General features: G+C 27.6%; 59 protein-coding genes (1 of these 59 running past the window's edge). 30 read left to right on the forward strand and 29 right to left on the reverse strand.

The features are described from left to right. Nucleotides 1–594 precede the first annotated feature (594 nt). Nucleotides 595–1,134: a hypothetical protein gene (locus tag KJQ97_RS01005; RefSeq protein WP_214119666.1), complete on the forward strand. Its 540-nt coding sequence runs from the start codon at nucleotides 595–597 to the stop codon at nucleotides 1,132–1,134. Nucleotides 1,135–1,546: 412 nt separating this feature from the next. Here KJQ97_RS01005 and KJQ97_RS01010 read toward each other — a convergent pair whose 3' ends face one another. After that, complete coding sequence (locus KJQ97_RS01010; RefSeq protein ID WP_214119667.1) at nucleotides 1,547–1,777, reverse strand: hypothetical protein; 231 nt, start codon at nucleotides 1,775–1,777, stop codon at nucleotides 1,547–1,549. A gap of 624 nt (nucleotides 1,778–2,401) precedes the next feature. Between KJQ97_RS01010 and KJQ97_RS01015 the strand changes: the two genes are divergently transcribed. Next, complete coding sequence (locus tag KJQ97_RS01015) at nucleotides 2,402–3,760, forward strand: alanine/glycine:cation symporter family protein (RefSeq protein ID WP_214119668.1); 1,359 nt, start codon at nucleotides 2,402–2,404, stop codon at nucleotides 3,758–3,760. 45 nt (nucleotides 3,761–3,805) lie between these two features. Here the strand turns inward: KJQ97_RS01015 and KJQ97_RS01020 are convergent, their stop codons facing one another. Then, the gene (locus KJQ97_RS01020) at nucleotides 3,806–4,819 is read right to left on the reverse strand and encodes a JlpA-like lipoprotein (protein ID WP_214119669.1); all 1,014 of its coding nucleotides are present in this window, start codon (nucleotides 4,817–4,819) and stop codon (nucleotides 3,806–3,808) included. A gap of 166 nt (nucleotides 4,820–4,985) precedes the next feature. Between KJQ97_RS01020 and KJQ97_RS01025 the strand changes: the two genes are divergently transcribed. Beyond that, nucleotides 4,986–5,438, forward strand: a complete 453-nt coding sequence (locus KJQ97_RS01025) for a Dps family protein (protein WP_214119670.1) — start codon at nucleotides 4,986–4,988, stop codon at nucleotides 5,436–5,438. Between the two features lie 25 nt (nucleotides 5,439–5,463). Here KJQ97_RS01025 and KJQ97_RS01030 read toward each other — a convergent pair whose 3' ends face one another. Together KJQ97_RS01030 and KJQ97_RS01035 are read right to left on the reverse strand one after the other, a co-directional pair. Then, nucleotides 5,464–5,835 carry a DUF4878 domain-containing protein gene (locus KJQ97_RS01030; protein ID WP_214118775.1) on the reverse strand — a complete coding sequence of 124 codons (372 nt, stop codon included), beginning with the start codon at nucleotides 5,833–5,835 and terminating at the stop codon, nucleotides 5,464–5,466. 9 nt (nucleotides 5,836–5,844) lie between these two features. Further along, nucleotides 5,845–6,444 (reverse strand): YigZ family protein, encoded by a 600-nt coding sequence (locus tag KJQ97_RS01035; protein ID WP_214119671.1) that lies wholly within the window; start codon nucleotides 6,442–6,444, stop codon nucleotides 5,845–5,847. A gap of 35 nt (nucleotides 6,445–6,479) precedes the next feature. Here KJQ97_RS01035 and KJQ97_RS01040 point away from each other — a divergent pair, with 35 nt between their 5' ends. After that, a complete protein-coding gene (locus KJQ97_RS01040) occupies nucleotides 6,480–6,959 on the forward strand; it encodes a hypothetical protein (protein WP_214118771.1) in 480 nt (159 codons plus the stop codon). 30 nt (nucleotides 6,960–6,989) lie between these two features. Here the strand turns inward: KJQ97_RS01040 and KJQ97_RS01045 are convergent, their stop codons facing one another. Further along, nucleotides 6,990–8,057 (reverse strand): DMT family transporter, encoded by a 1,068-nt coding sequence (locus KJQ97_RS01045; RefSeq protein WP_214119672.1) that lies wholly within the window; start codon nucleotides 8,055–8,057, stop codon nucleotides 6,990–6,992. A 324-nt stretch (nucleotides 8,058–8,381) separates the two neighbouring features. On the opposite strand from KJQ97_RS01045, the gene ureG reads away from it, so the two are divergent. From ureG to KJQ97_RS01080, 7 genes are read left to right on the forward strand one after another with little or no spacing between them, the layout of a single operon-like run. Next, nucleotides 8,382–8,993 (forward strand): urease accessory protein UreG, encoded by a 612-nt coding sequence (gene ureG / locus KJQ97_RS01050; protein WP_214118767.1) that lies wholly within the window; start codon nucleotides 8,382–8,384, stop codon nucleotides 8,991–8,993. Further along, nucleotides 8,990–9,724, forward strand: a complete 735-nt coding sequence (locus KJQ97_RS01055; protein ID WP_214119673.1) for an urease accessory protein UreD — start codon at nucleotides 8,990–8,992, stop codon at nucleotides 9,722–9,724. The genes ureG and KJQ97_RS01055 overlap by 4 nt, the downstream gene beginning before the upstream one ends. 43 nt (nucleotides 9,725–9,767) lie before the next feature. Beyond that, on the forward strand, nucleotides 9,768–10,070 hold the full coding sequence (locus KJQ97_RS01060) for an urease subunit gamma (RefSeq protein WP_214118762.1): 303 nt from the start codon (nucleotides 9,768–9,770) through the stop codon (nucleotides 10,068–10,070). 9 nt (nucleotides 10,071–10,079) lie between these two features. After that, on the forward strand, nucleotides 10,080–10,391 hold the full coding sequence (ureB, locus tag KJQ97_RS01065; protein ID WP_214118760.1) for an urease subunit beta: 312 nt from the start codon (nucleotides 10,080–10,082) through the stop codon (nucleotides 10,389–10,391). Nucleotides 10,392–10,400: 9 nt separating this feature from the next. Next, entirely contained in the window at nucleotides 10,401–12,107 is a 1,707-nt protein-coding gene (gene ureC / locus KJQ97_RS01070) for an urease subunit alpha (protein WP_214118758.1), read from the forward strand. Between the two features lie 8 nt (nucleotides 12,108–12,115). Next, nucleotides 12,116–12,556: an urease accessory protein UreE gene (locus tag KJQ97_RS01075; RefSeq protein WP_214118756.1), complete on the forward strand. Its 441-nt coding sequence runs from the start codon at nucleotides 12,116–12,118 to the stop codon at nucleotides 12,554–12,556. Beyond that, nucleotides 12,556–13,254, forward strand: coding sequence for an urease accessory protein UreF (locus KJQ97_RS01080; protein WP_214118754.1), 699 nt, complete (start codon nucleotides 12,556–12,558; stop codon nucleotides 13,252–13,254). Before KJQ97_RS01075 ends, KJQ97_RS01080 begins: the two co-directional genes overlap by 1 nt. A gap of 63 nt (nucleotides 13,255–13,317) precedes the next feature. Here the strand turns inward: KJQ97_RS01080 and KJQ97_RS01085 are convergent, their stop codons facing one another. Next, nucleotides 13,318–14,586, reverse strand: coding sequence for an MFS transporter (locus tag KJQ97_RS01085; protein ID WP_214119674.1), 1,269 nt, complete (start codon nucleotides 14,584–14,586; stop codon nucleotides 13,318–13,320). 168 nt (nucleotides 14,587–14,754) lie between these two features. Here KJQ97_RS01085 and KJQ97_RS01090 point away from each other — a divergent pair, with 168 nt between their 5' ends. After that, the gene (locus KJQ97_RS01090; protein ID WP_214119675.1) at nucleotides 14,755–15,027 is read left to right on the forward strand and encodes a hypothetical protein; all 273 of its coding nucleotides are present in this window, start codon (nucleotides 14,755–14,757) and stop codon (nucleotides 15,025–15,027) included. A gap of 161 nt (nucleotides 15,028–15,188) precedes the next feature. Further along, nucleotides 15,189–17,792, forward strand: coding sequence for a hypothetical protein (locus KJQ97_RS01095; RefSeq protein ID WP_214119676.1), 2,604 nt, complete (start codon nucleotides 15,189–15,191; stop codon nucleotides 17,790–17,792). A 24-nt stretch (nucleotides 17,793–17,816) separates the two neighbouring features. Here KJQ97_RS01095 and KJQ97_RS01100 read toward each other — a convergent pair whose 3' ends face one another. Next, nucleotides 17,817–18,575, reverse strand: coding sequence for a class I SAM-dependent methyltransferase (locus KJQ97_RS01100; RefSeq protein ID WP_214118746.1), 759 nt, complete (start codon nucleotides 18,573–18,575; stop codon nucleotides 17,817–17,819). Between the two features lie 9 nt (nucleotides 18,576–18,584). Next, entirely contained in the window at nucleotides 18,585–19,355 is a 771-nt protein-coding gene (locus tag KJQ97_RS01105) for a MetQ/NlpA family ABC transporter substrate-binding protein (protein ID WP_214119677.1), read from the reverse strand. A 298-nt stretch (nucleotides 19,356–19,653) separates the two neighbouring features. Between KJQ97_RS01105 and KJQ97_RS01110 the strand changes: the two genes are divergently transcribed. From KJQ97_RS01110 to KJQ97_RS01165, 12 genes are all read left to right on the forward strand, one after another. Beyond that, nucleotides 19,654–20,769: a Cj0814 family flagellar-dependent secreted protein gene (locus tag KJQ97_RS01110; RefSeq protein ID WP_214119678.1), complete on the forward strand. Its 1,116-nt coding sequence runs from the start codon at nucleotides 19,654–19,656 to the stop codon at nucleotides 20,767–20,769. A gap of 61 nt (nucleotides 20,770–20,830) precedes the next feature. Next, nucleotides 20,831–21,619, forward strand: coding sequence for a hypothetical protein (locus tag KJQ97_RS01115; protein WP_214119679.1), 789 nt, complete (start codon nucleotides 20,831–20,833; stop codon nucleotides 21,617–21,619). Between the two features lie 15 nt (nucleotides 21,620–21,634). Next, nucleotides 21,635–22,636 (forward strand): Cj0814 family flagellar-dependent secreted protein, encoded by a 1,002-nt coding sequence (locus KJQ97_RS01120; RefSeq protein WP_214119680.1) that lies wholly within the window; start codon nucleotides 21,635–21,637, stop codon nucleotides 22,634–22,636. A 161-nt stretch (nucleotides 22,637–22,797) separates the two neighbouring features. Further along, nucleotides 22,798–23,373 carry a hypothetical protein gene (locus tag KJQ97_RS01125; protein WP_214119681.1) on the forward strand — a complete coding sequence of 192 codons (576 nt, stop codon included), beginning with the start codon at nucleotides 22,798–22,800 and terminating at the stop codon, nucleotides 23,371–23,373. Between the two features lie 25 nt (nucleotides 23,374–23,398). After that, nucleotides 23,399–24,589, forward strand: a complete 1,191-nt coding sequence (locus KJQ97_RS01130; protein WP_214119001.1) for a Cj0814 family flagellar-dependent secreted protein — start codon at nucleotides 23,399–23,401, stop codon at nucleotides 24,587–24,589. A 161-nt stretch (nucleotides 24,590–24,750) separates the two neighbouring features. Beyond that, nucleotides 24,751–25,404 (forward strand): hypothetical protein, encoded by a 654-nt coding sequence (locus tag KJQ97_RS01135; protein WP_214119682.1) that lies wholly within the window; start codon nucleotides 24,751–24,753, stop codon nucleotides 25,402–25,404. Nucleotides 25,405–25,413: 9 nt separating this feature from the next. Further along, entirely contained in the window at nucleotides 25,414–26,031 is a 618-nt protein-coding gene (locus tag KJQ97_RS01140) for a hypothetical protein (protein WP_214119683.1), read from the forward strand. A 30-nt stretch (nucleotides 26,032–26,061) separates the two neighbouring features. Beyond that, a complete protein-coding gene (locus KJQ97_RS01145) occupies nucleotides 26,062–26,913 on the forward strand; it encodes a hypothetical protein (RefSeq protein WP_214119684.1) in 852 nt (283 codons plus the stop codon). Further along, complete coding sequence (locus KJQ97_RS01150) at nucleotides 26,898–27,452, forward strand: cysteine peptidase family C39 domain-containing protein (protein ID WP_214119685.1); 555 nt, start codon at nucleotides 26,898–26,900, stop codon at nucleotides 27,450–27,452. The genes KJQ97_RS01145 and KJQ97_RS01150 overlap by 16 nt, the downstream gene beginning before the upstream one ends. Before the next feature lie 63 nt (nucleotides 27,453–27,515). After that, complete coding sequence (locus KJQ97_RS01155) at nucleotides 27,516–28,181, forward strand: hypothetical protein (protein ID WP_214119686.1); 666 nt, start codon at nucleotides 27,516–27,518, stop codon at nucleotides 28,179–28,181. A gap of 5 nt (nucleotides 28,182–28,186) precedes the next feature. After that, on the forward strand, nucleotides 28,187–28,762 hold the full coding sequence (locus KJQ97_RS01160; protein ID WP_214118886.1) for a Cj0814-related protein: 576 nt from the start codon (nucleotides 28,187–28,189) through the stop codon (nucleotides 28,760–28,762). Beyond that, entirely contained in the window at nucleotides 28,763–29,317 is a 555-nt protein-coding gene (locus KJQ97_RS01165) for a hypothetical protein (RefSeq protein WP_214119687.1), read from the forward strand. Between the two features lie 5 nt (nucleotides 29,318–29,322). Here KJQ97_RS01165 and KJQ97_RS01170 read toward each other — a convergent pair whose 3' ends face one another. The 6 genes from KJQ97_RS01170 to KJQ97_RS01195 form a co-directional block, all read right to left on the reverse strand. After that, on the reverse strand, nucleotides 29,323–30,009 hold the full coding sequence (locus tag KJQ97_RS01170) for an energy transducer TonB (protein ID WP_214119688.1): 687 nt from the start codon (nucleotides 30,007–30,009) through the stop codon (nucleotides 29,323–29,325). Further along, nucleotides 30,009–30,368, reverse strand: coding sequence for an ExbD/TolR family protein (locus tag KJQ97_RS01175; RefSeq protein WP_214119689.1), 360 nt, complete (start codon nucleotides 30,366–30,368; stop codon nucleotides 30,009–30,011). Before KJQ97_RS01175 ends, KJQ97_RS01170 begins: the two co-directional genes overlap by 1 nt. Beyond that, nucleotides 30,365–30,790 (reverse strand): MotA/TolQ/ExbB proton channel family protein, encoded by a 426-nt coding sequence (locus KJQ97_RS01180; RefSeq protein WP_214119690.1) that lies wholly within the window; start codon nucleotides 30,788–30,790, stop codon nucleotides 30,365–30,367. The genes KJQ97_RS01175 and KJQ97_RS01180 overlap by 4 nt, the downstream gene beginning before the upstream one ends. Then, complete coding sequence (locus KJQ97_RS01185; RefSeq protein WP_214119691.1) at nucleotides 30,790–33,249, reverse strand: TonB-dependent receptor; 2,460 nt, start codon at nucleotides 33,247–33,249, stop codon at nucleotides 30,790–30,792. The genes KJQ97_RS01180 and KJQ97_RS01185 overlap by 1 nt, the downstream gene beginning before the upstream one ends. Before the next feature lie 63 nt (nucleotides 33,250–33,312). Next, nucleotides 33,313–33,915 carry a hypothetical protein gene (locus KJQ97_RS01190; protein ID WP_214119692.1) on the reverse strand — a complete coding sequence of 201 codons (603 nt, stop codon included), beginning with the start codon at nucleotides 33,913–33,915 and terminating at the stop codon, nucleotides 33,313–33,315. Beyond that, nucleotides 33,912–34,646, reverse strand: a complete 735-nt coding sequence (locus tag KJQ97_RS01195; RefSeq protein WP_214119693.1) for a tetratricopeptide repeat protein — start codon at nucleotides 34,644–34,646, stop codon at nucleotides 33,912–33,914. The genes KJQ97_RS01190 and KJQ97_RS01195 overlap by 4 nt, the downstream gene beginning before the upstream one ends. 92 nt (nucleotides 34,647–34,738) lie before the next feature. Here KJQ97_RS01195 and KJQ97_RS01200 point away from each other — a divergent pair, with 92 nt between their 5' ends. After that, nucleotides 34,739–35,818 (forward strand): cytochrome-c peroxidase, encoded by a 1,080-nt coding sequence (locus KJQ97_RS01200; RefSeq protein WP_214119694.1) that lies wholly within the window; start codon nucleotides 34,739–34,741, stop codon nucleotides 35,816–35,818. Between the two features lie 179 nt (nucleotides 35,819–35,997). Further along, nucleotides 35,998–38,481, forward strand: a complete 2,484-nt coding sequence (locus tag KJQ97_RS01205) for a TonB-dependent receptor (RefSeq protein ID WP_214119695.1) — start codon at nucleotides 35,998–36,000, stop codon at nucleotides 38,479–38,481. Between the two features lie 83 nt (nucleotides 38,482–38,564). Here the strand turns inward: KJQ97_RS01205 and KJQ97_RS01210 are convergent, their stop codons facing one another. From KJQ97_RS01210 to KJQ97_RS01235, 6 genes are all read right to left on the reverse strand, one after another. Continuing rightward, nucleotides 38,565–39,764 carry a CsgG/HfaB family protein gene (locus tag KJQ97_RS01210; RefSeq protein WP_214119696.1) on the reverse strand — a complete coding sequence of 400 codons (1,200 nt, stop codon included), beginning with the start codon at nucleotides 39,762–39,764 and terminating at the stop codon, nucleotides 38,565–38,567. Between the two features lie 9 nt (nucleotides 39,765–39,773). Next, nucleotides 39,774–41,102 (reverse strand): DUF6844 domain-containing protein, encoded by a 1,329-nt coding sequence (locus tag KJQ97_RS01215; RefSeq protein ID WP_214119697.1) that lies wholly within the window; start codon nucleotides 41,100–41,102, stop codon nucleotides 39,774–39,776. After that, nucleotides 41,096–41,716, reverse strand: a complete 621-nt coding sequence (gene lpoB, locus KJQ97_RS01220) for a penicillin-binding protein activator LpoB (RefSeq protein ID WP_214118878.1) — start codon at nucleotides 41,714–41,716, stop codon at nucleotides 41,096–41,098. The genes KJQ97_RS01215 and lpoB overlap by 7 nt, the downstream gene beginning before the upstream one ends. A 9-nt stretch (nucleotides 41,717–41,725) precedes the next feature. Next, nucleotides 41,726–42,100: a DUF1425 domain-containing protein gene (locus tag KJQ97_RS01225; RefSeq protein ID WP_214118876.1), complete on the reverse strand. Its 375-nt coding sequence runs from the start codon at nucleotides 42,098–42,100 to the stop codon at nucleotides 41,726–41,728. A 4-nt stretch (nucleotides 42,101–42,104) separates the two neighbouring features. Continuing rightward, nucleotides 42,105–43,556 carry a COG3014 family protein gene (locus KJQ97_RS01230; protein ID WP_214119698.1) on the reverse strand — a complete coding sequence of 484 codons (1,452 nt, stop codon included), beginning with the start codon at nucleotides 43,554–43,556 and terminating at the stop codon, nucleotides 42,105–42,107. Between the two features lie 112 nt (nucleotides 43,557–43,668). Further along, nucleotides 43,669–44,853 (reverse strand): saccharopine dehydrogenase family protein, encoded by a 1,185-nt coding sequence (locus KJQ97_RS01235; RefSeq protein ID WP_214119699.1) that lies wholly within the window; start codon nucleotides 44,851–44,853, stop codon nucleotides 43,669–43,671. A 93-nt stretch (nucleotides 44,854–44,946) separates the two neighbouring features. Between KJQ97_RS01235 and KJQ97_RS01240 the strand changes: the two genes are divergently transcribed. Continuing rightward, entirely contained in the window at nucleotides 44,947–45,501 is a 555-nt protein-coding gene (locus KJQ97_RS01240; protein ID WP_214119700.1) for a YceI family protein, read from the forward strand. Between the two features lie 27 nt (nucleotides 45,502–45,528). On the opposite strand, the gene KJQ97_RS01245 is transcribed toward KJQ97_RS01240, so the two are convergent. The 6 genes from KJQ97_RS01245 to dsrO form a co-directional block, all read right to left on the reverse strand. Further along, nucleotides 45,529–46,467: a hypothetical protein gene (locus tag KJQ97_RS01245; protein ID WP_214119701.1), complete on the reverse strand. Its 939-nt coding sequence runs from the start codon at nucleotides 46,465–46,467 to the stop codon at nucleotides 45,529–45,531. A 122-nt stretch (nucleotides 46,468–46,589) separates the two neighbouring features. Continuing rightward, the gene (locus KJQ97_RS01250; RefSeq protein ID WP_214119702.1) at nucleotides 46,590–47,534 is read right to left on the reverse strand and encodes a hypothetical protein; all 945 of its coding nucleotides are present in this window, start codon (nucleotides 47,532–47,534) and stop codon (nucleotides 46,590–46,592) included. A 269-nt stretch (nucleotides 47,535–47,803) separates the two neighbouring features. Beyond that, nucleotides 47,804–48,763 carry a hypothetical protein gene (locus KJQ97_RS01255; protein WP_214119703.1) on the reverse strand — a complete coding sequence of 320 codons (960 nt, stop codon included), beginning with the start codon at nucleotides 48,761–48,763 and terminating at the stop codon, nucleotides 47,804–47,806. Nucleotides 48,764–48,835: 72 nt separating this feature from the next. Next, entirely contained in the window at nucleotides 48,836–51,748 is a 2,913-nt protein-coding gene (locus KJQ97_RS01260; protein ID WP_214119704.1) for a molybdopterin-dependent oxidoreductase, read from the reverse strand. Next, complete coding sequence (gene nrfD / locus KJQ97_RS01265) at nucleotides 51,741–52,775, reverse strand: NrfD/PsrC family molybdoenzyme membrane anchor subunit (protein WP_214119705.1); 1,035 nt, start codon at nucleotides 52,773–52,775, stop codon at nucleotides 51,741–51,743. Before nrfD ends, KJQ97_RS01260 begins: the two co-directional genes overlap by 8 nt. After that, nucleotides 52,760–53,506, reverse strand: a complete 747-nt coding sequence (gene dsrO / locus KJQ97_RS01270) for a sulfate reduction electron transfer complex DsrMKJOP subunit DsrO (protein ID WP_214119706.1) — start codon at nucleotides 53,504–53,506, stop codon at nucleotides 52,760–52,762. The genes nrfD and dsrO overlap by 16 nt, the downstream gene beginning before the upstream one ends. Nucleotides 53,507–53,725: 219 nt before the next feature. On the opposite strand from dsrO, the gene KJQ97_RS01275 reads away from it, so the two are divergent. Further along, nucleotides 53,726–54,523 carry a hypothetical protein gene (locus KJQ97_RS01275; protein ID WP_214119707.1) on the forward strand — a complete coding sequence of 266 codons (798 nt, stop codon included), beginning with the start codon at nucleotides 53,726–53,728 and terminating at the stop codon, nucleotides 54,521–54,523. A gap of 15 nt (nucleotides 54,524–54,538) precedes the next feature. Further along, nucleotides 54,539–55,699 carry a Cj0814 family flagellar-dependent secreted protein gene (locus KJQ97_RS01280; protein ID WP_214119708.1) on the forward strand — a complete coding sequence of 387 codons (1,161 nt, stop codon included), beginning with the start codon at nucleotides 54,539–54,541 and terminating at the stop codon, nucleotides 55,697–55,699. A 139-nt stretch (nucleotides 55,700–55,838) separates the two neighbouring features. On the opposite strand, the gene KJQ97_RS01285 is transcribed toward KJQ97_RS01280, so the two are convergent. The 3 genes from KJQ97_RS01285 to KJQ97_RS01295 all read right to left on the reverse strand — a co-directional run. After that, nucleotides 55,839–56,651, reverse strand: a complete 813-nt coding sequence (locus KJQ97_RS01285; RefSeq protein WP_214119709.1) for a cysteine ABC transporter substrate-binding protein — start codon at nucleotides 56,649–56,651, stop codon at nucleotides 55,839–55,841. 62 nt (nucleotides 56,652–56,713) lie between these two features. Then, a complete protein-coding gene (locus KJQ97_RS01290) occupies nucleotides 56,714–57,454 on the reverse strand; it encodes an amino acid ABC transporter ATP-binding protein (protein ID WP_239803371.1) in 741 nt (246 codons plus the stop codon). Further along, nucleotides 57,454–57,671, reverse strand: partial view of an ABC transporter permease subunit gene (locus tag KJQ97_RS01295; protein ID WP_214115982.1) — the final stretch only. The gene runs 439 nt beyond the window's last position; only the last 218 of its 657 coding nucleotides appear in the window; its start codon lies off the right edge, out of view; the stop codon is at nucleotides 57,454–57,456. The genes KJQ97_RS01290 and KJQ97_RS01295 overlap by 1 nt, the downstream gene beginning before the upstream one ends.

Consider the following 57,671-nt stretch of genomic DNA (forward strand, 5'->3'; position numbering starts at 1 on the left):
ACTTTGATGATAAATTACCTAAAGATTATGATTTAGATAAACTTCGCTTTAGTGCATATAATCGCACATTTTTAATAAGTGGGATAAATGAAATTGAAACACTTAAAAGAATGCATAGCATACTTAATAAAGCTTATTTAATGGTACAAGCTTTAAAGATTGCGTAAATGAGCTTAAAAACGCTAGTGGCTTACATAAAAATCATTTAAAAGTTGTTTTTAATCAAAACCTAAGATAAGTATATGGTTTGGCAAGATTTAAAAAAATAACTTATAAGCGATAAGCCTTACTTAAGATATGTAGCAATTATGGATAATAGGGTTAGAGTTGCCCTTAAAGTCTTTTACGGGTTAATTTTACCTAAGGAGCATTCTTTTTGGCTTAACAATTATCCACCGAATAGCTGGGGTTGTAGGTGTAAAACACAGGTTTTAAGCCTTGATGAAGCTAAAGATAATGAAGCTATAAATTTTTATAAAATATATTATTTTATAAATATTTTTATTTTAAAAACAATACAAGCTAGTTTAAAGGTGAAATTTTATTTTTAGTGTATTATTAATTTATAATTTACAAAAACAAGTATGAAAGTTTATGAAAAAATTATTTTTTATATTTTTATGTTTTACGATATTAAATGCTGATATAAAAAGCTTAAAAGATAGCTGTTATGATGGAGATTTTGAAGCTTGCGGGGCTTTAGCTTTAATGTATGCTAAAGGTGATGGTGTGAGTATGGATAAAAAAACATCAGCATTTTTTTATGCACAAGCTTATAATATTTTATCCGAAGAGCCTAAAAGTGAACCTAATTTTCATAAACAAAATGCAGCTAATTTATCAATAATAATTTCTGATATTTCTGCTTTTTATGTAGCACAAGGTAGATTTGCTAAGATTAGCGATATGACTTATGCACCCATAAATCCTAATGGAGAGTTTTTAATAAATGGCATTGCTTGTATAAAAGTAAGTGTTAAAAATAGCATTTTGCGTATTAAAAATATAAATGCAAATGATAAAAATTGTAAAGAATTTTTCGCAAGTGATGAAGCAAAAAAGCTGCTAGATAAAGATTTAAATGAAGTTAGTGAGATTGAATATGACTTTAGTGATAATAAAATCTTATTTTAAGAATTATTATAAAAATTATGATTTAGATTTCTACTCTTTAAAAATCAAATTCCTGATTGAAATTCTAGAGCATTAAAAGTATTTAAAAGCTAAGTTTAGCTTAATTTTATTGTTAAAATAAATTAGACACTAAAATGTTTGAAATCCCATAATATGTTTTTAAGGTAAAATTTTAATTTTTAAGAGTTTAAATCATTGCATTTGATTAATAAAGTTTTGAATTTATCCTTAAAATAAATTCCAATAAATCTTAAATTGTAATAACTAAAATTTGTACATATACCAAGTATTGTTTATCTTTATAAGGTTCATTTCTTTAGAAAAACTTTCACCATTATTAAATGTTACTTTATATATAACTTCAGCTAAGCCTCCTAACTCATAGTCTAAGCTTGTTTCTATTTATTTAACACTACCCATTTTTTTTAATGCCCTTTGCTTTATAGGACATTTTTTCTAATAAAATATTTTTTTCATCTTCTGATTTAAAATTAAAACACTTAACAGCTTGTTTATCTCCTTTAATCATTAACTTCAAACATTTTTTAACTATAATATCTGGAGTATCATCAGCTTTAGGAGTATCACTCCCACAAGCAACTAACATAGATGTAAATATTGTAAAACTTAATAATTTTTTCATTTAATCTCCTTTTGATTTGGTTTAAAGCCTAATGTTTTGCTTAATGCTTTTTGTAAAATCAGTATAATACCCCCCCCCACCATTCTTAATCTTTACTTAATTTGTATTTGAATTTATTTTTTATAATTTGAAAGGTTGTAGTAGAATTAGGTTTGCAATTTAAAATCTAATTTGCATATATTATAAGTATTTTAGAGTTTTTAATAATGTTCTAGCTTAGCTACTCATTTTTATTGCTTATTAATTAAAAAATTATTTAATTTAAAATATTTTATTTATACTACATATAAATTATATTGATAAAATTGATTTTATAGCTTATATAAAAGCTATATTTTAATATTTATATTTTTAAGGAATTTGAATTAATGTTTATTTTGCCAAGATATTGGCGTATTTAAAGAATTTTTTAAATAATGTTTTTACAATTTAATTTTTAAATTAATGAAAACACAATTTAATTATTTTATTTATTTTAATAACGCTATTTTATTAATATTTTATAATTAGTAGTATTTATTGCTTAAATTTATTAAATTAGATTGCAAAAGAATATTAATTTAAGCAAAATTTTTACTTTTTTTGTTAGACTTAAAACTTTTTAATTTATAACAAGGTTTTCATATGGATTTTCATCAATTTATTGAGCAAATTAATGGAGTTTTAGTTGCTTATGTTCTTGTATTTGCCTTAGTTGGAATAGGTCTTATTTTCACTATTTATCTAGGTTTTCCGCAATTTCGTTATTTTAAAGAAGGCTTGAGTGCAAGTTTTGGAGATTTATTTAAAAAAGGTAAGAAAAAAAATTCCGGAATAACAGCCCTACAAGCTATGATGATTTCAATTTCAGCACAAGTTGGAACAGGTAATATCATAGGCGTTGCAACTGCTATTAATTTAGGTGGAGCGGGAGCTATATTTTGGATGTGGGCTAGTGCATTTTTGGGTATGGCTACAATTTTAGCTGAAGGTGTTTTAGCACAACGCTACAAAGTATGGCAGCACGGACATTATATCGGAGGTCCTGCGTTTTATATAAAACTTGGTCTTAAGAAAAAATTAGGTGCTAATACTTGCAATTTGCTCGCTGGATTTTTTGCTATTGCAATTATTGTTGCACTTGGTTGTGCGGGTCAAATGACACAAAGCAATTCTATTTCAGGTGCAATTCATCAAGCTTTTGGAGTGGATTTGAAAATCACAGGAGCAATTACTGCAATTATCGCAGGATTTGTGGTGATTGGTGGGGTTAAAAGGATTGCTAGATTTGCTGAACTTGTAGTGCCTTTTATGGCTATATTTTATGTTTTGGTTGCAGTTTATATTTTAATAGCATTTCACGAAAATATAGGCAATGTATTTTCTATGATTTTTAAACAAGCTTTTGGACTTGAAGCAGTAGCTGGTGGAGCTGTTGGAATTGGTATTAAAGAAGCTATTAGATATGGGGTTGCAAGGGGACTTTTTGCAAACGAAGCAGGTATGGGAAGTACACCACACGCACACGCAAGTGCAACTACTAAAAACTCTGTTTCTCAAGGTTTTGTGGCAATGCTTGCAGTATTTATTGATACAGCATTTATTTGCACAGCAACTGCTCTTATAATCTTACTTAGCGGAGCTGATTTAAGTCTTAGCGGTATTGAACTAACTACTTCGGCATTTAGCATTGCTTTTGGTAGTATTGGTGTGAAATTACTTGCAATTTGTCTTGTGTTTTTTGCATTTACAACCATTATTGGCTGGTATTATTTCGCTCAAATTAATGTGCAATATTTATTCTCAAATAAAGCTTTACCTATATTTAAAATAGTGTTTGTTTTATGTATTTTTATAGGTGCTATGCTAAAGCTTGATTTGGTTTGGAGTATTTCTGATTTATGTAATACTTTAATGGTATTACCTAATGTTTTAGCGTTATTTTTATTAGCTCCAGTAGTTAAAAAAGAATTATTAAAATTTAACGAAAGTAAGAAAAAATAAGTTTTATTCCTATTTCAAATTCTAGAATTTGAAATAGGATTTTTTTTATTTTATTTGAGTAAAATTCATACCATTTATTTTTATTTCTACATTATCGTTAAAGTCTTTAGGTAATTGATTTTCACTTTCTTCTATAGCTTTTAACATATTATATTTGTTTTTGACTTTTAAACTTTGCTCAAATTTGTGTGGTGTATTAGCAAAAAAACTATCAACAATTGGTCTAAATTGTTCAGGGACTTTATCAATATTTTGCATTACATATTCTTTAATAGCTTTTAAGTTATTGTTAATATTTATTTTGCTTTCAATTGAATTAATTAATAAAGATTCTGCAAATTCTTTATTATCCATATCGTATTTATCAAGTGTATCTACATTATCAATCTTATAATTATCAATATTATAAGTAATATTTAATTTATCACATATTTCAAAGAATTTATCTAATACATCTAAATCTATTGCAAAAGCTAATTCATTTTTATTATGTTTGCCGATTAATTTAAATTCAACCTTAACATTTCCATTATTTGCCACATCTTTTGTTTTAGTAATTGTGTTGATAGAATATTCATCTTTTGCTAGTTCTGGAAGTATTCCTAATTTATTATCAGAAATAGCCAACATACTAGCAAATCCTACAGCTATTTCACCTAGTTTAATTGATTTTATTTCGCTTTTATAAAAACTTTCTTTAGGAGTATTAGTTGCTAATTCTTTTATGCTAACACTTCCTTTTTTATCTCCAGTATAAAATCCATTTGTTTCAATTTTTATTTCTTCAACACTTAAAACTTTTTGATTATTTATAATAACATCAATACCTTTGCTCTTACATTCTGCATAATCACCTTTATTTTCACATTTGTAATCACTAATATTTACATTAGATGGAATTTCAAACATAGCAGTTAGAACTTTTAATTTTTCAATTTCGTTTTTAATAGAATTATTTAATGAAGTTTCAAAATTTTTAACTTGCTCATCACTGATTTTGTTTCCACAACCAATAAACATAACAGCTACTGCACTAAGTGCTAATAATGATTTTTTCATATTTCTCCTTTTTTTATAAATTTGTTAAGAATATCAATTTATAGTTAAATAATACTAGTGAAAATGAAAAATATTTTTAATTTAAATAATAAAAATTATTAAGTAATAAAAATTAATTAATCTATTTTTGTTATAATGCAATACAAATTCAATTAAAGGAGACAGAATGTCATTAGAAAAACAATTATTACAATTACAAGCTGATGCACACGCATTATTTTTAAAGTTTCATAACTACCATTGGAATGTAAAAGGATTACAATTCTTTGCACTTCATTCATATACTGAAGAAGCATATGAAAAAATGGCTGAAATGTTTGATGATTGTGCTGAAAGATTATTACAATTAGGACATAAAGCTATAGTTTGCCCAAAAGAGTTAATGGAAACTGCAAAAGCTCCAAGAACTGATAAAACTTGCTTTGAAGCTACTGAATTAGTTGGACTTATATTAACTGATTATGAATACTTATTAGCTGAGTTTAAAAAGTTAAATAAATTTGCTGAAGAAGCAGGAGATACGACTACTGCAGCTTATGCTCAAGAGCAAATTGCTAGTTATGAAAAATCAATTTGGATGCTAAAAAATACAGGTGCAACAAGTTGTTGCGTAAAATAATTTAAAGGCTTGATTATCAAGCCTTTTATTTTATAATATCTGCTGACATTTTCCATAAATTATCAATTTTTACCATTTTTCTCTTTTCATTTTTAACAAAACCATTATTAAATTTAGTAATAATTTGCACTTCAGCACTATTATTAGAACTATTTAATATATCTACTTTAATTTCTGCAATTCCACCATAATTATTAAATAATTTAGGTAATACATTTTCAAAATTAATACTTAATTGTCTTTGAAATTCATTTTCATAATAAAAACATTTATCAAAAACAGCTTCACTTGGTTGATTTGAAAGTTCGTTTAAGCAATTTTTGACACTTTTTTGTATATCTTCGTTTTTACAAGCACTTAAAAATAATAGGCTAACAATCATCATATATTTTTTCATTTTATATCCTTATAATTTATTTAAAATTAATCTTAAATCTATCAATTCTTTTTCTAATTCTTCTAATTCATCTGTGCTAAGTTTTAAATAAAATACAACATTTGCTCCAAAATCTTTAGAATAAACGATATTTAGTTTATCTAAAATATAACTTAATTTATTTATTTGGCTATATTCAAGTTCTATATAATATGATTCTTTTTTTATATAGTTAGAAAGTAGATTTAGCTCATTAGCTTTTGAAATTCCTAAATTAACTGCGTTTGAATATGCTCTTACAAGCCCGCCAACTCCTAATAATGTTCCACCAAAATATCTTACTATATAACAAGCTGCATTTACAATATTAGCTCCTCTTAATACATTAAGAGCAGGTGCTCCACTACTTCCTTTAGGTTCTCCATCATCACTTTGATTTTCTACAATTTGCCCAAATTCATTTAATACTCTACTAGCATAGACTACATGAACGCATTTAAAATGCTCGGCTCTTAATTCTTCTTGTCTAGTGCGAACATTTTCGTTAATATTAAGTGGTTCAAAATAGCATAAGAATTTAGAACCCTTTACTTCAAAACTATCAAAACAAGGTGATTTTAAAACTTTCATTTGCTAATATTAGCGTTTTTTATTAAAGGATTAATATGAAAATAATTTTTAGTTTTATATTATTTATATTTTTAGGATGTAGTTCTTTAATAAGTGGTGTGGCTTCTGTCGCAACTTCTGTTGTTGTTTTTGCAATTACAATTCCTATTAAAGTTATTTATAGTGTTGGTAAATCAGCCTTAAATGCAGCTAGTTCTAATTCAAATTCAAATGATACTAAAATTGCTAAAAAAGCATTAGAGCAAAAGAATTTCAAAAAAGCTTATGAATATTATGCAAGAGCTTGTAATGATGATGAGCCTATGGTTTGTGCTTTAGGGAATTATGCTTATACAAAATGTGAATTATTAAATGATGGTTGCAAGATTAATACAATAATAAATAATAACGCTATAAAATATTTTAGTGCAAAATTATTTTTAGATGAGGCAAAAGAGCTTAGCGGGGAAAATAAAAAAGCTTATATAAATATAGCTTGTAGTTACGATAATAGTATAAGTAAAGATTGTAAGTAATCTTCCTAATAATTTAGGAAGATTAAATATTTACTTGCCTCTAATTTTATTCATTAAAGCAGTAATTAAGCCGTTTTGGTAAGCAACAGCAAGAAGTGCAATCACAACACCAACTTTTTGTAATAATGATGAGCTTTCGCCAAACATAAGAGGTCCTATTAAAGCAACAGTAGCTATTGGACTTAAGATTAATAATCCAGCACCTAAAGTAGGGTTTAGTTTAACTGAACCATGTTGAGCAAATGTCCAAGCAGCAGCTTGACCTGCAGTTCCTAAAACTATCATCCATAACCAGTTCATTCCAGTGATAGGATCACCTAAAGCCACATTACCAAATGGACTTGTAACGCTTTCTATAGCAGCTTGTGGTAAGTGCATTGATTTAATACCAGCAGCAGTATCAACCATAACACCTTGGTCAAATATGAAACCATTTCCTGTGATTAAGAACGCCCATACAACAGGAGCTACAAGCTGAGCAGCACTTGAGATTAAGATAGGTTGAACAACTTGTCCGTTTCCAATTCTTCCTGCTCTTCTGCTAGCGAATAAGTAAATTCCATAGCAAAATCCTGAAGTAAGACCGCAAATTGTTCCAACTGCCATAATACCAGTACCAAATACTTCTTGAGGGCCATTTGGATCAACTATACCATTTTCTAAAGCACCACCAGCTAAAATAACACCAGCAAGCATTATAGGTGCTATGAAATAATAGCTAAATGGAATTCTTTCTCTATCTGTAATGAATGCTAAAGCTGGCAACATAATTACTTGAATATTTAAAAGAATTGAAGCAATTCCTGAACCTACAAAGAATATTGAATAATTCCACGCAGTAAAGTCAATCCCTAATACAAGTCCAGCTAAAATAGATAGCCATACGCCTTTTTTGGTAAGCTTACCGATTTTTTTAGCTTCCATAATTGCAAAAGGAATAAGGCAGATAGTTCCTATCAAGCAACGCATAAAAGCACCTGTAGCTGGGTCAAAGTTAGATAATTTTTGCCAAGGTGCAGTAAAAGAAAGAAATAAAATACCGATTAAGAATATGACATAGGTCATACCTGTGGCATTTCCTCTTAAATCATTATTCATGATTTACTCCTTAAAATTATTTTTAAATGATTTTTATCTTTTTGTAAAACAAAAATACATTTTCCTATTGTAGATTGATTAAAATTAAAATAATCTTAATCTTTATAAATAATTTATTGTTTTTTTTTTTTTTTTATTTAAATTTATGCAAAATTTATACAAAATATGAAAATTATTTATAAAAATTAAATAATATATAATTATTATAAATAAATAATTAATAATAAAATTATATAGACTTTTTAAATTTTAAATAATTCAGCAATTTTTAAGCTTGATAAAACTAAACTAAAAGCCACAATTAATTTTTTTTAAAGGATTGTTATGAAAAAACCTGTCATTATAGGTGTAGGTGGTCCTGTTGGAGCTGGTAAAACTCTTTTAATAGAAAGATTAGTAAGAGTTATGAGTAAAGATTATGAAATAGGTGTTGTAACAAATGATATTTATACAAAAGAAGATGCCTTATTTTTAGCGAAAAACAGCGTTTTACCACCAGAAAGAATTATAGGTGTAGAAACTGGTGGGTGTCCGCACACTGCGATTAGAGAAGATGCTTCAATGAATGAAGCTGCATTAAATGAATTACAAAAGAAATTTAATTTAGATTTACTTTTTTTAGAAAGTGGTGGGGATAATTTAGCTGCTACTTTTAGTCCTGATTTAGTTAATTTTAGTATTTATGTAATTGATGTGGCACAAGGTGAAAAAATCCCACGCAAAGCAGGTGCTGGAATGATTAAATCTGATTTATTTATAATTAATAAAACCGATTTAGCTCCTTATGTTGGTGCAAATCTTGATATTATGAAAAGCGATACTTTACATTTTAGAAAAAATAAAGACTTTTTCTTTACAAATCTTAAAAAAGATGAAGGTTTGTCTGATGTTATTAATTGGATTGAGAAAAATTGTCTTCTTAAAGGCTTAGAGTGAGCTTATTAAAAATAACACTTGAAAATAACCATTTAAAAGAGCATTACCAACAAGGTATGCAAAGGTTAATTCAAGTTCCAACTAGATTTGGAGAAGATAGCGAAAATGAAGATTTTTTTGCTTATCTTAGCACTTTAGGTGGTGGTTTTGTAAATCAAGATAATTACGCTCAAAGCTTTAAATTAGTTAATTCTAAGGCTACTTTAAGTTCTCAATCAAATCAAAAAATATATAAAGGCACTTCTAGTTTAAAAACAAATATAGAACTTGATAATAATTCTATTTTAGTTTTTCATAATGATGCTAATATTTTTTATCAGAATTCAAATTTTTCAAGCAAAACTACTATTTTTATGAATGATAATTCAAGATTATTTTATTTAGATGGTGGATTTTTAGGTTATGCAAATTCGCAATTTAAAGCAAAATTATCTTTAAGAATATTTATCAATAATAAATTAAGCATTAATGATATATTTTATTATAACTCTAATAGTAGTTTAAATTCTCTTTATAATCATAACTATTTTTATACATTGATTATAAAAGGCGATGTGGAATTTAAAACAATTCATAATGAGAATTTAAAAGCTCATTCAAGTATTATTAATAATACTAATATTATTAGAATTTCATCAGATGATAATGATTTAGCTATGAAATATATTAATGATATTAAAAGCAATTTTTTGCATAAAGGAGGTATGAAGTTAATCTTAGCAAGACAATAAAAATATAATAATTTTATAAAACTAATTTTGTAAAGGAGAAATTATGACATTAACAAAAAAAGAGCAAGAAAAACTCTTATTAAGCTATGCAGCAGTAGTTGCTAGAAAGCGTTTAGACAATGGTCTTAAGTTAAATTGCCCTGAAGCAATTGCTATTATAAGTGATTATGTAATGGAAGGTGCAAGAGCAGGTAAGAGCGTAAGCGACCTTATGAACGAAGGTAAAAATGTTTTACGCAAAGACCAAGTTATGGAAGGTGTTGCTGATATAGTAAATGAAGTTCAAATTGAAGCTACTTTCAAAGATGGAACTAAATTAGTAACTATCCATAATCCAATTAACTAAGGAGGAATTATGAAATTAGGTGAAATAATTTATGCACAAGGTGATATAGTTTGCAACGAAGGTCGTGAAAGTATAGAAATTGAAGTTGTAAATACAGGAGATAGACCAGTTCAAGTAGGTTCTCATTATCATTTTTATGAAACAAATAAACTTTTAGAATTTGATAGAGAAAAAGCTCGTGGAAAGCGTTTAGATATTATTAGTGGAACTGCAGTTCGTTTTGAACCAGGTATGAAAAAAAGTGTTAAGTTAATTGATTTAGCAGGTAGTCGTGAAGTTTGGGGACAAAATTGCAAAATCAATGGTAAATTAGATAAATAAGGAGCAATAATGTTTAAAATAACTAGAGCAGAATACGCATCTCATTTTGGACCAACTACTGGTGATAGTATAAGATTAGCTGATACAAATCTTTTTGCTAGAGTTGAAAAAGACTATACAAAATATGGCGAAGAGTGCAAATTCGGTGGTGGAAAAACTCTTCGTGATGGTATGGGTCAAAACTCAAGATTTTTAGATAAAGATGTAGTTGATTTAGTAATTACAAATGCACTTATAATTGATTATACAGGTATTTATAAAGCAGATATAGGTATTAAAAATGGGAAAATCCACGCAATTGGTAAAGGTGGAAACCCTGATATTACTGATGATATTGACTTTGTAACTGGAGTTGGCACTGAAGCACTTGCAGGAGAAGGTCTTATAGTTACAGCAGGTGGGATTGATACTCATATACATTTTATAAATCCTGAACAAGTTGATGAAGCTTTAAGCAATGGTATTACTACTTTATTTGGTGGTGGAACAGGTCCAAACGATGGTTCTAAGGCTACAACTTGCACCCCTGGTATATTTAATATAAAAAGAATGCTTCAAGGCACTGATGATTTACCTATTAATATAGGTCTTTATGCTAAAGGTCATGGTTCTAATGTAGAAGTGAATTTAGAACAACTTCGTGCAGGTGCAGCAGGACTTAAAATTCACGAAGACTGGGGAACTACAAAAAGTGCTATTGATAACGCATTAAAAGCTGCAGAGATTGCTGATGTATCAGTAGGTATTCACACAGATACATTAAATGAATATGGTTGCGTAGAAGATACAAAAGCAGCAATTAATGGTAGAACCATTCATACATTCCATACAGAAGGTGCTGGTGGTGGCCATGCTCCTGATATTATTAAATTAGCAGGCGAGCCAAATATTTTACCAGCTTCAACAAACCCAACAATGCCATTTACGGTTAATACTATTGAAGAGCATTTAGATATGTTAATGGTTTGCCATCACTTAAGCAAAAATGTTAAAGAAGATGTTGCTTTTGCTGATAGTAGAATTAGAAAAGAAACAATTGGTGCTGAAGATGTATTACACGATATGGGTGTAATCTCAATTATGAGTAGTGATTCTCAAGCTATGGGAAGAATTGGTGAAGTTGTAAGTAGAACTTGGCAAACAGCTCATAAGATGAAAATCCAGCGTGGAGCATTAGGTAATGATAGTGAATATTCTGATAATGAGCGTATTAAAAGATATATTGCAAAATATACAATAAATCCAGCAATAGCAGCAGGAATTTCTACTTATGTAGGTAGTGTTGAAGTTGGTAAAATTGCTGATTTAGTATTATGGGATCCAAAATCATTTGGAACTAAACCTAAATTAATAATTAAAGGTGGATTTTGCTTACATTCAGTAATGGGAGATAGTAACGCATCAATTCCAACTCCACAACCAGTAATGCATAGAAAAATGTTTGGTGCTTTAGGTGTTGCATTACACGAAACTTGCTATAGTTTTATGTGCAAAATGGCAGTAGATGCAAATGTTGCTAAAGAATACGGAATTAAAAAACAAGTATTACCAATACAAGGTGCAGCTAGTGCTAAAAAATCTGATATGAAACTAAACAATGCAACTCCAAAAATTGAAGTTGACCCACAAACTTATGTAGTAACGGTTGATGGAGAAGTTGCATATAGCGAACCAGCTACAGAATTACCACTAACTCAAAGATATTATTTATTTTAGGAGAAAAAATGATAGTAAAAACCATACTAGGCAATATAAAAGATTATGATACTAAAGGCAAAATGATAGATAATGTAAAAGTTTCGCCTGATGATAGATTAAAACACATACTTCGCTTAACAAGTGATAGTGGAGTAGAAATTGGCATAAGCCTAGATAATGGTCATTTTCATAATGGCGATGTTTTAGGCGAAGATGATAAGAGAGTTTTTGTAATAGAATGTTTGCCACAGAGTGTAATTTTGATTAAGCCAAAAGATATGATGCAAATGGGTTTTGTAGCTCATTCAATAGGCAATAGACATATGCCTGCTGTTTTTGAAGATGGTTTTATGATAGTTGAAGATGATTATTTAATAATTGAGTGGCTAGAAGAAAATCAAGTAAGCTATGAAAAAACGCAAAAAGTTTTGCGTCATGCTTTAAAACACGCGAGTCATCATCACTAATGTTAGGGCAGTTTTTATTTGATAGTGCCTTTGCAAATGGTGCTTATTCACATAGTTTTGGTTTAGAAAGCTATATTTCTTGGGGCGTTGTAAAAGACGCTTCAAGCTTTCAAAAATGGTTAGAAAGTTATATGCTAGATGTATTTGCTACTAGCGATGGTGCTATTTATGCTATTGCTTGTGGTTTAAAGGGTAAAAAATTAAGTTTATTAAAATTAGCAAAAGTAGCTAATTCATCAATGGCTAGTGCTGAATGCAAGGCTGCAGGTATTAGTATGGCAAGAGCTACTTTAAAAAATACAGAATTTATGCACGATGAATATGCAAGTTGGTATTATAAGGCTTGTGAGAACGATGAATTTTGCAATCCTGCTATTGCTTTTAGTGTTTTGGGGCAAAATATGGCTGTTGAATACGCATATTCAAGTATAAAAACACTAACTCAAAATGCAACTCGTGCTATACCATTATCTTATAAAAAATCAAGCGAGTTATTACATATTAATTTAGATTTAGCTAAACGCTCTGCTGATAAATCAATGCAAATTGCTAAAAGTTTTATAGAAAAAGGATTTTTTAGTTTGCAATTATTAGATGAAAATGATTTAAATAAATATCATTTGTTTTCTACTCATCACGAATTAGATTTAGGAATGTTAGCTCACGAAAAACTTGATTTTAGATTGTTTATGAGTTAAATCATTAGAATTTGAAAATATAAAAAAGGTAATAAATTAATAATTTATACCTTTTTTAATCTATTAAAATAATTTTTGTAATTCTTCTTCGCTTAATTTTTTAGAATTATATTTGATTAAATAAATATCATCTTTTTTATTAATATCTATAACAAATTCGCTTTCTTTTAAAGGAGCTTTATTAGATTTATAAGTCTTAAAATCATTAGGATTATCCATAGTTTTTAGGATAAAAAACCAAATAGCACAAACAAAAGCAATCAGCATTAAAAACTCATTTTCCAAATCAGCGTGCATAAAAATCCCACATAAAAATGCTCCTAAAAATGAGCCAAAATATCCGCAAGAATTTGAAAATCCTAATACTAAACCTTTTTGTCTAGCTTTGCAAATCTTAGAAATTGAGCTTTGCATAATAGGCTCGTGCAGACAAAATGCAATAAAATATAAAACAACAGCTAAGAAAAATAAATAATAACTAGAGCTTAAAAATATTAAATATGATAGGAAAAATAATGCAACTCCGCTTAATAATATAGTCTTACTTTTGCCTTTTGACTCGCCAACAACTCCACCAACTCCCATAGCCAAAAAGCCAAAAAACATAGCCACGCTATAAATAATCCATAAATTATCACTATTTTTATGAAAAATATTTACATAAGCTAAAGGAATTAGCATAAAGGTGCTTGAGCTTAGCATTTTTTGTAAAAAGCAAGTTAGATAAAGTTTGTTTAGATTTGCACTTATGAATGCTTCTTTAAAAGGGATTTTTTCTTGTTTTATAATTTCTTTTTCTTTAGGTAAAAAGGCTAATAATACAATACACAAAACGCTTAAAATCGCACTTATATAAAATAAAGCCCCAAGCCCTAAAAAACTAGCAATAACAGAACCTAAAACAATAGCTACAACAAAGCTAAGTCCAATAGCTCCACCCATTAACGCCATTGCTTTTGCTCTATCTTTTTCGCTAGTTAAATCAGCAATCATAGCAGTAGCAACCCCGCCAATTGCTCCCATACCTTGTAAAACCCTACCAACAAGCATTGTATAAATATCACTTGCACTTGCACAAATTAAACAACCTATTATAAAGATTATTAATCCCATAAGCATAGTTTTTTTACGACCGATTTTATCACTTAATGCTCCAAAAGGCACACTAAAAATCATTTGAAAAATTGCGTAAATTCCAACAATAAGTCCAGCCAATACATCATTAGCTCCGTTTAACTTATGCGAATACAAGCTAATCACAGGTAAAACAATAAAAAGCCCAAAAAATCTTGAAGCAATAATAAAACTTAAAATCAAGGTATTTTTATTCATAATCTATCCTTTTTGATAAAAGATTATTTTACTCCTAAATTTATTTACCGCCAATTTAACTAGAAGAATTTTCATATTTTAAATTCTAAAAATCTTCAAATTTTTCTTATAATTTACAAAAAATTTATGCTAAACTAAGAAAAATTTTATATATCTTGGGAGCTTTATTTGAAAATTATTGTATTACTTTTATTTAATTTGCTAATTTTTGCAGATGAATTAAAGTTCGGTATTGTATATGCTTATCAAGATAAAAATTATTCTAAACAAATAAATGATTGTTTATTAAATCCATCTTTAGGTAATGTTAATGGTTATAATGGATTTTTAGGAGATTATTTAAAATTATGTTCTAGCTTAGGAATAAAAACAGAAAATAAAAATGATAAAATTGTATATTGTCTAAATAACGATAAAAAGCTCAACGGGGGGGGTATTTAGATATAATCAATGCTAAAGCAAATCCAAATACATTAGAATTTTATTCATCAAGTGCTGATGATAATTCTTATAAGAGCTTAATTAATTCTAATCAAGATAGTTTTTCATTTATAGTAGAAAATAAAAATAATATTAAAACATATATAGAAGAGCTTTATAAATTGTATTCAGTGGATACTACCGGTAGAATTAAAATAGAATATAAAAAGACTTTAAATGATGCTGTTTATTATCTAATTGACCAAAGTCCTATAAAAACTACAAATAATGAAGATAATAAATTAATTAACGACTTTTATAACTACATAATAGCAAATCCAAGTGTTAATATGACTAGTGATTGGGAAGACAGATTTAAGCAAATAAGAAATATGCAAGCTAAAAATTCTCATATTTTTTATAGTGATATTTTTAAGGAAAAGGCATTTTTAAAGAATTTAAGAGCTGCATATAATGAATACTCATCATATCCTTTACCTAGACAAAATGAAGGTAAGTGCTATATTTTTGATATTTTTGCTTATGATACAAGTAATTTAGGTAAGAATGTAATTAGGTCTAGTAATTTTAAATATTCTCATCAAAATAGTAAGTATTATTCAAGTGATTTGATTACAAATTATAGTATTCATAAAAGCTCTCTTGTTAGAAAGGGTATATATGAATCAACATTCGCAGGAGAAGAAGTTAAATTTAGTATTAATTTAAGAGCTTTAAATGCGATAGCTAAAGGCGAAATTAAATTAAGTTTTTATCCAGACGCTAGTAATTTAGAAATTAAAAATGAAAAAATCTATTTAAAGGATAGAAATAAAGCTTTATTAAAAAGAGAAGCTGACGCTAAATATTATATGAGTGGTAGCAAACAATCAAAATGCCAATTAAATCTAGTAGAAAATACTAAAGAATTGGTTTTTAATTTAGGCAATTGTTTAATTAATCAAAAAAATATTGAAATTACAGAAAGAATTAGGGGTTTTGAAAGACCTATATTTCAAGAAAGTGGTAAAAGTATAATCAAAGGTTCTGTTGGTATTCCTTTAGTAAATGATTATCAAAATATATATACTTTATATACCAATAATAATGAAAAAGTAATTATAAATAATGCTAAAAACTCTAATGCAAAAAAGGCAAAATTAGTAAATACTATGCTAGAAAATGAAGAATATTTCATAGGGCTTAGCAATAAATATTCAAATATTAGTAGAGTTTATATTGACTTTTTGCCTAATTCTAATTTTGAAATTCTTAATGTCTATAATGCAAATTCTAAAATAGATAAAATCACTGAAGGTGCGTGTGCTGGTAAGTATTTATTAAATGATGAATTAATCCTTAGGATAAAGACAAATCAAGCAATCAAACAAACAAGTATTAAATATAATCAGTATTTTGAAAAGACTAATCAAAACAATGAATTAGTATGCGAACAAATGATAAATGATAATTATAACTATACTTTTGCTAGCAATGATTTTGCTATTAGACCTAAAGAATTTAGTTTAGGCATTTCATCGTTAAATCAAGAAGCATTTCAAAATACTTTAAATAGTTTTGTATCAAGAGAATTGAAAAATTATTCAAATCTAGCAATTGGAATAGCTAATTTAGTGATTAGTTATGATAATACTACTAAAAAATTTGCCTTATTAAATAATGAAAATAATAAAATTACAATTTTTGCTAACGACAATCGTGTAAGAAATAAAGAAAAATATGGAGTAGCTTTTATAAATAATGGTAAGTTTGATTTAAATATTAATTTTCCTTTAGCTACTGATGGTTTAATAGAATTAGCAGAAACTAATTTTACAAAACATGACCAAGAATTAGATATTTGTATTCAAGATGAATTTGATTTAGATAGTGCAAATACTTTAAAAAATGGAAAAATTTCTTGTTTTATACCTATTAAAAAAGCCTTAAATATTGAGTTTTTATCACAAACAAAAGCTATTAAAAACGAATATATAACTTGCAAAAAAGATATGCAAAAATGCAAACTTAATCAAGACAATTCAATAGGTATTAAAAATATAGCTTATGATAAACTTATGCTAGGAGATAATGCGGGCTTGGTTTATAATCTTTATTTGTTAAGTTCAAATTCTAATAACAAATTTGTTCCAACAAAATTTAAAAATGATATAAATTTAATGATAGATGTAGGCAATTTAAATGGTTTAGTAGTAAATGAAGGCAATTTAAAAACCTTACACATTAGCAAAAACGATTTAAATCAAGCATTTAAATTGGCTTTTAATAATTTAGGAGAAAATACAAGATTATCTAATCTAAACGAATACTTGCAAGATGAGGCAAGTTATAAAAATACTACGCAATTTACTTTCAAAAAGGACAAGCCAAGACCTTTACAAAAGGTTACAATCAGTGTCTATGTAGATGGTAAAGATGAGTTTAATATAACTTATAATAATGTTTATGATATAGCTTATACAGGCTTAATGTTTAAAGATATTAATACTACTAATCAAGCTTTAGAATTTAAAAAAGATTATGATTTTGGGTATTATGATGAGGTAGATGGGAAATTAAGTTTTATTAAAGATAATATTATTTTAGATGATTTATTGTCTAAAATTGACTTTATACCAACCTATAACAGCACTCAATTTATTAATAATAGTTTTCATAATATTTCAAATTCTTCATACACAAAAGATACTATAAAATTTGTTCCTAAAGCAGGATTTGAATATCTTTCAAATACTAAAAATACCTTTACAATAGAGTTTAAATAATATTAAGCCCCTTTAATATGGGGCTTATTTTTCTACGCAAAATAAAGCCCAACTTAATTCTTGTTTGATTAAATCTTTATCATTTTCATATAGATTTTTTAGTTTTTCAATTTGAATATCATTTAGTTTTTTGTAAGAAAACTCAACGCTTTTTTGTAAATCTTCATAAGTTTTATAATAATTTTGATTTTTTATAGTGATTTTATTTAAAGTGAAAAAATACCCAAGCTCATTTAAAATATTTGCAGCGTAAATATAATTAGGCGTTGCAATTATGTCTAAATCAAGGGCATTTATGATTTTTTCGTGTATGTAAGAATTGTCAATTTTATATGTAAAATATAGCCTTTTTTTAGTGCAGTTTAAAAGAATTTGCAATGCTTTTGCTAGGTCATTAACATCTAAACACCTACTAGCAAACACCAAATCCCAACTACCATCTAAATCATCATAAGAGCCTTGAATTATCCTTGCATTAGGGCAATTTATCTTAGCAAACTCAAGCATTTTAGGAGAAAAATCACATAAAGTAATATTGTTTATTAAAGAGTGCTTGGCTAAAAAAGCACTCCCACAAGCAAAATCAAGCAAACTATCACACCCACTAAAATCAACTTGCTTTAAAAATTCTCTCACATAAGCTTCGTGTTTTGCGTAATCATTAAAACTTTGAGCTTTTTTATCCCACTCACTTGCGTCCTTACTCTTAAAATCACTCAAATTCTTTTGCTCAATATAAAGATTTTTAAATGATATTTTAGAAAGATTGTTTGCTTTTAGCATAAATTCTCCTTAAAAACTTGGAATTAATATATCTTTAAACTTAGTATTTAAAAACTCTCTCATTTTTTCACTTCTCATAGCCTTAAGCAAAGCTTTAGTTTTAGGGCTATTTAAATCATTGGCTCTAACAGCTAAAACGCTAGCATAATCACTATCGCTACTTTCGTGCAATATAGAATCCTTAATAGGATTTAGTCCTGCTAGTAGGGCGTAATTTGTATTAATTATCGCCAAATCACATTCATTAAGTGTTCTTGTTAGTTGTGGAGCTTCTATTTCTTTTATTGTAAGTTTTAATGGATTATCTTTAATATCTAATACTGATTTTGTGCTAGATTTTGCATCTTCATTAAAGCTTATTATATTATTTAAGGCTAGTAAATCTAAAGCTCTAGCACCATTAATAGGGTCGCTTGGTATATAAACTAAGGCATTTTTAGGCAAATCTTTAATATCTTTAATAGTATTTGAATACGCTGCCATTGGACCTAGAAATATTTTTCCTGCACTAACTAGATTTGTCCCTCTTTCTTCGTTAAAGCTTTCTAAAAATTGTCTAATTTGAGTAAAATTCGCATCTAATTCTTTATCATTTAGAGCATAATTTGGGACTATGTAATTATCAAATTCTATGATTTCTAGTTTGTATCCTTGATTTTCAACCAAGTCTTTTACATTTTCTAAAATCATAGCAGTTGGATATGGAGTTACTCCGATTTTGATTAATTTTTCATCAGCATTTAAGCTTAATAAACATAAAAATATTAATAATTTTTTCATTTGTTTTCCTTTAATTTTTAAGGTGCTTACCGCACAACAATTAAAGAAAATGTTTTTACATTTTCTTTCTAGCCCACGCTTGCTTTTTATTCATTTTTGCGTCTAGCTAGAAAGTTTAGCTAGACGCTAACGCATCTGCATCATTTATAATCCTTTTTAATTTTTTAAAGCTAATCTTAATTATAAATATTAAATAAAATAATAAAAATACTTATATTTTTTATAAGTTGTGTAAAAAAGTAACAAAATATTAAGGAATGATTTTTGCTTTTTTAAATAAATATTTAAAGGAGAGCAAATGAGAATAGAAAGTATTTCAATTTTTGATGAAGCCAAACTTCAAAAAGCTCAAAAGGCTGCAGGTGTATCATTTTCATCTATTTTTGCAAGTGAATTTGCAAGGGTAAATCCTAAGCTAGAAACTCAAGCTAAGTATTCGCTAGATAAAGACATAATAGACGCTTCAAATATCTTTATAGATAGGTTTAATAATTCAAGATTTAAGGTATTTGATAATACTCACGATTTAACTAAGCTAAATTCTAATATATCTTGGCAAGGAGATTTAACAAAAGCTAAGATTTACAATGCTACCGAGTTTGGTTATAGCGTTGATAGTAGTGGCTTTTTAGGAGCTGATTTTAACAAAGCTGCAGGCTTGCCAAATGATTTTAAAATCCATTCAAGCACACTAAAAGAAATCTCAAGACAAAATAACCTAATGACTATGCCACAAGTTGGGATTTTTAATAATATTTATGAAAATATTGATTACGCAGACACTATCAAACACCAGTTTAGATTATACGAGCAAATTGTAGGAAATGTAGCCGAGTTTAGCAAAGATGATATTGCTAATATGCCAAATTATGTTGATTTGGTTGGACTTAAAATCAATAATGGCTATACATTTGATTATTCACACGCAAATGTTGGCAATAAGTATTATGAGAATAAGGAAAATGCTTTACAAATAGGCTTTAAGTTTGATTATGATTTAAGCGTAAATAATAGCAGAAAGCTTAATTTTGATTTAAGTCCTTATATAAAAGATGGTGAGATTTCTAATGCAGGATTATTTGTAAGTTTTCTAGGTGGCACACAAGGGCTTAAGGTAAGCGATAGTGGGGCAACTAAGATTAAAGATGAATATAAAGAAAGAATGATTATAGAAGATGCACTAAGTAAGCTTAATCCAAATGAAGGCATAGATATTTCAAAGCTAGAATTCTTAACAGGACTTAGCAAGGAAAAAATCCAAGATTATTTAGATAAGTTTGAAGATGAGAAAAAATTAAAAGAAAAGGTAAGAGAGTTAAGCCAGAGCCTAGCAGTAGATGCTTTATTGAACAATAATTATTCAAATGATTTTAGGGCTAATGCTAAGGATTTTTATAAAAGAGTTCAGATATAAATTAAATATCTATTAATATTTTTTTAAACCTACCGATATAGAAAAATAACGGGGGTTTAAAATGCAAATAACAAATAACAATTATATAAATTATCAAACAAATATTAAAAATCAAATTCCAACCACTCAAACTCCTAAAGATAATTTAAAAGAACAAATCGCAAATATTTTAAAAGACGCCCCACAAGATGAATGGGGTACATATGATCCAAATGCTGTGCTTAGTAAAATAGGAGCTTATGAAAAAGGCAGTAAGATTTATGAAGCCTTAGAAAACGAAATGTTAAAAGGAATAATTACTTACGAAAAAGACCCAAATGAAGAAATATTAAGCACAAAAGATTCTCTTAAAGTAAATAAGTGTGATCCTGCTTGGGTTGTATCACTTAAGCTAGAAGTTCAACCTTTGTTTAAATTTGAAAACAATTCAATATATCAAAGAGCTTTTTATCAAAATAACGATGATTCAAAAGAGCTTTTAGAATTTTTAAAAGAAAATCCCATAGACAAACTATCTTTAAGTGATAAAAAGTTTAAAAAATCATTTGAAGATAATGATAATAGATTAGAAATGTTGTTTGCAAATGAAGAAATCAGCATAGAAGACTTTAAAAAAGAATATTTAAAATTAAAAGATTTTTATGATGAGAATAAGTTAAAAGAAGAAAAAGAAGAACAAACTAAAGAAAAACCTTACGAAGCCATAGAAGTAAAAGGCACAAGCACTCGTGAAAATATGGAAGAGATTTTAAGTAAGATTGACCCACGCAAAGTAAAAGATGAAAGAGATTTATTAGCTATTTTAATGGCATATAAAAATGGCGAGAATTTATATGATAAAAGAGTTTAAAATAAAGGAATAATTATGAAAATAAATTCTTATTCAACATATCAAATAACTAATATAAGCAAAAAAGAAACAAATAACGAGATTAAAAAAGTAGATAATAAAGCAGATGATAAAAAGGTAGGAGTTGTTTTAGGATACGGAGTTGATAAAGATGGCTTTTTTACAAGTGATTTTAACAAAGCTGCAGGAATTCCTGAAGATTTTAAAATACATAGTGATACAATGCTTTCCCTTGTAGAAAAAAATAACCAAGCAAACCCACCGATATACAAAATGCGTCATAACATAGATATAGTAAAAAGTGCAAGTAGTGCTTATAAAGTTTTAAAAGGAGTTTTAGGCGATGAGTTTTTAAACTCAAAGGATTTTTTTAGCTCTGATGAGCTTTGGAAAACTTCACATTTTTTTGAAATGGATAAAAGAAGCTTAACTATTACAAAGACTTTTGATAAATTAGAAGATTATCAAGACTATGTAAAAATGACAGATTATTGTAGGCTTGATTCAAAATATAGAGCTACTAATTATTTATCTGGCTTGTTTGAAAAAGATGATATTTTTTTTAAAAAAGAACCACCTATAAATAATTATGATGCGTGGTTAGATAGTATATGTAGTTTTATCTACGACCCACATAAAGAAAACTACCAAAATGAGCAAGGCGAGTATAGCAAAGGCGGACTTTTAGCTGCTGTTTTATATAACAATTACATTTTAGTAGAAGGTGAAAAAACTAATTATGCTAAGCAAATGGGACATGACTACAGCGACCCATTTGACCCGTATCGCACAGATGATGATTGGGGTATGATAAAGCCAAACAATACAAAACGCTATGAGATAGGTAAAGAAGATGAGTGGCAAAAGCTAATGCAAAAATTATTATATGAAATGCTAAGTGGTAAAAACCTAAAAGCTCCTAAAGATATAGATAATTACGAAACATTTGAAGAGTTTTTACAAGCAGCTTTACAATACAGCCAAAAAAATATAAGTTTATTTGATATAAAAGTTTAAATTTCTATTTCAAATTCTATTAATTTTAAAGGAATTTAAAATTATGAATTATTTAAAAATATTACGAAAAGTAACAAATATTAATAATATTTTTAATATTAAGTTTTATTTAAAATTAGTTAAAGTATTATGAGATTTTATTTTAAAACAAAGGAGAGATAATGTTTAAGAAAACATTAAAAGTTTTATCTTTAGTTGCCGTTTTAGGCTTAAGTGCTAATGCTAATGATTTATTAGCAGATATTAGCAAAGGTGCTATAAGTGATAATTCATTAGGTGTTAAAGTTTTAAATACTGAAGAGATGAATAAAGTTCATGGCGGGTATGTTTTTAGATATGTAGGAACTGCTATTAATAATTCATTTATGTTACAAACAATTTTTAAGGTAGAGTATGATTATAATGAAAAGATGCTTGAAGCTATTTCAGGATATAATACTGATTTTAGTTCAGGTAGTAGCCCTACAATTTTTCAAAAAAATGCTTATAGTGATTCGTTAAAGGGTGTATTGCCAAACGAAGTGGTTGGAATAGCATTTACTCAGACAAAAACACCACAATTATTTGGAAGAGCCTATAGTTATAGTTTAAATGCAAGAGCTGTTGATTTTACAACTGGTAAAGCTAGAGGCATAATTAATTCTTGGGTAGAAAGTGCTGTAAAAAATTTACAAGCAAAAAATTATATTTATACAGAAACAGCTAGAAGGCATGGTAATTTTGCATTAGGGTTCTAATAGAACCCTACCTAAAGGAATAATTATGAAAATAAATTCTTATTCAACATATCAAATAACTAATATAAGCAAAAAAGAAACAAATAACGAGATTAAAAAAGTAGACAATAAAGCAGATGATAAAAAGGTAGGTGAAGTATTAGGATACGGAGTTGATAAAGATGGCTTTTTTACAAGTGATTTTAATAAAGCCGCAGGTATTCCGGATAATTATAAAATCCACAGCGATACTTTAAAAAATCTAGTAGATAGAAATAACAATTCTTTAAGAGCATATAGAAAGTATTATGAAATTGATATAGCAAAAACTGTTAATAACGCTTATACACTTTTTAGCCAAGTTGTAAGTGAAGATTTTTTAAACTCTAAAGAATTTTTTAATACCGAAGATATAAAGCAATTTCCACAAGGTTATGTTATCAAAAAAGGAACTTTTGAAGTGACAAAAATATTGCAAAGTCCATATGAGTTTTCAAATGTTAATTTTGATAAAAAAACTGAAGATGTTGGTGGTATGTTTTTTCATTATAGAAATGAAGATAGAACTAAGCCAAATACCACTGTTTTTCGTAGTAAGGAAATATTAGAAGAAGATAAATTATATATAAGCAATTTTGACCCTGCTGAGAATAGATATAAAAACGAAAAGGGAGAATTTACAAGAGGCGGGCTTCTTATGGGATTTTTATCAAGCGATATAAGAGCAGTTATAGAAGCAGAGACTACTTATGATGGTAAATTTAGCGGTTATGATAGAAATATCAGTAGGCAAGATTTTCATGCATTTGATATGGCACTTGGAGCACAGCTTATTAGTAGGGGTGAAAATGGCTTTACAAGTGCTGAAGTTGAGCGTATGCCAAGATGGCTAAAAGATTATGTTAAATTTAATAGATTTGATAAGAGTTTAAAAGAAAGAAGTGCTTTTTCTTCTTACGATACATATTCAAAATTAATGTTTAGTCCTATAAAAGATGGTGATTTTGAGGGGAAAAATATCACAAGTGCCTTAGCTGGAAATAATAATCTTGTCTTAACTCCAGAGCAAATCAAAGCAGAAAGGGAAACTTTAGAAAAATTTATGAAAAAGATAAGAGAATTAATGGGTATAGAAAAACCTAGTAAAGAATCTAATATAATGAGTTTTGAAGATTTATTAAAATTAGCTTTTAGTTTTAGCCAAAAAAATATAAGTTTATTTGATATAAAAGTTTAAATTCCTATTTCAAATTCCATTAATTTTAAAGGAATTTAAAATTATGAATTATTTAAAAATATTACGAAAAGTAACAAATATTAATAATATTTTTAATATTAAGTTTTATTTAAAATTAGTTAAAGTATTATGAGATTTTATTTTAAAACAAAGGAGAGATAATGTTTAAGAAAACATTAAAAGTTTTATCTTTAGTTGCCGTTTTAGGCTTAAGTGCTAATGCTAATGATTTATTAGCAGATATTAGCAAAGGTGCTATAAGTGATAATTCATTAGGTGTTAAAGTTTTAAATACTGAAGAAATGAATAAGGTTCGTGGCGGGTATGTTTTAACCGATATATACACATATGGTGGTATGGCATTTGTGTTGGCTATCCCACATACATCAAATGAGTTAGGCGCTAGATTTAATAGTGATGGTTTATTGATAAAAAATAGTATAGGGCTTTGTCCTTTAGGGCAAACTCAATGTTACGCGAATCCTAGTACTAGAGAGCATATTGATAGAAATTACGGCAGACTTGTAGATTATATTAGCGCATTAGGCGGCAGAACTATAACAGGTCATGTTTTATTATACGGTATAAAAAATACAAATGTGGGTAATGGAGTGATGGCACCAGTTACTCATGTATATGCTGTAGAAAAAGAGTATTTAAATCTTTCAAATGCTAGTACAGTTCGAGAATTAATATATATGCTTAATCGTTGGTTTGACCATGAAGCTACGAATAGTTTTCAATTAGAATATAATCAAGTATTAAGAGAAATAAAACAAGCAGTAGGAGCAGATTTGCTAAGAATGGCAAGATAAGGATTTATTATGATGGTTAATGGAGTAAATAATTTTTCAAATACTTATGCAAATACGCTTAATAATAAAAACTCACAAAATAAAGCAAATGATGGGGCTAGTTTAGAATATCTTAAACTAGCTCAAGAAAAGTTAGAAAACGATCCGACCTATAAACCATTATATGACAATAATTTAGGTCTTCGTGATAAGCTAACTTATGGTATGTATGGAGCGTTAGACCCTGATGTTGTAAAGCATATAAGGTTGGAATTGGAGAAATCTCCAGACATTGATCCAGAAGAATTAGTAAAAACTCTAAATAAACTTTTTAAAAATTTAGATAAATTAACTTCAGATAGCATAAATGATGAAGAAAAAAATAAATTAATGAAAAGTATTTTTTCTAATACAGACGAAGATTTGCAAATATCACAATCTAAAGAAGAAATTAAACAAGAAGAAAAAGAAGAACAAACTAAAGAAAAACCTTACGAAGCCATAGAAGTAAAAGGCACTAGCACTCGTGAAAGTATGGAAGAAATACTTAGCAAACTTGATATTCAAAATATCAAAGATGAAAGAGATTTATTGGCTATATTTTTAGCCTATAAAAATGGCGAGAATTTATATGATAAAAGGGTTTGAAATTTTATATTTTAAATTGAAAGGAAGAGTTTGAAAAAGTTATTTTTTATAGCATTTACTTTAAGCTTTTTATTTGGCTCTGATGCTATTACTATTGATAGTCTTTTTAAAAGACAAATCGGACTTAGAAGCATTACAAGTCTTAGTTTAATCACTAGCGGGAATGCTAATATCTACACAAGTTATCCAAGTCTAATAATAGGAGGCGATCCTGTGATTTGGACTGATAATAAAAGGCTTAGTTTGAATGAAACTTTGATATATTCATTTAATAACAAGCTTGATTTTATAACTTCAATTGGCGCTAATGCTACTAGAAATGAATATAGTAATTTTTTTACGGGTAAGCCTATGAGTGAAACTCATTATTCATTTGAAAGCTTGTGGCTTGGGTTTAATTATAGATTTGATAGTTTTAGTGATAAAATACTTAGTTTTTCTTATCAAGCAGGATTATTACAAAGAGAAAAAGCACTTGATACAAATAAAAGTTTTTATTTTAAATCACATTCAGCTAAGCTAAACTTAAAAGGATATAGCGACCCTGCTATTTGGGGTATTTATATGGGATTTACATATAATGATACTAGGACTTTTGATAAACTAGCGATAAATTATGGAAATTCTTATAATTTTGGTGCAAATCTTAGTATAGTATTAAGCCCTAAAATTACGCTTGATTTAGAAGCTTCACAGAGTTTTCAAGCAGCTCAAAAAATCAATGGTGTAAAATATACAAATCTAAGAAGTATCCCAACATATAGTGTAGGCTCAACTTATAGTATAAATGATGATACAAGTATCAGTTTTAATGCTAGTTTTGGTGGTGGTTCAGCTGCTCCTGATAGTGTGTTTGGTATTAGCTTATGGCAAAAATTCTAATAATCTTTATAACTATAACTTGTCTTAATGCCGAGTTTGCAGTGAAGTCTTATAGACAAATCAAAAATAACTCCGTAGTAAGACAAAGTTATGAAGAATCTTGTGGGGCAAGTAGTATAGCGACATTACTAAATCTAACAAATATCAAGCGTTTTAGTGAAAAAGATATTTTAGAAGTTTTAGATAAAAATACTAATATGCTAAGTTTTAATGAATTAAATAATGCGTTAAATAAATTGGGTTTTAATGCAAAAGCTTATAAATTAAATCGTAATATATTTGAAAAAATATTCGTGCCTTTTATAGTAAAGATTGAAAATGACCCGAGATTTCCACATTTTGTAGTGGTAAATAATATTAATGGGGATTTTGTGAAAGTATATGACCCAAGCTTTGGCGAATATCTAAGCTCTAAAAAAGAATTTTATAGCGTATGGGATAAAGATGGTTTAGGTGGATACGCTCTAATAATTAAGCCAAATATTACAAAAGAACTAAAGCCAAATTTACCACGCCCAAGTCAAATAAAAGAAATTTAAATAAGTTTTATATTTTTAAAGTTTTTGTTAATTTTGCTGATATAGATGATAAAGGAGATGATTATGAAAATAACGGCTAATTCTTATATAACATATCCAACAACTAAAATTAGTAAAAAAAATGATAACCTAGATATTCAAGCCAATAAACCTTATTATGAAGATGGAAAGGCTAGTTTAGAATATCTTAAACTAGCCCAGCAAAAGCTAGAAAACGATCCGACTTACAATCCAATAAATGATAGAAATTTAAATCTTGGAGAAAAGGCAAGTTATTGTGTGTTTGGAGCATTAGACCCTGATTTAGTAGAAGAAATAAGCAAAGAATTTATGAAAAATTGGGTAGAAATTGATAAAAAAGAGCTTGATAGAACGCTAAACTCACTAAATATGCCATCTTTAGGTTTGCCTAAAGAATTACTTTTAGGTTATATAGATAGTAATAAAATGCCAAGCGTTGAAGAATTACAAGCTAGAGTTAAAGAAAAAGAAAATTTAAGAAATAATGCAATAAATACTAAAGAAGAAATTAAACAAGAAGAAAAAGAAGAACAAACTGAAGATAAAACACCATTCGAAGCCATAGAAGTAAAAGGCACTAGCACTCGTGAAAGTATGGAAGATATTTTAAGCAAAATTAATATTCAAAATATTAAAGATGAAAGAGATTTATTAGCTATATTTTTAGCCTATAAAAATGGCGAGAATTTATATGATAAAAGGGTTTAGTTAAAATGACAATCATAAATAACAATCAGAGTATTTTGGATTTAAGGCAAATATTTTTAAGAGATGAGATAAGGACTGAAACTAATAAAGATTTAAATTCTAAGCCAGTAAGCTCTGATGATTTAAAAGGCATTTCTAATTTATATAATCATGATAATTGGGGTAAGAGTTTTAGTGGGGTTAGTAAGAATGGCGAAGTTACTATTTATGGCAAACTATTAGGGCTTGATGATAAAAGTAGTTTAAATGAATTAAGCGAACTTTTAAGCTTTATTATGACTAATTCAAATTCAATAAACGGGCAAATCGCCTTAAATGATGAGCTAGAAAGCTTATTAAATAGTGATTTAAGCATAGAAGAATTTAAACCTAGATGGCTTTTAGCAATTACTAAGGATTTAGCAGCAAAAGAGCTAGATACTAAAGAGATTAAAAGAGAACCGATTGAAGTAAAGAGTGATTTAAATGTGTATAAAGAAAACTTAGCAAACTTGGTAAAATCTCTAAGAGAGCAAAAAGATAGCTATGATGCTTATGTTTTATCTATGCTAGAAACCGAGTTTATAAACAAAAGGACATAAATGCAAATTAACCCATCTTTAAATCAAATAAATCTCATTAATACAAATAATAAAGATTTAAAAAAGATAGATTTAAGCAAAGAGCTTAGCCAAATTGCTAAGCCTAATGATATGTTTGATTTGTTTTTACAAGTTCAAAATGATTATAAGACAGATAGTATTTATCAAAGAGCTTTTGCAAAGCATTCTGATATAGAGATTAAAAAAGATTTGCAAAGCTTTTTGCAAGCAAATCCTATAAATAGTAGTAGTGGTAGCTTTACATATTATGATGATTTAAGATTTAATTTTAGCGATGATGAAAGGCTTTTTAGATTATTTGCAGATGAAAAAATAAGCATAGATGATTTTAAAAAAGAATATCTAAAAATAAAAGCTGAATATGAAGAAGAAAAGCCTAGAGAAAAAATAGAAGTAAAAGGCACTAGCACTCGTGAAAGTATGGAAGATATTTTAAGCAAACTTGATATTCAAAATATCAAAGATGAAAGAGATTTATTAGCTATTTTAATGGCGTATAAAGATAGTAAGAATTTGTATGATAAAAGAATTTGAATAAATCAAATTTCTTCGTTTGTTTTGTAATTAATAACAAAAGATATTTTCATATTGTGTGCTTGTTTTGGGATTTTGTTTTTGACTTTTCTTATTGTTTGTTTTGTTTGCTGCAAAAACATTTCGTGAGAACTTTCTATAATATTTATAGTAAGCTCATCATTTTTTATCATAAAATTACCTACTACTTTGCCTTTAATATTTAGCATTTTTGCTCTTTTTGGGTATTTTTTATATTTGTTTAAAAGCTCATTTATAAACAAGGCTAAAGCTTTATCATTTAAACCATTGCTGGAATTATTGTTTAGACTATTTGCGTTGGCTTTTCCTTCAATATTTGCTCCATAATTTTGATTAATTTCTTGCTTTTCTTCTTGTTTTACAACTTGTTTTACTTCAGGCTTTATAACTTGTTTTACTTTTTTTATTTCGCTTTGTTTTTTTAATTCTTCTTTAGGTTTGATTTTTTTCTTTATACCTTCTTTAATCTCTTGTTTTACTTCAGCTTTAACTTCTTCAAGCTTTTCTTCAACTAACTCTTCTTTAGGGCTATCTTGTATAAAGCTAAAATTACTAGCACTTAAGTTTATACTTGTTTGATTTTTTAATTTATTCTCATCTTTTACATGTATTATAGAAACGGCAAAAACTTGAGCTAAAAATATCAAAACAGAAATTACAATTATTTTCATTATTTAAGCCTTGTAAGTATTGTGTAATTATTAAAATTATTATTTTTTAATTCATAAATTACTTTTATAAAATCTTTAAAATACAATTCTTCATCACAAATTATGTTTAATTTCTCATCTTTATTAATTTTGCTTACCAAATCATTTAAACTAATTAAATCATCGTTTATTCTTAATTCAAATTCCTTTGAAATTATTAAAATATTTGCTTTGGTTTCAGCATTTTGTTCGCTTTTACTAAGTGGTGGGGTTACATCAATTGCTTTATATTTTACAAAACTTTGTACGCTAAGTGATATTATGATAATTACTAGCATTACATCAATTAATGGGATTATGTTTAAGGTAGGTTTATTCATTTTGTAACAAGATTATTTAATTTTTTATATTTTACAATCAGCTTTGCATTGTATCTATCAAAAATATTAAATATGACTAAAGCAAGTATTGCAACAATAAGCCCACCCGCAGTAGCTTTTAAAGCACCACTTAATGCACTTATTATCTTACCAGTATCATCAATATTGTTAAAACCCATCATTATGCCAAAAACAGTTCCCAATAGCCCTATATAAGGTGCGTTTTGGGCTATGATTGAAAGAATTATTAGATTTTTGCTAATTCCTATTTCAAATTCTTCTAAACTTTTATAATTTTCATATTTGAAAACACAATAAAACACAATTCTTTCAATCAAAACCGCAATACATAAAGCATTCATTACACCTAATATAATAAAAACTATAAAATCTATTTCATTTTCTAGCACTAAATTTGGCATTAAAATTTCGCTCCTACTTCAAAATAAAACGACCTACCTTGCATCATAGAATATTCGTTATTCGCTCTTTTTGTATTAAAAACATTTCCTATATCAATACTTGCGTAATAATTTACTTTTTTGAATTGATTTTCATATTTAAGTTTTAAATCATATAAAATGCTAGAGTTTTGATGAGCTATCTCATAAGCCTTCAATTTAGTAGTATCATTTATTATAAAATCATAAGCTCTTTCATAATCATATCCAGCTTCATAGTGAATAAAATTTGATAATGTAAAATTATTAAAATTATGCGTTGTAGTAAGTCTAATAGCCCAAGGTTTAGCAAAGCTTAGATTTGGTTTATCTTCTATTTTTATGACTTTTCCATCCCACATAATATTTTCTTTATCATAGCTTCTTCCGTTTTTATCAGGTCTTATATTGCTATCAAGTAAGCTAAAAAGGTCTGTTGTATAATCTTGCATATTCTTTTTATGAATAGCATAATTAGCTATTAAAGCAAAGTTATTTTTAACACCAAAAATATCTATTTCATTTGCATTGCTAATACTTAAACTAAAATTATGATTTTTTGATTTTCCTATATTTGCGTAATATGTTTTTTCTATTCCATCGCTTTCAATTATGCCTAATCTTTTTGATTTAGCTGTCATTATTAAGTCTTTTGAATTTCTAAAAATATATTTAAAATCGTAACTAATATTAGAAAATTTTTGATGATACAAAAACGCAATCTCATCATCATAAGGAGTTTTTAATTTATTTTGGCTCATTTTAGGGCTTTTAAAATCAGCTTTTAAGCTCCATTTTTCTTGAGCTGTTGTTCTTGTATAAGTTTGATTTGATGAAGAAATGAGCGAGTTTAAAACATAAGCATAAGGCATTCTTCCATAATATCTTGCATAACCTAAACTTACTTTGCTATCTTCATTAAACTCATAATCAGCTTTAATTCTAGGAGCAAAATTAAAATTCTTATACAAATCATCATAATTTGCTCTAGCACCAAATCTTAAAGTAAAAGCATCTAAGCTAAACTCATCTTCTAAATAAAATGCAAGATTATTTGATTTTACTACATGTTTTGTTCCATCATATTTAATCAAACTAGATAAGAATTGCCCTGCATTATTAAATGAATCATCTTTTAAACACGCAATATCATTTGCTAAACACTCACCACTTAAAGTTTTAGGAGTTGCATAAATTGCACCATTTTCATCAATTTGATGGCTTACTTTTGTATTGCTAAGAATAAAACCTGAATTTAAAGTATGATGATCTAAATAATATTTAAAATCAAAATCTAAGCTTAAATTATCTTGCAATCTATCAACAGCAGTAGTTGATCCAACTCTTGCTATACTAGAATTGCTCCAATTATTTATATTTGAACTCTTCCAAATTTGCATAATGCTAGTATCAGAATCTCTATTGTAATTTAATTTAGAATAAGATAAGTTTGAATCTATTGCATAATTATCGTTTTCATAAAATAAATTGATTTTTGATACGATATTTTTTTGAGTAATTGAGTAATGTCCGTTTAAATTATCGCTTGTATTGTATTCTTGTTTGCTAGGTGCATAAATTATGCTTGGAGTTAGGATTATTCCATTATCTGCAATATAATTAAGTTTTAATAAAAAGTTTTGGCTTATATTTTTAATATCATAAGAATTCTCATCAAGTGCTTTGCTAGGCTTTGTAATAACACTTCTTAAGTCTGAAAAATCAAACAAAACTCCAAATTTTTCATTAAAAGTATTTGAAAATCCAAAATTTGTATTATATTTTTTCCATTTTTTTGAACTTGTATTGCTTAAATCATTTTCATAAGTTGTTATTCTAGCAAGGCATGAAATATCATTTTCATCGCAATCAGGATATAAAGTCTTAGTTAAATTACTTGAAGTAAAACCAAAATTAACATAAGAACTTAAATCCTTGCTAGGATTTTTGCTCTTACTATCTACTACACCGCCTGTAAATTCTCCGTATTTAGCAGGGATAAAACTATCAAATACTTCTACACTATCAAGAATATTAGTATTTAAGAATACGCCTTGAGATGGTGTTTCAAACTGCCCTTTGTCATCTAATGCAGTGCTTGAACCCGCTGGGTCAATGTCATTTGTAATGCTTATTCCATCAAGGGTAAAATTATTTTGATAAAAAAGACTTCCGTTTATACTTATTTTATCAGGCACAATATTTGCACCATTAAAGCTTGAATTATTGCTTACATCAAAGCTTACATTTGGATTGTATTTTAAAATAGAGCTTATGTCTTTATTATTGCTTGCAAAATTTTTTAAAAATTTATTTGAATAAATAGTACTTTTTTGATTAATAATCAAACTAGCACTTTCACCAATTACATCAATACTGCCAACATTAATTTCTGCTAAAGCACAAGAGCAAATAATAAAACATTGAAAAACTTTCTTCATAAAATCCCCAAAATAATAATCATTATTAGATTGTAATATAATGAAAATTAAAATCACTTTAAATTAAAATTTATTTTTATCATAAAGTTCTTTTAAATCTTTTGCTCTAATTATTATGCTTGATTTTTTTATATTGTTAAAATTTGCATTAATTAATACAAGCTCAATCTTATCACTAATCTTAAAAATACTAAAATCTCTGCAATATTTAGCATTGCATTTAGTGTTAATTGCTATTTCAAATTCATCATAATCACTTATATAATAATCATCAAGATTTACCTTGTTTTCTTTGATTAACTCATATTTAAATAATAATTCTTGTTTTAAATCTTCGTAATTTTTATTAAGTTCGTATTTTATTTGCTTTAAAATATCATCTTTAAAAATAAGCCATAAAAAATAATTATTTTCATCAATATTACAAGCTAGACTTCTAAGACTTTTATAAGCTTTTTTATCACCAAACATTTTCTTAAAAATTTCGCCTTTTTTTGTGTTTGGCAAGAAAGATGAGCGCAGATTGCATGTGTAAGGTCTGCTTTTTCCATATTCATAATTAAAATAACTATCAACTTCGCTAGAATTAAACTCATTTATTTTAATACCAAAATCATAGGAACTTAAACTTACAAAAAAACTTGATATTAATAATAATTTTTTCATTTCTTATCCTTAATTCTTTCGTAATTATTACAAGATGTAAAATTTCTTAAATCACAAGCTTTTTTATAAAATTTTAAAGCATTTTCTAAATTATTTTGTTTTTCATAAATATTTGCACTCATCATACAAGCTAGGTTGTAATTTAGCTCGCAAGCTTTTAAGAAGTATTTTAAAGCAAGTTTTAAATCATTTAAATTATATTTTTTAAAATACGCAAAATAGCCTATCTGATAGCAAGACGCGGCTAAATCTAAATCACAAGCTTTACTATGATTTAGCAAAACATAATCATCATTTATAGGCAAATAATATTGATATAAATTTGCAAGCTCATAGCAAGAATTTGCGTATTTTTTATCACAATTTTTCTCATAATAATTTATTGCTTTAAGAAAATCTTGCTTCGTTTTAGCTAAAGAGTATTTATAAATATTTCCTAGATTATGACAACTTTGCAAATAGCCTAAATCACAAGCTTTATTTGCTAATTCTTTTGCTAATTGTGTATTTTTCTTAGCACCATTAAAATAAATCATACTTAGGCGATGACAAGCTAAGGCAACATCTTTTTCACAAGATAGTGCTAATAATTTTTTAGCTCTTTTAATATCACTATTTATTAAGCTAATTGCTAGATTTGTGCAAGATGAATAATCATTTTCTTTACATTTGTTCGCTAAATCACTAGCTATTGCATAAACACAAAAAAACAAAATAAAAAGTTTTCTCATAATCTTTCCTTTTTTATTGATTATAATTATTAATATTTAATATTATTAAATAATTATTAATATCATTATAAAAATTACTAAAAGGAGCTTGTATGAAAAAATTAATATTTTTAGGATTTGCACTTAGTTTTGCAATTTCTAATGAGCTCAGTTTTAGACAAATTAGAGAAGATATTTTTAATATAGATGATAAAACTCTAATCGCTTATGCTAAAAAAATAAGACTAAAAGCAATCCCTAGCAATGCTTATGAATTAGAAGAGCTAATTAAAAATACAAGCCCTGATTATGAAATATATCCAACTACAACTAAAAGAATTGAATTAGGCAAAAAGCTTTATTTTGACCCAAGACTTTCAAGAAGCGGGCTAATATCGTGCAATACTTGTCATAATTTAGGCTTAGGTGGAGTTGATGGCATAGCAGCTAGTACAGGACACAAATGGCAAGCAAATCCACATCATCTAAACGCTCCAAGCGTTTATAATGCAGTGTTTAACCCGAATCAATTTTGGGACGGCAGAGCAAATCATCTAAAAGAACAAGCAAAAGGACCTATCCAAGCTAATGTAGAAATGGCAGAAGATAGCCAAATCGTAGTAGAAAAAATCAAAAGTATTCCTGAATATGTAAATGAGTTTAAAGACGCTTTTTCAAATGATATTAATATTGATTTTGACTTAATTGCAACAACTATTGGCATATTTGAGCGAACTTTGATAACTCCTTCAAGATATGATGAGTTTTTAGAAGGCAATGTAAATGCTTTAAGTTTTGATGAAAAACAAGGGCTTAGAACATTTATTAATAAAGGTTGTGTTTTATGCCATTACGGGATAAATGTTGGCGGAGCATTTAGGGGTTTTGGCTTTGTTAGGTATCAATATGTAAATTATGGAGATTTTAACGGAAATGAAAACAATAGAGTAAAAGTTCCTACCTTAAGAAATGTAGCAAGAACAGCCCCATATTTTCATAATGGCAGTATTTGGAGCTTAACTGAAGCAGTTGAATCTATGGGAAGAATTCAGCTTGGAATTGAACTAAGCGAGCAAGAAATCAAAAATATAATAAGCTTTTTAAAATCACTTAGTGGCAAACTACCACAGATAGTTTATCCAGAACTCCCACCTTCAAGTGATGAAACAATACGCCCTAAGCTTGATTATTGAAATTAAAAAATAATACAAATTACTATTGGTAAAATTTAAATTAAGTTTGAAATATAGTAAGATGTAAATAGAATTCTAATTTGAATTTTTAATTTATATTTAGATTTTAATAATTAGTATTAAATTCATATTAGCTTAAGTTAATTTGGTAATAATTATCGTTTTTCAAAGGAGAACGAATGAAAACTAAATTATCTTTATTATTATTTGCAAGCTTAGTTTATGCAAATGATTTAAATGTAGGTGAAATTAGCGTAGAAAATAGACAAAATCTAGCTAATGGGGGGGGGTATTCAAAATACTCAAGTTATAAAATATATAATTTTCAAAACACAAATTCAAGTAAAAAAATAGATGAGGTTGTAAAGCAAAATTCTAATATATTTTCTAACTCAACTGATAATATATCTACAAATCAAGCAGAAATCAGCCCAAAGGATTTTAGCATAAACGCAGCACCGTTTTATCAAAACGCATTTTTAGTAAATGGGATGAGTTTTGATAATGCGATTGATCCAGCAGGTAATCAAAACATAAACGCAGCATCACTATGGAGAGCACCTGTTATGGGAGCTCAAGGCAGCGTGATTAATACAAATATTTTAAAAAGTATAAAAGTTTTAGATAGTAATGTTAGTGCAAAATACGGCAATTTTGAAGGTGGGGTAATAGATACTAAACTAAAAGACCCAATTAAAACATTTGGAGCTAGAATATCTACTAGCTATACAGATGGCAACCTTAATAAAATCATAATAGATGAAGAAAACAAAGCTTCTTATGCAACAAAAAGTGGCAAAAACCTAAATAATAATTTCGTAAAACAAAATCAAAATATTTATTTAGAAAGTCGTTTTAGCGATGATTATGGGATTTTGTTTGATTATTCAAGAACAACTTCAATGATAAAAATGCCAACAAAAAGAGAAGTTTTAGCGCAAGGATATTTTTATCCTAATCAAAGTAGAAGAAATGAAAACTTTTTATTAAAAGGCTTTATTGCTTTAGATAATCATATAATTAGGCCTAGCATTATCTATGCACCTAGCATTTATAAGGGCTTTTTAGAAGGTGTGATTGATTCTAATTTAGAAGCTAAATTTGGCGGGATAATTTCAAATATTGAGCTTTTTAGCGAATTTGATAGCTTTAATATCACTCAAAATTTAGGCTACAGCATTCAAGATAGTGCAAGGTATTTTGATAAAAATATGAAATTTGGCTTTTTTACAAACAAAGTTGCAAATTGGGGCATTGGAACTTACTCTATGAAAGGTGGTTATGGAGATATAAGGGAACGAACAAAGGAGTTAAATTATAAGCTTGATTTTGAAAGCGATGTAAAAGAGTTTAAAGATACAGAGCATACTTTTTATGCAGGACTTGAGCTAAGTCATAAAAAAGCTTCTTATGAGACCTTAAAACACTTAGCAGAATACTATAATCCCGCTATTTTACCTAATGATGTGGTTTGTAAGGATGGTGATGTATTTTGCCTAATGGGTGATGCTGTGGATAGGAAAGGCAATGCAGGAGCAGGGCAATATCTAAAAAACGCAACTTTTACTCCGGAATTTAAAACAGGAATTAGCGCAACTAATTTTGATTTATATTTAGAAGATGATATTCAATACAAAAGATTTAATCTAAGATTAGGTGCAAGGGGAAGCTATGATGGTATTATTAAAAAGTTTAATATAGCTCCTAGAATTACAAGTGAGTTTGATTTATTAGGTGATGAGAGCAATTTCTTTGGAACTGGTTTTAATAGATATTATGGTAAGAATTTCTTCGCATATAAGCTATATGATAAGATTTATTCTTATACACAATTTCTAAGTAGAACCGATTATAATGAAGAGTTTAAGCAAACTGGCGGTAAGAAAAATATGTATAATTTTAACGAGTTAAAACGCTCATTTAATGATGAGTTTAGCGTATTTTATAGGGGCGAGTTTAAAAACACAAAGCTTAGTTTAAAATACTTAAAAAGATTAGGCAAAAATCAAGTGGTTTTAAGCGATAAAGAAACTTTAGGCTTAGCCAATATTGATGATGAAAATTTATCAAAAAATTATAAAGTTTATACTAATTTAGGCACTTCAAAAGCTGATATTATAAGCCTAGATATAGCAAACGCTAAAAGCATTGAAATCTTTAATACCTTAAATGATTTTAGCCTAAGTGCAAGCTATACAAAGAAAAAATCAGATTTTAAAGATTATAAAAGCGATGAGTGGGATAGAAATAATCAAGTTAAATATAATGGCGAAATAATAGCTCAAAAAGACCTTCCGATAATTGATTATTATGATAAATACAAAATCACCTTTTTATATAATTTAAATATTCCTGATTATGGTTTAGGATTTACAAATTTATTTACATTTACACCTAGCAAAAAGGCTTTAATTTCTAGCTATAATAGAGCTGAACGCATTAGAGAATATGAGTTAATTAAGCTAAATAATCACTTCACTTGGGATATGAATATAGCTTATAAATATAAAATGAAAAAAGATATTGAGTTTTTTGCAAATGTAAATATTGAAAATTTATTAAATACAAAAAATAAAATAAACGCAAGCAAAAAAGACGATAAGCTAATATATGATTATGCAAGTGGAAGAAGCATAATGATAGAAGTTGGGCTAAACTATTAATCTTTAACTCTAGTTAATGGCGTATAAAGATAGTAAGAATTTGTATGATAAAAGAATTTGAATAAATCAAATTCTTTTTATTTTTAAAATATAAATCCACCACCTTGAACCGGTGTTATATCTTTTACATCTTTTCCATTTGCATCATTACTTGTAGAGTTGTTGCTAATATTTTTAAATCTACAAATATCGCCTTTATTTGCATTACCTTCTAGTATTTTTGCATAGCTTGTTTTAACATTTGCATTAGTTACTTGCACTAAAGCACTAAAAATTTCTTCGTAGCCGTTTAGCTCTTTTGTGTAACTATCATAGATTTTATCGCCTTTTTTATAGCATTCTAGTTGTGTATTTATAGGTAGGCTTTGAGTAAAAACTGCTTGATTATTGCTGATTTTTTCTATTTTTGGTGGATAAATAGCAGCTTGAGTGTTTAATACAATAGTGCTTGCAATATCGTTTAAAATACTATCATAATCTTTAGATTTTATATCAAGGTTTATGCTATCAGCAAATCTTATTTGTCTAGTTGCAAATGTAATAACTTGATAATTTATACTAACACTTACTTTAGAACTACTACCACTGCCAATAATTGAGTAATTTTTATTAGTTGTATTAACATCGCTTATAGTGTAAAGCAATATATAATCAGTGCCTAGATTTTGACCTAATTTTAAAGCTTCATCTTTATTTGCGTCATTTAAAATTATATCTCTTTCAATAGCTAATGCTTCTCCTTCTTGTCTATCCAATAAATCAAATTTACGAGTTTTGTGGATATTGCTTTCTATTTTAAACCTTAAATCTCTTGTTATTTGTTCGCTATCTCTTCCTAATAAAGAAAAGTTATTCGGGCTTAGAGCAGGTGCTACGATGATTTTTCTTCTATCGTTTTTCATTCCGGCTAGTTCGTATTTTTTTGAAACTGCTGTTTTTTGAATACTTACGACTACTCTAAATCCATCTTCTGTTTTTGTATTTTCTATAACTTCAAAAGAGCTAAAGCGACCATTTGTTGCTTTGCTAATTTGTTGGTTAAAGTGTTTATAAATCTCATTTTCATCACCACTTTTTATCGCACTAATTTGAGCTTCTTGTCTAGTTTTAACATAAGCTCCGTTTAATTTCAAAACAGCTTCTGCTAAAGCATTATCTACTGCTTGCTCGTATGTAATGCCATAGCCTTCTCCGGTAGCAGTTTTTGTGCTAGTTGTAGTTACTACTTTAGCATTTAGGCTTACTAAAAATAAGCCTAAAAAAACAATTAATATCTTTTTCATAATTTAATCCTAGAAATCATCAACATCAATATTTTTAGAGCGAATTACTTTTGCATTACCACTTGATGGAATTTCGCTTGTTTTTGAGCCTAATGTTTTTTTATCTAAATCACCTTTGATTTCTTTTCTTTCTTGCTTTGCTTGTTCTATGCTTGTAGGTGAATAATACATAATAACCCCAGCAACTCCGTGTGTATCAAATTGCTTAGTCCATTTATCAGCAACTTCAACACCTACTAGGCTCATTTGTGCTTCAGAGCTAAAAAATTCTTCTAAATCAGAATAGCTATCTGATCTAGTTTCTTTACCACCAGTTGCACTTTCATTTGCACCTTTTTTAATTAAAGTTGTATAGGCTTTTTGAACTGTATCAGTAGTTTTATCTGCATTTGTATAAGTATAAATAGATGATTTTACAAAAGTAGCTAAAGTTTTTTCTGCTAATATTTGAGCTACTGAGTAACTTGAACTTTTATATTCATTAGTCATTCCATCCTCAATCTTATAAGTATCCATTCCAAAAGCTAAAAGTGATGGTTGGCAAGCTTCGTTGTAAAAGAATTTTAAACCTAATTTATTTATTTTATTATCACTTGAGCCTAAAGCATTCACTACTGCATCAGCACTTTTACATTGTTCTTCATTGTTTGTAGCATTTGCTTTATAGCCACCTGCTAAAGCTCTTGCTAATTCTCTTGACTTAGGTGATGTATATGCTACTATTCCTAGTTCTGTTTCACCATTATCACTAACTACTATAAAGTTTTCATAAGGAATTAATCCTGATATTTCTTCACGAGCTACTTTATACATTTCTTCTTTAAAAGTATTGCTATATAGCACTTCTTCTGCACGAAGTCTTAATTCTTCATCAATTTGTGGTTTTGTCAAATCAATCTTATCATCACTGCCGAAAAATTTATTCATTAAGCCATCTAAGAAACCTTCTTTTTCATTTTTTGCTTCTTCTAGTCTTCTTTGACGCTCTATTTCTTTATTTAGTCTTTCTTCTACTAATTCTGCTGGCATTTTACTATGATCATTCTTTTTAGCAATTTCTTTTGCAACTAAGTTTCCTGCCATTTTCATTGCTAAATTAGATTTAATTTTTAAAAATGCTTCATTATACTTTGCACTTAAAAAATCATAATATTGTGGGTCGTTTGGATGCTTTGGAATTGATATTGTTTCTATATAAACTTTAGCATTTGGATTTTTTGCTAAAAGCTCACTTTTTGCACATTTTATTAATGTTTCTATATCATTTCCCGGATTTTCGCAAGTATTTGCAAAAACAACTGAACTTAATGCCAAAGATAAAACTATTTTTTTTACCATGCTACACTCCTATTTGAACCAAGTTTATTAATTTTTATTTCATCTTCCCAAATTGCTAAGCCATTATCAAGATTTGTAACCGTCATTTGGAAATAATAATCAACTCTTTGAGAATCACTAAAAGTTCCTTTAATTCTAGTATTTCTTTGAATTATTTTACCGCTTAAAGACCTATTTGCACTTAATATTGTGCCTTTTTTAGCGATTGTTTTTTGATTAAATTCGTCATTATCTCTTAATTCTCTTGTAGCGTGGGTCATATTATCCTCAGCCCCATTAGCTCCAATTGCTGTTGTTACATAAACACGACCAGAATTAAGTAAAGCAATTCTTATTTTTTTAGTAAGAATATCTGTATCAAAATGTTGCATTGTATCATTAGTAATCCTACTCATTACAAGAATATGGCGTTCGTTTGGATTTGAAGTAGCAAAAACAGGGCTTGCTAACATAGAATTAATCAAATCTCTTGCCGCATTTTGTAAATCTATATCATCAATACCTAGTGAAACAGGCTGATTTTTGCCATTATTTACTTCATCAACGACATAACTTGGTGCAGCTGCACAAGCTCCTAAACTTAGTGCTAAAGCTAGTGTGTAGTATTTTTTCATTTTGTCTCCTTAATTAAATTTGTTAATTTTTATTTTGTAATTATGTGCGTTTGCTGGAGCACCTAATTTTATATATTTTGTTTCTTTTGGTTGTAGTGTTAGCTCTTTTTTAGCTAAACCTAAATTATCAACATGCATACCATTATCATAAAACCAATCTTGTGAGTATTTAAGATTTAGTTCATTATTGCTTATATTAGTAAGTTCAATACTAATTATTAGGTTATTAAAATCATTATTGCTTCTTTCTTCGCATTTTAGAATTTTATTTAAATCTTCATCTAAATAGCTTACATTAAAGCATTGATTGTTTTTGATTACATTTGCATTGTTAGCACACGAACATAAAAATACAGCAAAAGCTGTTAAGATATATTTTTTCATTTTTTTACCTTTCTTCAAATATTGTTATATATTCAGTTCCTATTGTAGGAATTTTTACAAGTATTACATAATGTTTATTTATATCTAATTCTTGTGAAAATAGTGTTTGAGAATTTGGACTTGCAATATTTATGCTTCCACTATTTGCAATTCTAATTGCTTGATAGTTTTTAGGTAAACCTATAAAGTATCTAATATCAGAATGGTTTAATAAATTATTTACCAAATCAACACCTAAACCAGAATATAAATTCTCTTTATTAGCTTTTACACTAATCATTGTTTTAGTAATCGCTCTTAAAAAAGACTTAGATATTCTAGGTATTAATGTAGCTTTGTATTCAGCGCCTATTATTTTATCCATATCACTTAGAAGTCTTGTTTTTTGATTATTCGCTACTATAAATGGATAAGCATCGCTACTATCTCCTAAAATTGCTATTGAAAACACTAAACTACTAACGGCTAATTGATTAGTATAAACAGAGTATTTTTCATTTCCAAAAGGAATTTTATAATCTATATCATTATCGTTTTTCTTAATAAAAACAATAGGCAATGATAGATTAAATTCTTTTAAAGATTTAGATTTACCATTTTCATAAATTACCCAAATATATTTATTTGTTTTAGATATTTGCATTCCTTTTTTTACTTTATTTGCTATTCTTTTAGTGTTGAAATTGTTTTTAGCTAATTCATAATCTTGATAAAACAACAAATCATTTTCTTGAGAATAAACTTCTTTTAATAAATCAATAGAATTATTTGACCTACCATCTAAAATATAATAAAGAGCAGAAAAATAGCTAACAAATGGATTAGAATAATTAGCATAAGACTTATAAGCAGGAATTGGGACACTATTATTTATAATGTCTATTACTTCATTACTTTCTCTAGGTTTTTGTTGTAAGTAGTTTAATTCGCTTAAAATATCGCTTTCAAATTCTTCTTTATTTCTTTTTTGTCTATCTAAGGCTCTTTTGATTTCAACTCCAGCTTCATCGTATTCGCCTAAAGCTAGATAACTCATTGATTTGTATGTATTAGTTAGCATTTTTTCATAATATTGACCGCTATAATCAGTTATATTATCATTAAAAAGACCTTCTAAAACTCCTTCTCCAATCTTTAACAATAGATTTTTTTCATCTTTATCTTTATAACCATCTTCAACCAAATCAAATAGCTTAATACTATCTTTATAAGACTTACACAAGAATGCTTGATATCCGTAATAATTGCCGTTGTAAAGTGGGTCTTTAATCTTTTCTAATACATTTTCTTTTGAGTATTTTAGCTCTTTTTTCGTAAGTAATTCGCAGTCTTTAGTATCTAAAGAATATATTTTATTTTTATTTTCTTCTTCGTAGCCTAAAAAGACAGAAGAACAAGCATTTAATACTAATAAAGTAAAAACTAAAACAAAAACTTTTAACAAAACTCTTAACATCGCCGACCCCCCCCCATTTTTAAAAAACGCCATTTTATAAAAACTTAATTAATATATATTAATTTTTTTAAAATTCAATAATTCTTAAATAATAAGAATTATTGTTTATTTTTTATAGCTCTAGTATTTTAATAGGAAGACCCATTTTATTCATTTCATCAAAGAATGGTTTTGCATCAAATTCTTCCATATTAAACACACCTTTTCCGCTCCATTTGCCACTTGCTATTAAATATGTTCCAATTGCAGCAGGAACGCCTGTTGTGTAGCTTACTGCTTGAGCACCAGTTTCAGCGTAGCATTCTTCATGCACGCAAACATTATAAATATATACTTTTTTAGCCTTGCCATCTTTAATACCTTCAATAATACAACCTATGTTTGTCTTGCCTTTAGTCCTTGCACCAAGACTTGCAGGGTCAGGTAAAAGTGTCTTTAAAAACTCAATAGGAATTATCTTCATTCCTTGATGTTCAACTGGCTCAATTCCTAGCATACCTACATTTTTAAGACAATTCATATGTTGAATATAGCTTTGTCCAAAAGTCATAAAAAATCTAATTCTTTTTAAACCTTTTATATTTTTACATAAGCTCTCAAGTTCTTCATGATAAAGTAAATAGCTATCTTTAACCCCAACTTCAGGATAATCGTGTTCAACTTTAATCTCAAGTGGTTTAGTCTCAATCCACTCGCCATTTTCCCAATATCTACCATTTGCACTAACTTCTCTTAAGTTTATTTCAGGGTTAAAATTAGTTGCGAAAGCATAGCCGTGATCTCCTGCATTACAATCCATAATATCAATTGTATGAATTTCATCAAATAAATATTGCTGCGCATACGCACACATAACATTCGTTGCACCTGGGTCAAATCCACTTCCAAGCAGTGCAGGAACACCAGCTTTTAAAAAGTCATTATTTCTAGCCCATTGCTCTTTATATTCAAATTTAGCTAAATCAGGATGTTCGTAATTTGCTGTATCAATGTATGGAATTTTAGTTTGAGAACAAGCGTCCATTAAAGCTAAATCTTGATAAGGTAAAGCCACATTTAATAAAATCGTAGCGTTTATATCTTGTATAAGCTTAACAACTGCATTTGTATCATCAGCATTAATCGTAGCAGTTGCAATCTCAACTTCTAAACGCTCTTTAATAAAACTTGCTATTTCATCACATTTGCTTTTTGTTCTACTTGCAAGCGTGATTTTATCAAAATATTTATATTCAGCTGCTTTATAGGTTGCTACACGGCTAACTCCACCAGCTCCAATTATTAATAAATGTTTCATATTTTCTCCTTTTAGCTTATGATAAAATATTTATGATAATGATTAATCTTTTTATGAGATTATATTAGTCTTATTTTATTTTAGGAGTATATTATGAAAAAATTATTTTTAGCTTTAAGCTTAGCAGGTATTTTAGGTGCTAGTGAATTTGTTCTTGATAAAGTTCATACTAGCGTTGAATTTAGCGTTAAACATATGTTAGTTTCTAATGCTAAGGGTAAATTTAAAAGTTTTGATGCGATGATAGATTTTGATGAAGCTAATAAAACTTTTAAAGTATTTAATGCAAGCGTTGATGTAGCAAGCGTTGATACAAATAGTGAAAAAAGAGACGAGCATTTAAAATCAAGTGATTTTTTAAATGAAAAAGTTAATCCAAAACTTACTTTTGTTATGAGTAAATACGAAAAAGTAAGTGATACACAAGGAAAAATGACAGGGGAATTAAATATAAATGGCGTTAAAAAAGAAGTAACATTTGATGTTGCTATCAATGGTGTTGCTACAATGGGAGATAAAACTAAACTTGGGTTTGACCTAAATCTTGACCTTTTAAGAAAAGATTTTGATGTAGCAAAAGATACAAATGAGGGCTTAGTAGCAAACGAAGTAAAAGTTCAAATTTTTGCTGAAGCTGATAAAAAATAATTAAAATTAAGAATTTGAAATTTTATTTCAAATTCTTATATCAATTAATCTTGTATCGCTTAAATCTTTTTTAAATTCTTTCGTAAAATCTATAAAATCTCCTAGCTTATCATTTGTAATTAATTCTTTTAATTTATCTTCGCTTATTTTTAATTCATTACTTATGTTTTGGATATTAAATTTTTGTAATATTTCTTTTTCGTTATTATCTAAAGATTGTGATTTTTTAAGTTTTGCAATTATATTATTAAGTTTAATTTGTTCTTCTGTTTCTTTATTTAATTCTTCAGTTATATTAGTATTTATTTTTTTGTGTGAAATTGTCATAAAAGGTAGATTATCTAAAAATACTCCATATTGGTAAGCAGTGTCAGAATAATTGTATTTTTCAGCAATTGTTATATAGCCATCAAGATTTTTATCCATACTAATATTCCCATCAAGTATTGTGCTAATATCAGTTGATTGTTTATTATCAACAGTCAAAATACTTGGAACATAACTTGCAACTTTAGTAGCTTGTCCTGAACCATCTTTAGTTGGCTCTATATATAAAGCAAATGCATAGATAGTATAATCAATTTCTTTTTTATCTACTTCTCCATCGTTATTTCTATCGGCTGCTAAAAAATTACTCTTATACGCTACATCGCTAAACCACCCAGCTACAAAACTTGCTACGTCTTTATCTAAAATAATACCTTTGCTAGTATCAATGAAATTATCTTCATTAAAAAATTCTTTTAATCTATTAATATTCTTGTCACTAAGTTTTACTCCGATATTACTTTCATCAAATTTAAAAAATACATTGTAATTTTGCTCTTTATTTGTCTTAATCTCAAAATTATTTTTATTTATATTATCTTTTAAATTGCTAATATCTTTAGTATTTAATTCTTTAGTTTTAACATTATCAGCCCAAGACATTGCTATATTTTTTACTTGCGAGATATCTATTTTCATAAAAATTCCTTAAAATTAATACTTTTAAAATTAATTGGTTTGATTTTAATTAATACTATTATTATTTTATTTAATATTTTGATATATTGTAACTTTTAGTAATAATTAATTAAAAATAAAAATTAAACCTTAATATCAATTAATTTTGTATCGCTTAAATCTTTTTTAAATTCTTTTGTAAAATCTATAAAATCACTTAATTTATCATTTGTAATTAACTCTTCTAATTTATCTTCGCTTATTTTTAAATTAATATTAAAATCTTTTAAGAGTTTCTTTTCATCATTTGTTAGACTTTTTAGGCCTTGATTTTTTAGCTTTGCTAAGGCTGCTAATTTTTTTAATTCTTCTAATTCTTTCTCTTTTAATTTATCTGTATTTGCAATCTTATATAAGCTAATAAAATCATTATTATTTTTATTATTAGATACTTCTATGTTATCTTCAAAATATCCCTTTTCGCCTACATTTAGAAATTCGCCAAATGTAATAATACCATCAAGATTTTTATCATTATTTAAACTAGCATTTAAAGTATAGCTAATATCAGCATAGTATTCATCATTATCTGCTAAAAATTTACTCTCTTCATAGCCTTTTACATAATTAGTGATTATATATTCACCTTTATTATCTCTTCTATATTCAAGCCTTTCAAGTATAAAGTTTAATGTCTTTTTTCCTTCTTTATTGCTTAGCTCCCCATTACCATCAACATCAGCTTCAAGGAATTTTCGTTTATAAGCAATATCACTAAACCACCCAGCTACAAAGCTTGCTGCGTCTTTATCTAAAATAGTGCCTTTACTATTAAAAATGAAATTATCTTCATCAAAAAATTCTTTTAACCTATTGATATTATTTTCACTAAGTTTTATTCCGATATTACTTTCATCAAATTTAAAAAACACATTGTAATCTTGCTCTTTATTTGTCTTAATCTCAAAATTATTTATATTTATTGCATTTTTTATATTGTATAAATCAAAAGAATTTAAAGAATTTGAATTAATTTTATCTTGCCAAGCTATAGGCGTATTTAAATAGTTTCCTAGATAATGTCTCATAAAAAATCCTTTAAAATTATGACTAAATTAGATCTAGCTAATTAATCAAGACATTTTTAAAATCATATAGCTATTTTTTACACTTAAAAAGCAATATTAAAGCACTAATACTTTTTAAAATATGCACTAACATTCGTAATGCAAATTAAGTTAATACATTAAAAAATGATTTGAATTATTATAATTTGATTTTAATTAATACTATTATTATTTTATTTAATATTTTGATATATTGTAACTTTTAGTAACAATTAATTAAAAATAAAAAATTAAACCTTAATATCAATTAATTTTGTATCGCTTAAATCTTTTTTAAATTCTTTCGTAAAATCTATAAAATCATCTAATTTATCGTTTGTAACTAATTCTTCTAATTTATTTTCACTGATTTTAAGATTAAGACTAAAGTCTTTTAAGAGTTTCTTTTCATCATCGCTAAGCACGTCTAAACCTTGATTTTTAAGTTTTGCTAAGGCTGCTAATTTTTTTAATTCTTCTAATTCCTTTTCTTTGAATTTATCTATATTCATAATTTTATAAATATTACCACTATCAATTTTAATTCGCTCATCACTTGATTTACAATCAGCTGTATATTTATGAATTTTATTTTTACCATCAGCTCCTAAATATTCGCCAAATGTTATTATTCCATCAAGGTTTTTATCATCATTTAAACTAATATTTAAAGCCTTGCTAATATCCATACTCTCGCCCTCTGGCAAAGCTACCATACTAGGTAAATATGTGCCTATGATTGCACTTGAGATTATTTCTTCTTCAAGTGTCTTTTCATTTACTACTATTTCGGCTGCTTCACTAAATACCGAAAATGTATATTTAAATTCCTTGCCCGTTAATTCTCCATCGTTATTAATATCAGCTGCTAAGAGATTTTCTCTATAAGCAATATTGCTAAACCATCCAGCTACAAAACTTGCTGCGTCTTTATCTAAAATAGTGCCTTTATTATTAGCAATGAAATTATCGCTATCAAAAAATTCTTTTAATCTATTTAGATTTTTTTCATTTATTTTTACACCGATATTATCACTATCAAATCTAAAAAATACATTGTAATCTTGCTCTTTATTAGTCTTTATCTCAAAAATATTTTTATTTATTTGATAATTTAAATCTTTTAGCTCTTTTTCTGTTAGCTCGTGCTTTTTAACATCAATCCTCCAAGCTATCGGCATATTTTTACTAGCACTTATATCGTGTATCATAAATAATCCTTTAATATTTATTTAAAGGATTATAGTTTATTTAGGATAAATAATTTAATCAGTTTAAATTCCTTAACCTAAGCTTGAGATTTTTTCTATAATTACGCCAAATCCTTGCCTTGCTACAGAGCCTACGACAAAATCACTAATTAAGGCATTTTCTCCACGAATAGTATCATCAGGTATTATATTTGAGATACTAACGCCTGTTCTTTTTGAAATATTTTTAGCAATTAATTTCCCATCAATATAAAAATCACTAGCACCTTCGCCACGCCTAGCACGAGAATGCTCAATTCCTACTGCTTCTTTATGAATTCCTTTTCTAGTTTTTAATATTCCTATTATTTTTTTATCATCTCTTATAACTTTGATTAAATCCTTATCTTTAAGACCTAGTTTTGTTGCTGTATCTTCGTGTAATTCAATGTAGTTTGAATATCTTAAATGAGTTAGTTTTGAACTAGCAGCAACTAAACTTGAATATATATTTGATTTATACGAAAAGGCTTTTAGATTTAACTCATCTAATGTGGTATTGTTTTTAAATCTTTGTTTTACAAAATAAGGAACTCCACTATAATTTTTCCCAGTTAAAGAATCCTTAGTAAGTGCTAAATCTTCGTTATAAATAGCTACTTCTTTTTTGTATGTTTTTGCTAAGGCATTTTTGTTATATGCTTTGTTTTTGCTTTCAAATTTTCCACCCCTTGCCATACAAAATAAAGCTTTTTTATAGTGTTTTGGGCTAATTTCTTTTAATTCTTGAATGAATGGTAAGTCCTTTATCTCATCTTCGTTTATTTCATAATCAAATCCACCATCAAGTGCAACATTTATAAAACTTCTTAAATAATAATCACTCGGCTTATCAAGGTCAAATAAATTACCTTCACTATCGCTAATTGCATTTTTGCCAAATCCTGCTAAGCCTAATTTTTTGCCTAATTCAATTATAAAGCTATCCATACATACGCTTTCATTATTGCTAAATTTAACATTAGGAGAATTTAAAATAGGAAATCTAAAATGACTAGCTTTACTCAAAGCACCACCCCAAGGATTAACAACGCCCCAAGTCTCATACATAACGCTATCAGGAACTATATAATCAGCAAACATACTTGTTTCGTTTATGAATGGGTCAATTGCTATGAATAATGGTATTTTAGAGCTATCTTTTAAAGAATTTTTAACATTATTCATATTACTAGCATAAGCAATATTAGCATTCCAAGAAAGCAATATATCTATTCCGTAAGGATATTTTAATGCTGCATTTGTGATTGCGTCGGTGCAAATTGCATTAGTTAGTGGATACCAAGGTAGTTTTGATGGATAAGGGTTTTCGTTGTTTTTGATTTTGTTTTTATATTCGCTAGTTGCTTCATAAGGTTTTTTAGTTTTATCAACTCTAATTCCACTAGGTTTAATTTTGCCTTTATATTTTGCTAATTCAAATTCTCCTGACAAATCATTATATTTACCCCCACCAGCACTCATTCCACCAATTTTATTTAAATTCCCAAGCAAACCAACTAATTCTAAAATAGCATAAGCTGTATAAAATCCATTAGTTTGCATAGTCCCGCCGTGCAAATCAAATGCTACTTTATTTTTATATTTTTTGATTTTTTCTAATAAATATTCATAATCTTTTTTACTAACGCCACTATTTTGCAACAAATCATCTAAAGAATTTGAATTGACACTTTCTTTTAATTTGATAAAACTTGTTTTAACCTTTATTGCTTCATCATCTAAAGTTATTATTCCATCATAATAAATATTAGCTTTTTTACAATCTTTTGCACTTATTAATCCTTGCTCGTTAATGACCATAATTTCATTATTAATTCTTAAAAATTCTCCTTTTTTATAGTTTTTATAATCATCTTCAACAACTAAATAAGCAGCATTAGAAAAACTTACATTGTTTTCATTTAAATTAGTATAAGATAGATATTCTTCATCATAAATTTTTTGATTTATTACATCTTGTAATAAGGCTAATGCTAAAAACAAATCCCCACCAGGCTTTATAGCAATCCATTTTCCTACGCTAGATGCACTTGAAGTAGAATTTGTAAGTATTGGGGTTATTGTTGCGTATTCTAAATTATTGCTTTTTCTATTTGCTATTTTTAATCCTTGTCTTTTGAAAGGATTTCCAGCTTGAGCAGGAGCACTTGCGAAATTAATCAAAAACTCGCAATTATCAAAATCAGGTTTTAAGTGTGGGTATTTATCAAAATCATTTAAAAAAGCAGCCATTCCAGCTCTCATAGAAAGACCGCAAGTTGCTGTGTGTCCGTGAAAATTAATAGTTCCGAATGATTTTTGAAATCTTTCTTGAAAGAAATTCTTTCTTCCTTCATCGCCTGTTGCGATTATACATAATCCATTTGCTTTCTTTCCAAATTCAGGAGCATTTTCATCTATTAAATCAGTATGATTATAAACTTCTTTAAATCCTTTTACATAGCCTTCATTAAACAAATCTCCACCATTTACTATCTCATCTAAAAATTTATCAGGCTCAATACTTTGCCATTTATTTTCTCCCCTTTTTCCAACTCTTTTTAGTATTTTAGTTACCCTTGCTTTATCATTTAATTTATCAAATACTAAATTACCCCTAGCACAAACACTTGAATGGATTTTGCCTTGATTTGTGAGTAAATAACTATCTTTTATACTAGCATTCATATTAAGCCAAGGGTCGCTTGATAATAAACTATATGGATTGCCAATAACTTTTAAAACCTTATTATCTAATACTTTTACCCTAACACCACAATGAGTAACGCAACCATTACAAACACTTGAATAATACTTGCCGATTTTTGGATTTAGGCTATTTGCATATATGCTATCGTTTGTTTTTGTTTGTGGTTTTATGATTTTTTGTATTGTTTCATTGTAAAAATAAGCCCCTGCTATGCCTGTTATCCCTGATGCTATTAAAAACTTTCTTCTACTCACTTAATTCTCCTTTTATTTGTTTTTCTAATATGCTTACTAAAAGACAAAACAAACTTATGCAAATTAGCCAATTGCCAAATACAGAACCTAAACTATCACTACCTAAGGTTTTTGGTGTGTATGTTAAAAATCCACTCATAATTTTTGGCATAGAATTTCCTGCAAAAACTACATTAAATTTAAAGCTAAAGCTATAAATTATCATAGATAAAAATGCAAGTAATAAAAAGAATTGATTGTTTTTTAATCTTGTAAAAAGATTTATTAAAATAATAAAAATTAAGCAAAACTCAAGTATGAAAATCTCATAAAATCTAGCCATAAATACATATTGATATAGCTCTTTAATTTCTTTATTAAAACCAAGCATAAAGCTAAACCAAAATAATCTTAATAATAAATCACATACTATTAAAGCACTAGCAAGTCTTATAAAGATAAAAAGATTGATTTTATAATTTATAATTTTTGAATATATAAATAAGACTAAAGCACATATTCCAACACCTCCTACACCGCCATTTGCAGCAAATAAAAGTGGTAAAACAGGTGTATTCCAAAAACTAACTCCAACACTTGTTCCTAAAATATATCCAGTGTATAAAGGAATGCAAAAAGATACAATAAGTGTGATTATTCCTAATTTTTTAGTATTTTTATTGTTAATATGATTATATGCTAATAGTATTAGTAAAATAGGGTAGGTTATAAGTAATATAATTCCTATTTTCATAGCTGAAGTTGATAGATTACCCCAGCCATTTAAAAAGATTTCAAAAACTCTGCTAGGTTGCTTTAAATCATCAATTAAATTAAAAGGAATTGCGCATAAACAAACAAAAGAAATTATCATTGAAAATAGGGCGATATTTTTGTAGTTTTTCAATCCAAATACTAAATATAAACTAGCACATAAAAACGCTCCAAAACTAGCTCCTGCTATGAAAAAATCATTCACAACATCTAAAGCCCAAGTTCGCTGAACGCTAAAACCTTCTAAAACCACAGCACTCATTTTATTCTCCATTCTTCTTCTAAAGCCAAATCAAATTCTTTTGAAATATCTTGAAACATTTTATGATTAGGATTGATTTCATTTAATTCATTGTCTAAATTAATATAAAAAACTTGTGGTTTAGTCCCAAAATTTTGCTTTAAAACACTTGTTGGATAATCTTTTAATATTTGTGAAATTTCACTTGAACTATCATTTAAATCGCCAAAAATTCTAGCCCTACCAACACAGGTTTGAACACAAGCTGGTAATTCATTATTATCTATTAAATGCACACAAAAAGTGCATTTATCAGCTACTTTTGTATTTTTATTAATAAATCTTTTATCATAAGGACAGGCATTTACGCAGTAACTACAACCCCAGCATATTTCATTATCTACTAATACTATTCCATCTTCTCTTTTAAAAGTTGCTCCTGTAGGACAAACGCTTACGCAAGGTGGATTTTCGCAATGATTACAAAGTTCTGGCAAAAATGCCTTAAATACTTCATCGCTTTTGCTTAATTCATATTCAGTAACAAATGTTCTAAATTGTTCGTGGGGGACTTGATTTTCATTGATACAAGCAGCAGTGCAAGCTTGACAGCCGATACATTTTCTAAGGTCAATTAGCATTGCATAGCGTTTTTTGCTATCTCCTATATATCTTTTATCTTTTTTATCTATACCATTATTTTTTAGGCTAAAAGCATAACTTGATGAAGCTAATGTGGTTGTAATAAATACTCTTCTATTCATATAAAACCTTTTGATTTAGATTTTAATGAGTATATTTTTTGATTGTATAATTAAAGTTAAAATTTAATAATAAATTAAGGTTTAAATATTATTGCCTAATTTTTGTTTGTTATTATCAATAAGTTTATATATAAATTTTATATAAATTTTTATAAGAATTTAATAACCATTAATATTTTTTTTAAACCTACCGATATAGAAAAATAACGGGGGTTTAAAATGCAAATAACAAATAACAATTATATAAATTATCAAACAAATATTAAAAATAAAATTCCAACCACTCAAACTCCTAAAGATAATCTAAAAGAACAAATCGCAAATATTTTAAAAGACGCCCCACAAGATGAATGGGGCACATATGATCCAAATGCTGTGCTTAGTAAAATAGGAGCTTATGAAAAAGGCAGTAAGATTTATGAAGCCTTAGAAAACGAAATGCTAAAAGGAATAATTACTTACGAAAAAGACCCAAACGAGCAATTACCAAGCAATGAAGAAGTATTTAAATATCAAAAAGGCGATGATGCAAGGCTTAGCGAGTTTAAGCTAAAGGCTCAAGTAGCATTCGGCATTAAAACTAATAGTATTTATCAAAAGGCATATCAAGGCAACGCAAGTGCTGATGAAGTAAAAGATTTAGTTCAATTTTTAAAAGATAATAGTATTGATGGGCTTGATTTAAGTGGTAGATTTTTTAAAATACCCAAAGATTACGCCAATGAGATTATGGAGCTTTTTGCAGATGATAATCTAAAAGTAGATGATTTTAAGCAAAAATATTTAGAGATTAAAGAAAAGATAGAAACTAAAAGAAACAAAGCAAAAGAAATAGATGAAGAACAAACTAAAGAAAAACCTTACGAAGCCATAGAAGTAAAAGGCACTAGCACTCGTGAAAGTATGGAAGAAATACTTAGCAAACTTGATATTCAAAATATCAAAGATGAAAGAGATTTATTAGCTATTTTAATGGCATATAAAGATAGCGAGAATTTATATGATAAAAGAGTTTAAAATAAAGGAATAATTATGAAAATAAATTCTTATTCAACATATCAAATAACTAATATAAGCAAAAAAGAAACAAATAACGAGATTAAAAAAGTAGACAATAAAGCAGATGATAAAAAGGTAGGTGAAGTATTAGGATACGGAATTGATAAAGATGGCTTTTTTACAAGTGATTTTAACAAAGCAGCAGGAATTGCTGATAATTATAAAATCCACAGCGATACTTTAAAAAATCTAGTAGAAAATAACGAAAAATCATATTTGGCACATAGACCATTTTATGAAATTGATATAGCAAAAAGCGTTGGAAATGCTTATAAAGTCTTAAGCCAAGTTGTAAGTGAAGATTTTTTAAACTCTAAAGATTTTTTTAACATCGAAGATATAAAGCAATTTCCACAAGGTTATATTCAAGCAAGAAGTGATGAAATCAAAATCAATAAAATTTTACATTCACCTGATGATTATGAGAATAATCACGGAATGACTTTTCAAAATGAACTTTACCAAACTCATCATCCCTTATTTTATTCTTTTGACAATGATGATAAAACCTTACCAAACACAAATGTTTTTCCACCTGATAATATCAAGCAAGACCCTAGATTTAGTGGATATTTTGGTGATTATGACGAAGCAAGACAAAACTATATAAATGAAAATGGAGAAATATCAAAAGGTGGGCTTTTGATAGGTATATTAAAATCAAACCCAACTTTAATTGAAGGAGAAAGCACATATAAAGGTAAATTAAGTGGTTATGATAGAAAAATTAGCTCGGCTACATTTTTTGCATTTGATAAAGCGTTAGGAATGCAAGTAATGGCAAGGGGAGAAAATGGCTTTATGAGTGCTGAAGTTGAGCGTATGCCAAGATGGCTGAAAGATTATGTCAAATTAAATGCTTATGATAAACCATTAAGCCAAAGAAGTGCTATTTTAGGAAGTGCTAATTATACTAAAACCTTATATAGTCTTAATAGTGGATTTTTTAGTAGTAATAAAAAAGCTGAAGAAAAACAAGCTGATGAATTTATGAGAAAGATAAGAGAGTTAATGGGTTTAGAAAATCCAAATAAAAACATTAGCGAATTAAATTATGATGAGTTTTTAAAACTAGCTTTTAGTTTTAGCCAAAATAAAGTATCTAATATAAGATTGTTTGATATAAAAGTTTAGATTATTTTAGAAATTTTATTGCAAAAGTTATAAGATATTTTGATTTTTGAAAAGATTTTCTTATTTTAAATTCTTAAAACTAAATAGAATTTAAAATAAGAATAAAAAGCGAATTAGGAATAATCCTAATTCAAAATTATTAAAGTTTGCCGCCTTCTACAACAACGCTTTCTTTATCAATATCAGTTCCATAAACAGGTGCTAGAGTTTCATCATAATTTTTGTGGAAGAATTGTTCTTCGCCTAGTTTTACTATCTCATTATTTAGCCATTCTAAAAGCTCTTTATTGCCTTTTTTAACAGCAGGTGCTATTACATCAATATCTCCTAATTCACTAATACCTACTACAAAATCAGGATTGTTTTTAACCCAAGCAAAAAGCAAGGTATTATCGTGTGCTAGTGCAGCACCTCTACCATCTAATAATGCTCCAAAAGTTTCAGTATTTTGGTCGTATTTTGCTAGATTTACTCCGTTTTTATTTTTTGTAAAATACGCATCAGCAGTTGTGCCTTTATTTACGATTAGAGTTTTTCCATCTAGTTCTTTAATGTCTTTAATCTCTGCATTTTTAGGACTTGCAATGCCTAATGAAACTTTCATATAAGGTAATGCAAAATCAACAACTCTTGCTCTTTCAGGTGTTTTTGTAAAATTAGCTAAAATAATGTCAACTTTATCAGATTGTAAAAACTCAACCCTACTAGCAGCCTCAACAGGAACTAAGGTTAATTTATCTTCACTACCTAATAAATCTTTAGCAATTCTTTTTGCAAAATAAATATCATAGCCTTGAAACTTACCTTCTTTATCAACAAAGCCAAATGGTGGTTTATCAGCAAAAACACCTATTTTAATATTATCGCTAGTTTTAATCTCTTCAATATTTCTAGCATTAGCAAAACAGGTTAGTAAAGCCCCTGCAACAAGTGATAAAATAACTTTTTTCATAATTTCTCCTTTAAATAAAATCGCTTGTAATTAAAACGCAAAAAAATTAATAAAAGATAATTTTAATCCTTTTTAAATTCAAACATATTTAAAAATTGCTTAGCTCTATTAGTTTGCGGATTTGTAAAAAACTCTTCAGGACTTGCAATTTCAACGATTTTGCCACTATCCATAAAAATAATTTTATCAGCTACAGCTCTAGCAAATGCCATTTCGTGAGTTACTATTAGCATTGTTTTTTCTTCTTTTGCAAGATTTAATAATACATCTAAAACTTCTCTTACTATTTCAGGATCAAGCGCAGCCGTAACTTCATCAAAAAGCATAATTTCAGGATTCATACATAAAGCTCTAACTATTGCAATTCTTTGTTTTTGACCGCCACTTAGCTCTTTTGGATAGGCGTTTTGTTTATGCTCTAAACCAACTTTTTGTAATAAATCTAGGGCTTGTTTTAAAACTTCATCTTTTTTACGCTTTTGAACTTTCATAGGAGCTAATAAGATATTTTCAAGCACATTTAAATGGTCAAACAATTCATAGCTTTGAAACACCATTCCAACATATTTTCTAATCTCTTGCCAGTTTTTATAATCTTTAGTAATTATTTCATTTTTTATATAAATATTTCCACTAGCTATATTTTCAAGTCCGTTAATACACCTTAAAGTTGTGCTTTTTCCACAGCCACTAGGTCCTACTAAAACAACAACTTCGCCTTTATTAACTTCAAAAGAAATATCCTTTAAAGCGTGGTTATTGCCGTAAAATTTATTAATATTTTCAAGTTTTAAAATACTCATTAACTCCACCTTTTTTCTAGTATTTTTGATATTTTTGATAAGGGATAACAAATTATAAAATATATAAAAAATATAATTGTATAAATATATAAAGGTGCTAGATTGCTAATAAATAATGTAACTTCTTTTAATTGATTACCTATTGCTAAAATATCTACAACACCTATTAAATAAGCTACTGAAGTAGTCTTAATCATACGGCTTAAAAGATTTATTA

Origin of the sequence: Campylobacter sp. 2018MI01, assembly GCF_018501205.1 — a bacterium.
Lineage (GTDB): Bacteria > Campylobacterota > Campylobacteria > Campylobacterales > Campylobacteraceae > Campylobacter_E.

Coding starts and splice junctions, on each gene's coding strand:
- KJQ97_RS01155 (WP_214119686.1), top strand. CDS start 27,516: ATGAAAATAACGGCTAATTCTTATATAACATATCCAACAACTAAAATT.
- KJQ97_RS01130 (WP_214119001.1), top strand. CDS start 23,399: ATGAAAATAAATTCTTATTCAACATATCAAATAACTAATATAAGCAAA.
- KJQ97_RS01195 (WP_214119693.1), bottom strand. CDS start 34,646: ATGAGAAAACTTTTTATTTTGTTTTTTTGTGTTTATGCAATAGCTAGT.
- nrfD (WP_214119705.1), bottom strand. CDS start 52,775: ATGGAGAATAAAATGAGTGCTGTGGTTTTAGAAGGTTTTAGCGTTCAG.
- KJQ97_RS01105 (WP_214119677.1), bottom strand. CDS start 19,355: ATGAAAAAATTATTAATATTTTTATGTTTATTAAGCTTAAATGCTGAT.
- KJQ97_RS01285 (WP_214119709.1), bottom strand. CDS start 56,651: ATGAAAAAAGTTATTTTATCACTTGTTGCAGGGGCTTTACTAACCTGT.
- KJQ97_RS01245 (WP_214119701.1), bottom strand. CDS start 46,467: ATGAAAATAGATATCTCGCAAGTAAAAAATATAGCAATGTCTTGGGCT.
- KJQ97_RS01150 (WP_214119685.1), top strand. CDS start 26,898: ATGGCAAAAATTCTAATAATCTTTATAACTATAACTTGTCTTAATGCC.
- KJQ97_RS01230 (WP_214119698.1), bottom strand. CDS start 43,556: ATGTTAAGAGTTTTGTTAAAAGTTTTTGTTTTAGTTTTTACTTTATTA.
- KJQ97_RS01160 (WP_214118886.1), top strand. CDS start 28,187: ATGACAATCATAAATAACAATCAGAGTATTTTGGATTTAAGGCAAATA.
- KJQ97_RS01175 (WP_214119689.1), bottom strand. CDS start 30,368: ATGAATAAACCTACCTTAAACATAATCCCATTAATTGATGTAATGCTA.
- KJQ97_RS01185 (WP_214119691.1), bottom strand. CDS start 33,249: ATGAAGAAAGTTTTTCAATGTTTTATTATTTGCTCTTGTGCTTTAGCA.
- KJQ97_RS01075 (WP_214118756.1), top strand. CDS start 12,116: ATGATAGTAAAAACCATACTAGGCAATATAAAAGATTATGATACTAAA.
- KJQ97_RS01110 (WP_214119678.1), top strand. CDS start 19,654: ATGAGAATAGAAAGTATTTCAATTTTTGATGAAGCCAAACTTCAAAAA.
- KJQ97_RS01180 (WP_214119690.1), bottom strand. CDS start 30,790: ATGCCAAATTTAGTGCTAGAAAATGAAATAGATTTTATAGTTTTTATT.
- KJQ97_RS01240 (WP_214119700.1), top strand. CDS start 44,947: ATGAAAAAATTATTTTTAGCTTTAAGCTTAGCAGGTATTTTAGGTGCT.
- KJQ97_RS01005 (WP_214119666.1), top strand. CDS start 595: ATGAAAAAATTATTTTTTATATTTTTATGTTTTACGATATTAAATGCT.
- KJQ97_RS01190 (WP_214119692.1), bottom strand. CDS start 33,915: ATGAAAAAATTATTATTAATATCAAGTTTTTTTGTAAGTTTAAGTTCC.
- KJQ97_RS01025 (WP_214119670.1), top strand. CDS start 4,986: ATGTCATTAGAAAAACAATTATTACAATTACAAGCTGATGCACACGCA.
- KJQ97_RS01205 (WP_214119695.1), top strand. CDS start 35,998: ATGAAAACTAAATTATCTTTATTATTATTTGCAAGCTTAGTTTATGCA.
- KJQ97_RS01020 (WP_214119669.1), bottom strand. CDS start 4,819: ATGAAAAAATCATTATTAGCACTTAGTGCAGTAGCTGTTATGTTTATT.
- KJQ97_RS01200 (WP_214119694.1), top strand. CDS start 34,739: ATGAAAAAATTAATATTTTTAGGATTTGCACTTAGTTTTGCAATTTCT.
- ureC (WP_214118758.1), top strand. CDS start 10,401: ATGTTTAAAATAACTAGAGCAGAATACGCATCTCATTTTGGACCAACT.
- KJQ97_RS01225 (WP_214118876.1), bottom strand. CDS start 42,100: ATGAAAAAATATATCTTAACAGCTTTTGCTGTATTTTTATGTTCGTGT.
- KJQ97_RS01060 (WP_214118762.1), top strand. CDS start 9,768: ATGACATTAACAAAAAAAGAGCAAGAAAAACTCTTATTAAGCTATGCA.
- KJQ97_RS01100 (WP_214118746.1), bottom strand. CDS start 18,575: ATGCTAAAAGCAAACAATCTTTCTAAAATATCATTTAAAAATCTTTAT.
- ureG (WP_214118767.1), top strand. CDS start 8,382: ATGAAAAAACCTGTCATTATAGGTGTAGGTGGTCCTGTTGGAGCTGGT.
- KJQ97_RS01035 (WP_214119671.1), bottom strand. CDS start 6,444: ATGAAAGTTTTAAAATCACCTTGTTTTGATAGTTTTGAAGTAAAGGGT.
- KJQ97_RS01125 (WP_214119681.1), top strand. CDS start 22,798: ATGTTTAAGAAAACATTAAAAGTTTTATCTTTAGTTGCCGTTTTAGGC.
- KJQ97_RS01255 (WP_214119703.1), bottom strand. CDS start 48,763: ATGATACACGATATAAGTGCTAGTAAAAATATGCCGATAGCTTGGAGG.
- KJQ97_RS01290 (WP_239803371.1), bottom strand. CDS start 57,454: ATGAGTATTTTAAAACTTGAAAATATTAATAAATTTTACGGCAATAAC.
- KJQ97_RS01085 (WP_214119674.1), bottom strand. CDS start 14,586: ATGAATAAAAATACCTTGATTTTAAGTTTTATTATTGCTTCAAGATTT.
- KJQ97_RS01140 (WP_214119683.1), top strand. CDS start 25,414: ATGATGGTTAATGGAGTAAATAATTTTTCAAATACTTATGCAAATACG.
- dsrO (WP_214119706.1), bottom strand. CDS start 53,506: ATGAATAGAAGAGTATTTATTACAACCACATTAGCTTCATCAAGTTAT.
- KJQ97_RS01080 (WP_214118754.1), top strand. CDS start 12,556: ATGTTAGGGCAGTTTTTATTTGATAGTGCCTTTGCAAATGGTGCTTAT.
- KJQ97_RS01165 (WP_214119687.1), top strand. CDS start 28,763: ATGCAAATTAACCCATCTTTAAATCAAATAAATCTCATTAATACAAAT.
- KJQ97_RS01280 (WP_214119708.1), top strand. CDS start 54,539: ATGAAAATAAATTCTTATTCAACATATCAAATAACTAATATAAGCAAA.
- KJQ97_RS01030 (WP_214118775.1), bottom strand. CDS start 5,835: ATGAAAAAATATATGATGATTGTTAGCCTATTATTTTTAAGTGCTTGT.
- KJQ97_RS01010 (WP_214119667.1), bottom strand. CDS start 1,777: ATGAAAAAATTATTAAGTTTTACAATATTTACATCTATGTTAGTTGCT.
- lpoB (WP_214118878.1), bottom strand. CDS start 41,716: ATGAAAAAATACTACACACTAGCTTTAGCACTAAGTTTAGGAGCTTGT.
- KJQ97_RS01045 (WP_214119672.1), bottom strand. CDS start 8,057: ATGAATAATGATTTAAGAGGAAATGCCACAGGTATGACCTATGTCATA.
- KJQ97_RS01235 (WP_214119699.1), bottom strand. CDS start 44,853: ATGAAACATTTATTAATAATTGGAGCTGGTGGAGTTAGCCGTGTAGCA.
- KJQ97_RS01275 (WP_214119707.1), top strand. CDS start 53,726: ATGCAAATAACAAATAACAATTATATAAATTATCAAACAAATATTAAA.
- KJQ97_RS01120 (WP_214119680.1), top strand. CDS start 21,635: ATGAAAATAAATTCTTATTCAACATATCAAATAACTAATATAAGCAAA.
- KJQ97_RS01170 (WP_214119688.1), bottom strand. CDS start 30,009: ATGAAAATAATTGTAATTTCTGTTTTGATATTTTTAGCTCAAGTTTTT.
- KJQ97_RS01215 (WP_214119697.1), bottom strand. CDS start 41,102: ATGGTAAAAAAAATAGTTTTATCTTTGGCATTAAGTTCAGTTGTTTTT.
- KJQ97_RS01250 (WP_214119702.1), bottom strand. CDS start 47,534: ATGAGACATTATCTAGGAAACTATTTAAATACGCCTATAGCTTGGCAA.
- KJQ97_RS01115 (WP_214119679.1), top strand. CDS start 20,831: ATGCAAATAACAAATAACAATTATATAAATTATCAAACAAATATTAAA.
- KJQ97_RS01135 (WP_214119682.1), top strand. CDS start 24,751: ATGTTTAAGAAAACATTAAAAGTTTTATCTTTAGTTGCCGTTTTAGGC.
- KJQ97_RS01210 (WP_214119696.1), bottom strand. CDS start 39,764: ATGAAAAAGATATTAATTGTTTTTTTAGGCTTATTTTTAGTAAGCCTA.
- KJQ97_RS01040 (WP_214118771.1), top strand. CDS start 6,480: ATGAAAATAATTTTTAGTTTTATATTATTTATATTTTTAGGATGTAGT.
- KJQ97_RS01015 (WP_214119668.1), top strand. CDS start 2,402: ATGGATTTTCATCAATTTATTGAGCAAATTAATGGAGTTTTAGTTGCT.
- ureB (WP_214118760.1), top strand. CDS start 10,080: ATGAAATTAGGTGAAATAATTTATGCACAAGGTGATATAGTTTGCAAC.